Source organism: Butyricicoccus sp. (assembly GCF_977037065.1).
The window spans coordinates 1-57,258 of sequence record NZ_CDRQNY010000015.1 but is presented as its reverse complement, the minus strand read 5'-3'; the positions used below and the strand labels follow the sequence as shown (position 1 = coordinate 57,258).

At 55.3% G+C, this 57,258-nt stretch carries 49 protein-coding genes and 1 riboswitch; of the genes, 22 read left to right on the top strand and 27 right to left on the bottom strand.

What is annotated here, in order from left to right; translation table 11 throughout:
• Positions 1-282 precede the first annotated feature (282 nt).
• Genes ACWVX6_RS06885 through ACWVX6_RS06875 form a run of 3 tightly spaced genes read right to left on the bottom strand, consistent with a single transcriptional unit; the run spans position 283 to position 1,835 of the window.
• Positions 283-537, bottom strand: coding sequence for a TIGR03905 family TSCPD domain-containing protein (locus tag ACWVX6_RS06885; RefSeq protein WP_118760952.1), 255 nt, complete (start codon positions 535-537; stop codon positions 283-285).
• 25 nt (positions 538-562) lie between these two features.
• The gene (locus ACWVX6_RS06880) at positions 563-1,267 is read right to left on the bottom strand and encodes an HAD family hydrolase (protein ID WP_455152728.1); all 705 of its coding nucleotides are present in this window, start codon (positions 1,265-1,267) and stop codon (positions 563-565) included.
• 7 nt (positions 1,268-1,274) lie between these two features.
• Positions 1,275-1,835, bottom strand: coding sequence for a TIGR01440 family protein (locus ACWVX6_RS06875; RefSeq protein WP_455152727.1), 561 nt, complete (start codon positions 1,833-1,835; stop codon positions 1,275-1,277).
• 181 nt (positions 1,836-2,016) lie between these two features.
• On the opposite strand from ACWVX6_RS06875, the gene ACWVX6_RS06870 reads away from it, so the two are divergent.
• The 5 genes from ACWVX6_RS06870 (at position 2,017) to ACWVX6_RS06850 (ending at position 6,373) form a co-directional block, all read left to right on the top strand.
• The gene (locus ACWVX6_RS06870) at positions 2,017-2,196 is read left to right on the top strand and encodes a spore coat associated protein CotJA (protein ID WP_117491585.1); all 180 of its coding nucleotides are present in this window, start codon (positions 2,017-2,019) and stop codon (positions 2,194-2,196) included.
• Positions 2,193-2,450: a spore coat protein CotJB gene (locus ACWVX6_RS06865; RefSeq protein WP_118285050.1), complete on the top strand. Its 258-nt coding sequence runs from the start codon at positions 2,193-2,195 to the stop codon at positions 2,448-2,450. Before ACWVX6_RS06870 ends, ACWVX6_RS06865 begins: the two co-directional genes overlap by 4 nt.
• A complete protein-coding gene (locus ACWVX6_RS06860; RefSeq protein WP_118647282.1) occupies positions 2,450-3,061 on the top strand; it encodes a manganese catalase family protein in 612 nt (203 codons plus the stop codon). The genes ACWVX6_RS06865 and ACWVX6_RS06860 overlap by 1 nt, the downstream gene beginning before the upstream one ends.
• Positions 3,062-3,282: 221 nt before the next feature.
• Positions 3,283-4,521, top strand: a complete 1,239-nt coding sequence (gene fabF / locus ACWVX6_RS06855) for a beta-ketoacyl-ACP synthase II (protein ID WP_455152726.1) — start codon at positions 3,283-3,285, stop codon at positions 4,519-4,521.
• Positions 4,522-4,747: 226 nt separating this feature from the next.
• Positions 4,748-6,373 carry a class I adenylate-forming enzyme family protein gene (locus tag ACWVX6_RS06850; protein WP_455152725.1) on the top strand — a complete coding sequence of 542 codons (1,626 nt, stop codon included), beginning with the start codon at positions 4,748-4,750 and terminating at the stop codon, positions 6,371-6,373.
• 61 nt (positions 6,374-6,434) lie between these two features.
• On the opposite strand, the gene ACWVX6_RS06845 is transcribed toward ACWVX6_RS06850, so the two are convergent.
• The 13 genes from ACWVX6_RS06845 to ACWVX6_RS06785 all read right to left on the bottom strand — a co-directional run bounded on the left by ACWVX6_RS06845 (position 6,435) and on the right by ACWVX6_RS06785 (position 20,414).
• On the bottom strand, positions 6,435-6,671 hold the full coding sequence (locus tag ACWVX6_RS06845; RefSeq protein WP_118360196.1) for a hypothetical protein: 237 nt from the start codon (positions 6,669-6,671) through the stop codon (positions 6,435-6,437).
• A 6-nt stretch (positions 6,672-6,677) separates the two neighbouring features.
• Entirely contained in the window at positions 6,678-7,226 is a 549-nt protein-coding gene (locus tag ACWVX6_RS06840; RefSeq protein WP_110437274.1) for a class I SAM-dependent methyltransferase, read from the bottom strand.
• Between the two features lie 12 nt (positions 7,227-7,238).
• Entirely contained in the window at positions 7,239-8,012 is a 774-nt protein-coding gene (locus ACWVX6_RS06835) for an IclR family transcriptional regulator (protein ID WP_455152724.1), read from the bottom strand.
• 349 nt (positions 8,013-8,361) lie between these two features.
• A complete protein-coding gene (gene ychF / locus ACWVX6_RS06830; protein WP_118360199.1) occupies positions 8,362-9,465 on the bottom strand; it encodes a redox-regulated ATPase YchF in 1,104 nt (367 codons plus the stop codon).
• Between the two features lie 152 nt (positions 9,466-9,617).
• Entirely contained in the window at positions 9,618-10,832 is a 1,215-nt protein-coding gene (locus ACWVX6_RS06825; protein WP_455152722.1) for a tyrosine-type recombinase/integrase, read from the bottom strand.
• Between the two features lie 158 nt (positions 10,833-10,990).
• Positions 10,991-11,194, bottom strand: coding sequence for an excisionase (locus tag ACWVX6_RS06820; RefSeq protein ID WP_455152721.1), 204 nt, complete (start codon positions 11,192-11,194; stop codon positions 10,991-10,993).
• A 2-nt stretch (positions 11,195-11,196) separates the two neighbouring features.
• Positions 11,197-12,372, bottom strand: a complete 1,176-nt coding sequence (locus ACWVX6_RS06815) for a Rep family protein (protein ID WP_455152720.1) — start codon at positions 12,370-12,372, stop codon at positions 11,197-11,199.
• A gap of 125 nt (positions 12,373-12,497) precedes the next feature.
• Entirely contained in the window at positions 12,498-13,910 is a 1,413-nt protein-coding gene (locus ACWVX6_RS06810) for an FtsK/SpoIIIE domain-containing protein (RefSeq protein WP_455152719.1), read from the bottom strand.
• Between the two features lie 7 nt (positions 13,911-13,917).
• Positions 13,918-14,283: a hypothetical protein gene (locus tag ACWVX6_RS06805; RefSeq protein WP_455152718.1), complete on the bottom strand. Its 366-nt coding sequence runs from the start codon at positions 14,281-14,283 to the stop codon at positions 13,918-13,920.
• Positions 14,284-14,505: 222 nt separating this feature from the next.
• Positions 14,506-14,934 carry a helix-turn-helix domain-containing protein gene (locus ACWVX6_RS06800; RefSeq protein WP_455152717.1) on the bottom strand — a complete coding sequence of 143 codons (429 nt, stop codon included), beginning with the start codon at positions 14,932-14,934 and terminating at the stop codon, positions 14,506-14,508.
• A gap of 451 nt (positions 14,935-15,385) precedes the next feature.
• Entirely contained in the window at positions 15,386-18,007 is a 2,622-nt protein-coding gene (locus ACWVX6_RS06795; protein ID WP_455152716.1) for a DEAD/DEAH box helicase, read from the bottom strand.
• Between the two features lie 12 nt (positions 18,008-18,019).
• Entirely contained in the window at positions 18,020-19,606 is a 1,587-nt protein-coding gene (locus tag ACWVX6_RS06790; protein ID WP_455152715.1) for a site-specific DNA-methyltransferase, read from the bottom strand.
• Positions 19,515-20,414 carry a hypothetical protein gene (locus tag ACWVX6_RS06785; protein WP_455152714.1) on the bottom strand — a complete coding sequence of 300 codons (900 nt, stop codon included), beginning with the start codon at positions 20,412-20,414 and terminating at the stop codon, positions 19,515-19,517. The genes ACWVX6_RS06790 and ACWVX6_RS06785 overlap by 92 nt, the downstream gene beginning before the upstream one ends.
• A 406-nt stretch (positions 20,415-20,820) precedes the next feature.
• On the opposite strand from ACWVX6_RS06785, the gene ACWVX6_RS06780 reads away from it, so the two are divergent.
• Entirely contained in the window at positions 20,821-21,723 is a 903-nt protein-coding gene (locus tag ACWVX6_RS06780; protein WP_455152713.1) for a hypothetical protein, read from the top strand.
• Between the two features lie 129 nt (positions 21,724-21,852).
• Complete coding sequence (locus ACWVX6_RS06775; RefSeq protein WP_455152712.1) at positions 21,853-23,148, top strand: M23 family metallopeptidase; 1,296 nt, start codon at positions 21,853-21,855, stop codon at positions 23,146-23,148.
• A 62-nt stretch (positions 23,149-23,210) separates the two neighbouring features.
• Here ACWVX6_RS06775 and ACWVX6_RS06770 read toward each other — a convergent pair whose 3' ends face one another.
• The 8 genes from ACWVX6_RS06770 to proB form a co-directional block, all read right to left on the bottom strand.
• On the bottom strand, positions 23,211-24,995 hold the full coding sequence (locus ACWVX6_RS06770; RefSeq protein WP_118729736.1) for a Na/Pi cotransporter family protein: 1,785 nt from the start codon (positions 24,993-24,995) through the stop codon (positions 23,211-23,213).
• Positions 24,996-25,669: 674 nt separating this feature from the next.
• Entirely contained in the window at positions 25,670-26,938 is a 1,269-nt protein-coding gene (locus ACWVX6_RS06765; protein ID WP_455152711.1) for a diaminopimelate decarboxylase, read from the bottom strand.
• Between the two features lie 29 nt (positions 26,939-26,967).
• A complete protein-coding gene (locus tag ACWVX6_RS06760) occupies positions 26,968-27,201 on the bottom strand; it encodes a DUF3006 domain-containing protein (RefSeq protein ID WP_118360203.1) in 234 nt (77 codons plus the stop codon).
• Between the two features lie 154 nt (positions 27,202-27,355).
• Positions 27,356-28,852, bottom strand: a complete 1,497-nt coding sequence (gene putP / locus ACWVX6_RS06755) for a sodium/proline symporter PutP (protein WP_455152710.1) — start codon at positions 28,850-28,852, stop codon at positions 27,356-27,358.
• Positions 28,853-29,013: 161 nt separating this feature from the next.
• Positions 29,014-30,231 carry a cation:proton antiporter gene (locus ACWVX6_RS06750; protein WP_455152709.1) on the bottom strand — a complete coding sequence of 406 codons (1,218 nt, stop codon included), beginning with the start codon at positions 30,229-30,231 and terminating at the stop codon, positions 29,014-29,016.
• A 50-nt stretch (positions 30,232-30,281) separates the two neighbouring features.
• A riboswitch (Fluoride riboswitch) is annotated at positions 30,282-30,374 on the bottom strand.
• A gap of 41 nt (positions 30,375-30,415) precedes the next feature.
• Positions 30,416-31,021 (bottom strand): CYTH domain-containing protein, encoded by a 606-nt coding sequence (locus ACWVX6_RS06745; protein ID WP_455152708.1) that lies wholly within the window; start codon positions 31,019-31,021, stop codon positions 30,416-30,418.
• Complete coding sequence (locus ACWVX6_RS06740) at positions 31,021-32,268, bottom strand: glutamate-5-semialdehyde dehydrogenase (RefSeq protein ID WP_455152707.1); 1,248 nt, start codon at positions 32,266-32,268, stop codon at positions 31,021-31,023. The genes ACWVX6_RS06745 and ACWVX6_RS06740 overlap by 1 nt, the downstream gene beginning before the upstream one ends.
• Before the next feature lie 123 nt (positions 32,269-32,391).
• Positions 32,392-33,192, bottom strand: a complete 801-nt coding sequence (gene proB, locus ACWVX6_RS06735) for a glutamate 5-kinase (protein WP_455152706.1) — start codon at positions 33,190-33,192, stop codon at positions 32,392-32,394.
• Between the two features lie 287 nt (positions 33,193-33,479).
• Between proB and ACWVX6_RS06730 the strand changes: the two genes are divergently transcribed.
• The 14 genes from ACWVX6_RS06730 (at position 33,480) to ACWVX6_RS06665 (ending at position 50,103) form a co-directional block, all read left to right on the top strand.
• Positions 33,480-33,791, top strand: coding sequence for a cell division protein ZapA (locus tag ACWVX6_RS06730; RefSeq protein ID WP_161274065.1), 312 nt, complete (start codon positions 33,480-33,482; stop codon positions 33,789-33,791).
• Positions 33,788-35,821 (top strand): DUF3656 domain-containing U32 family peptidase, encoded by a 2,034-nt coding sequence (locus ACWVX6_RS06725; RefSeq protein WP_455152705.1) that lies wholly within the window; start codon positions 33,788-33,790, stop codon positions 35,819-35,821. The genes ACWVX6_RS06730 and ACWVX6_RS06725 overlap by 4 nt, the downstream gene beginning before the upstream one ends.
• Entirely contained in the window at positions 35,821-36,381 is a 561-nt protein-coding gene (locus ACWVX6_RS06720; RefSeq protein ID WP_161274067.1) for a Maf family protein, read from the top strand. Before ACWVX6_RS06725 ends, ACWVX6_RS06720 begins: the two co-directional genes overlap by 1 nt.
• Before the next feature lie 60 nt (positions 36,382-36,441).
• Positions 36,442-37,287 carry a rod shape-determining protein MreC gene (gene mreC, locus ACWVX6_RS06715; protein ID WP_158575062.1) on the top strand — a complete coding sequence of 282 codons (846 nt, stop codon included), beginning with the start codon at positions 36,442-36,444 and terminating at the stop codon, positions 37,285-37,287.
• A gap of 3 nt (positions 37,288-37,290) precedes the next feature.
• On the top strand, positions 37,291-37,803 hold the full coding sequence (mreD, locus tag ACWVX6_RS06710) for a rod shape-determining protein MreD (RefSeq protein WP_455152704.1): 513 nt from the start codon (positions 37,291-37,293) through the stop codon (positions 37,801-37,803).
• 26 nt (positions 37,804-37,829) lie between these two features.
• Positions 37,830-40,166, top strand: a complete 2,337-nt coding sequence (locus ACWVX6_RS06705; protein ID WP_455152703.1) for a penicillin-binding transpeptidase domain-containing protein — start codon at positions 37,830-37,832, stop codon at positions 40,164-40,166.
• Between the two features lie 220 nt (positions 40,167-40,386).
• Positions 40,387-41,127, top strand: a complete 741-nt coding sequence (locus ACWVX6_RS06700; RefSeq protein WP_110437293.1) for a nucleotide-binding protein — start codon at positions 40,387-40,389, stop codon at positions 41,125-41,127.
• Between the two features lie 40 nt (positions 41,128-41,167).
• A complete protein-coding gene (locus ACWVX6_RS06695; protein ID WP_110437294.1) occupies positions 41,168-41,578 on the top strand; it encodes a methylglyoxal synthase in 411 nt (136 codons plus the stop codon).
• Positions 41,579-41,653: 75 nt separating this feature from the next.
• Entirely contained in the window at positions 41,654-43,012 is a 1,359-nt protein-coding gene (hisS, locus tag ACWVX6_RS06690; protein WP_455152702.1) for a histidine--tRNA ligase, read from the top strand.
• 101 nt (positions 43,013-43,113) lie between these two features.
• Complete coding sequence (locus tag ACWVX6_RS06685) at positions 43,114-43,323, top strand: hypothetical protein (RefSeq protein ID WP_117751352.1); 210 nt, start codon at positions 43,114-43,116, stop codon at positions 43,321-43,323.
• A gap of 233 nt (positions 43,324-43,556) precedes the next feature.
• A complete protein-coding gene (gene aspS / locus ACWVX6_RS06680; protein WP_455152701.1) occupies positions 43,557-45,368 on the top strand; it encodes an aspartate--tRNA ligase in 1,812 nt (603 codons plus the stop codon).
• Positions 45,369-45,441: 73 nt separating this feature from the next.
• The gene (locus tag ACWVX6_RS06675; protein WP_455152700.1) at positions 45,442-47,445 is read left to right on the top strand and encodes an LTA synthase family protein; all 2,004 of its coding nucleotides are present in this window, start codon (positions 45,442-45,444) and stop codon (positions 47,443-47,445) included.
• A 415-nt stretch (positions 47,446-47,860) separates the two neighbouring features.
• Positions 47,861-49,579 carry a solute:sodium symporter family transporter gene (locus tag ACWVX6_RS06670; protein WP_117491007.1) on the top strand — a complete coding sequence of 573 codons (1,719 nt, stop codon included), beginning with the start codon at positions 47,861-47,863 and terminating at the stop codon, positions 49,577-49,579.
• A 119-nt stretch (positions 49,580-49,698) separates the two neighbouring features.
• Complete coding sequence (locus ACWVX6_RS06665; RefSeq protein WP_118285092.1) at positions 49,699-50,103, top strand: VOC family protein; 405 nt, start codon at positions 49,699-49,701, stop codon at positions 50,101-50,103.
• 194 nt (positions 50,104-50,297) lie between these two features.
• On the opposite strand, the gene iolD is transcribed toward ACWVX6_RS06665, so the two are convergent.
• Positions 50,298-52,259, bottom strand: coding sequence for a 3D-(3,5/4)-trihydroxycyclohexane-1,2-dione acylhydrolase (decyclizing) (gene iolD / locus ACWVX6_RS06660; protein WP_286051203.1), 1,962 nt, complete (start codon positions 52,257-52,259; stop codon positions 50,298-50,300).
• Positions 52,260-52,599: 340 nt separating this feature from the next.
• Positions 52,600-53,406 (bottom strand): 5-deoxy-glucuronate isomerase, encoded by an 807-nt coding sequence (locus ACWVX6_RS06655; protein ID WP_117555212.1) that lies wholly within the window; start codon positions 53,404-53,406, stop codon positions 52,600-52,602.
• A gap of 370 nt (positions 53,407-53,776) precedes the next feature.
• Between ACWVX6_RS06655 and ACWVX6_RS06650 the strand changes: the two genes are divergently transcribed.
• Positions 53,777-54,658: an AraC family transcriptional regulator gene (locus ACWVX6_RS06650; protein ID WP_455152699.1), complete on the top strand. Its 882-nt coding sequence runs from the start codon at positions 53,777-53,779 to the stop codon at positions 54,656-54,658.
• Positions 54,659-55,740: 1,082 nt separating this feature from the next.
• Here the strand turns inward: ACWVX6_RS06650 and ACWVX6_RS06645 are convergent.
• On the bottom strand, positions 55,741-57,258 hold a 1,518-nt coding region (locus ACWVX6_RS06645; protein WP_455152698.1), incomplete at its 5' end, for a hypothetical protein.

Below are 57,258 nucleotides of genomic sequence, written 5' to 3'. Positions count from 1 at the left end.
TAATTTTTACGCTTCGTGCGGCAGCACGCATAAAATAGAATTTGCGAAGCAAATTCATAAATTCCGGGAGCATGGTCCAGACCACCCTCTCTTGCCGCTATGCGGCAATTCACCTTGTGTATCTCGGAATTTATACAAGGGAAGAAAAAATGTGCCCGTCAGGGCGCGGTTTTTCTTCGATTTCGCTTGAAAGCGTGGTTTCGAGCGAGAGACTGCTCGGAAAACGTTAGTTTTTCGACAGTCTCAAAGAACCGATATCGCAGGATATCGGTTCTTTTTATGTTATTCCGCGTCTTTCGCCTTACGGACCGCTGTTGCCAACTGATCCGAGCAGCTTGTGCCGCGTCCGCTGCACGAAATGCCCTTGAAGTAGCCTTCAATCTGCTCCACGGTCATGCCCTCGACCACGCGGCTGATTGCCTGCAGATTGCCGTTGCAGCCGCCCTTGAAGGATACGTTGTGCACGGTATCGCCGTCCAGATCGAACGAGATGTTCATCGGACATACGCCGTGCGGCTTGTAGTCAAAATGCTGCATGTCTTTCCTTGTCCTCCCTAACTTATCAGAGCAAAGTGCGGATATGCGCCGCTGCCTGCTCGAATGTGCATACCTCGGTATAGGACAGCTCACCGACCGGTTTCGGTTTGTCCGTCCAGTTGAGCCACACGCCGTCAATGCCAACATCGAGTGCGCCCTGAATATCGTGCGTGAAGTTGTCGCCGACCATGACGGTCTCCTCCGGCAGACAGCGGCATTTGTGCATTGCCAGCCAGAAGATCGCCGAACCCGGCTTATCCACACCGGCTTCCTCACTCGTAACAAGGCAGTCCACCTTGTCGGCAATGCCGAGGTACTCCAGCTTTTCCATCTGGATATCCGCCAGCATGTTGGTGCAGATGGCCACCTTAACGCCCGCCGCACGCAGCTCATCCAAAAACTCAGCCACGCCCGGGCGCAAGGTCATCTTAGCGAACACCGCATTCCAGTACACGCGGAATGCCTCGCGCGAATAGCGAACGGCGTTCAGGCCCATGCGCTCGAGTGCGCCCTGCGCAAACAGCACACGGTCATGCGTAGGCGGCATGGCAGGCTGCTGCCGTGCCAGACGCTTGCGGTTGACGCGGAATGCGTCCGCGAACCCCTTGCCTTTGTCTCCAAACGTGCTGATGGCCCACTCCTCCAGCTTTTCGTAGGCGTAGGCGTCCCCGGCCTGAAAGCTGGTGTATAACGTGTCATCCAGATCGAAAAAAACTGCTTTTAATCCCATAAAATCCTCACAAAAGTTTTTCGTTATAGACTGCGCGGCTGCCGCCTACAAACTTCGGACGGCGGCGTGCGCACAGCAGAACGGCTTCGCCGATCTTCTTGGTCTCAATGCGCAGCGGTACGACCACCGGCTTGATGTGCATGCCGATCAGCGTTCCGCCGATGTCCATGCCCGCAGAGGCGCTCTGCTTGAGCGACTCAACCGCCACCGGATCATCAAAGCGCTTGTACGCGGTCGTGCCGAACGAACCGCCTGCCTTGGGCTGCGGAACGACGTTGACCTCCTCCAGACCGAACTGCTCTGCCACAGCACGCTCCACGATCAGCGCACGGTTGAGGTGCTCACAGCACTGTGCCGCCAGTTCCACGCCGTGCTCATGCAGTACGCTGTGAATGCCCTCGAATACCGCTTCGGCTATCTCTACACTGGAATGCGTGCCGATCTTCTCGCCCAGGATCTCACTTGACGAGCAGCCGACCACAAACAGGTCGCCGATCTTCAGCTTGGCTGCCTCGCAAACCTGCTCTGCCGCCTTCGCACTTTGTTCTCTGATTTCAGAAAGCTCCATTTTTCATGCCTCCCCTTATAAGAGTACTATTAGTATAACATAAATGTCGGAACTTGTTAAGACCCAACGGCGTATGTTGAGAGTGAGGAGTTAGGAGGTATCGTGATGATATTGCAGGGCGGGGTGAATCATTATCCACTCCTATCTCCTAACTCCTACCTTATACGAAGGGAGCATAACCATGCAGAATCATTTACAGACCAAGGAGAGTATTCCTGCCGGTCTGCTTTCGCTTGCGATGGCCTTTGTGCCGACGCAGGAATTTGATACGCCGTATGATCCGGTGCTGGCGTTCTCGCGCGGCACGATCTTCCCGGCACTCGACAAGCCGTTTCTCGGAGAGGAGGCAGTGCCGCAATGACCGACAAGGCCAAACTGCTCGGGCGCGTGCGCATGTACGATTTCGCGCTTGTTGAGGTGATCGAGTACCTCGACGGCCATCCGGACAACGCTGCCGCGCTCAAATACTACAACGAAATGCGCACGGCGTTTGACAAGGCCGCCGCTGAGTACGAGGATGCATTCGGTCCGCTGACCGCCCGCGAGGTGGATACCTGCAGCGGACATTGGACGTGGATCGACGATCCGTGGCCGTGGGAAGGAGCTGAGGACTGATGTGGTCATACGATAAACGATTGCAGTTTCCGGTAAAGATCAAGAATCCGAATCCGCAGACCGCCAAAATTGTTATCTCTCAGCTTGGCGGCCCGGACGGCGAGCTGGGTGCGTCCATGCGCTATCTCAACCAGCGGTACGCCATGCCGTATAAGGAATGCAAGGGCATTTTGACGGACATCGGCACGGAAGAACTTGCGCACATGGAGATGATCTCCGCTATCGTGTACCAGCTGACGCGTAATCTCACACCTGAGCAGATCAAGGAAGGCGGCTTTGACGCCTACTTTGTCGATCACACGACCGGCATTTACCCGCAGTCGGCCTCCGGTGTGCCGTGGAGCGCCGCAACGTTCCAGTCCAAAGGAGACCCGATCACTGATCTGTTTGAGGATATGGCAGCAGAGCAAAAAGCCAGAACAACCTACGACAACCTTCTCCGCCTGATCGACGACCCGGATGTGCGCGAGCCGCTCAAATTCCTGCGGGAACGAGAAGTCGTGCATTTTCAGCGGTTCGGAGACGCGCTGCGCGTTGTGCAGGATAATCTGGATGCCAAGAACTACTATGCCTACAACCCGTCCATCGACATCCGGCCCAAAGAGAAATAACGCATTTGCAAGGAGATGGTCCCTGACCGTCTCCTTTTTTGTGCAAATACTGCATCAATCCGGGGCACTGTGCAAAACAAATTTGAACACTTTACTATGTAAAGTGTCTTTTCTTTTCCGTGCATTTCTGCTATAATGCTATTAAGTAGCGCATATTATATATTTGCCTGATCACTATCGGACAGGCCTTCGCATAAATTTCAGTAAGTAGGGGAACAAGCATGAAAGAACAGAAATTGGTCATCACCGGTATGGGCGCTGTTACGCCGATCGGTATTGGTGTGGACGCATACTGGTCCGCACTGGTGGAGGGACAATGCGGTGTAGGAAAAATTACCCGCTTTGATGCATCCGAACTGCCCGTGCAGATCGCGGCAGAGCTGAAGGACTTCGATCCCGCTGCCTACATGCCGAAAACGCTGGCCCGCACGATGGACCCGTTCATGCAGTTTGCCTTTGTTGCGGCCGAGGAGGCTCTCAAGGACAGTGAGCTGCCCATCGAGAGCGAAAGCGACCGTATCGGCATCGTCATGGGCACTGCAATGGACGGCGTTACCACCGTTGCACAGACGCAGGCTGCGTTCGACACAGGCAAGCGCGTCGGTCCTCGCTTTGTGCCGATGACCATCGGCAACATCGCTGCCGCCCAGATCTCGATTGCACACGGCATTCACGGCCCGAGTCTGACACTCAATACGGCATGCTCGGCAGGCGGCGACGCCATCATGACCGCAGCGATGCTGCTCCGCTCCGGCGAGGCAGACGCGGTTCTGGCTGTCGGCGGCGAAAGCATTCTGTGCCCGATCGTGGTTTCCGGTCTGTCGCAGGCCAAGGCGCTTTCCCGCCGAAACGACGACCCTGAGCAGGCGTGCCGCCCGTTCGACCTTGACCGCGACGGCTTCGTTATCGGTGAAGGCGGCGGCGCTCTCCTGATCGAGACCGAGGAGCATGCACTCGCCCGCGGCGCAAAAATCCACGCCGTACTCGCCGGTTACGCGAACACCTCGGATGCACACCACGTTACCGCGCCCTGCCCGGACGGCGAAGGCGCTTCCCGCTGCATGAAGCTGGCGCTCAAGAGGGCCGGCATGCAGCCGTCCGACATTGGCTATATCAACGCGCACGGCACGTCCACGCTGCTTGGCGACAAGGCCGAAACGCTGGCGGTCAAGACCGTGTTCGGCGGCCGCGAAAGCGCACCGCCGATGAGCTCCACCAAGTCCGCGACCGGCCACCTCATGGGTGCCGGCGGCCTGACCGAAGCCATTGCCTGCATCAAAGCCATCGAGGAAGGCGTTCTGCCGCCCACCCTGCACCTGGCAAAGCCCGATCCGGAATGCGATCTGGATTACGTGCCGAATACCGCGCGCAAGGCGGAAATCAACGCCGCAATGAGCAATTCGCTCGGCTTCGGCGGACAGAATTCCAGCCTGATTGTTGCTCGGTACGAGAAACAGTGAGGCGATAGGAGTGAGAAGCTTGTGCAGCAATTCTCCTCCTGTCAAGCAATAAACAAACAGGGACATCGGCACGCAGCTTGTGTCCCTGTAAGATTTTTCTTCTTGCAATTTCGTGATTATGTGGTATTATGATATTCGTTAAGTAGTTTTTAACTCTATATACAACCATCCCCTGAGGTAATTATGAATTGCTAATTCCCCATACAAATTATTAAGAGGTGATCCCTTGAGTCACGAATACACCTATGATATTTCCATGTTCCGCGACACATTTGAAACCCGTTTCACCTATCTGAACGGTTTCCTGCGCAATGTTTCGCGTTTCGGCAGCCGACCGGCACTCTTTGACCCGCATTCCGGCCGCCGCTGGACCTACCGCGAACTGAACGCCGAAGCCAACCGTCTGGCGCAGGCGCTGCGCGCGGACGGCGTCGGCAAGAACGATGTTGTCATGTTCACCCTGCTCAATTCGCCGGAGTTTGTTTTCTGCTATCTGGCGGCGCACAAGATTGGTGCGGTCGCGTGTCCGGTCAACTACCGGCAGGGCGCAGGCGAGATTGCACTCGTCATTGATGACAGCACGCCCAAGGCTTTCATCTACGACGCCGAGTTCGGCGAGCTGTCCGGCGGTGCGCTCGACCTGTGCGAGAGCAAGCCTGCCATCAAGATCGTTGTCGGCGCGGACGATGCCGTACCTGCCGGTCAGGTGCGCTATGCGGATTACGTTGCCGATCAGCCGGAGAACGACCCGCCGATCGACTTCGACCCGCACATCTACGACGAGACCACCCGTCTGTACACTTCCGGCACAACCAACCGTCCGAAGGGCGTGCCGATCAACAATATCAACGAGGTGCTTTCCGCGCATGACGTTATGATGCACTTCCCTCTCGGTCCGACCGACCGCACGATGAACATGACCCCGTGGTTCCACCGCGGCGGCATCCACTCCGGCGGCCCGTGCCCGACCCTCTATGCGGGCGGCGAAGTTGTCATTCTGCGCGATTTTGCACCGAAGCGCTGCCTGGAATATGCCGCGAAGTACAACATCTCGTTCCTGATCGGTGTACCGACCATTATCGCCATGCTCGCCCGCACGCAGGAGCGCACCCCGCACGACCTGTCCGCCCTGCGCGGCATTGTCACCATGGGCGCGCCGTTTGAAAAGAGCGCATGTGAGAAGTATATGAAGCTGCTCACGCCGAACATTTTCAACGGCTACGGCACGACGGAATCCTTCTGGAACACATTTCTGCGCCCGTTCGACCTGCCGGATAACGCAGGCTCGGCCGGCCGCTCGTGTACGGACGACGAGGTCCGCATCGTAAAGCTGCGCGAGGACGGCTCCCATTCCGAGCCGGACGACCTGGTCCCGCACGACAACGTGGCCGAGGGCGAGATCATCATCTCCTCTCCGGCAAAGAGCGCATTTTGTTACTATAATAACCCGGAAATGACCGAGCAGAAGTTCTACAAGGGCTTTCTGTACACCGGCGACGTCGGCACATGGGACGAGAACGAGTTCGTCACCGTGCGCGGCCGCAAGGACGATATGATCGTTTCCGCAGGCGAGAACATCTATCCGCCGCAGATCGAAGCCGTACTGAACGACCATCCCAAGGTCGCAGAGAGCGCCGTTATCGGTGCGCCGGACAAGCTGCGCGGCGAAGTTGTTGCGGCATATGTTGTGCCGAGCGATCCCTCCCTCACCGTTGAGGAGCTGAAGGAGTACTGCACGAACAGTCCCATGCTGTCCTCGTACAAGTGGCCGCGCATCTACAACATCGTTGATTCCCTGCCGCACACCGCAACCGGCAAAATCATGCACCGCGCCCTGCGCAAGCAAAAATAACCCAGACAGCACAAAAGGAGAATGGATTCGTTCCATTCTCCTTTTTACATCTACAACACGTTTACAGTAATCCTTGCAGCGACAGCGCAGCCGCCAGCGCCAGCAAAATGGCGATCAGCGTTTTCAGCACGCGCAGGAATCGTTCTCTTGTGACAAACCGCCGCCAGCCTGTCGGCTTCGGGTCCGGAGGAAGCATTTCGTCCGGTGTCGGCTTATGGTCGAGCAGCCTCACGTCGCAATCCTTGCATTTACGAACATTCTCGACGTATTCCGCGCCGCATTTCGGGCACCAAGGCATAATTCGTTACTCCTTCCAGATGAAAATCGGCAGCGGCGGATCATTTTTGCGGTTCATCCACTCACAGCCGAGCACGGTATAGGTTCGGTCGTCGAGTTCCCGCAAGTGAGCCAGAATTGCATCGCGCTCCTCATAGCCGTTTTCCTTGCCGTAATAGAGCGCAAGCGCCATCAATCCGCCTTTTTTGAGCAGCTTCAGACCCGCATCAACAGCAGGCAGTGAAGTCTCTGCGGTGGTGAATTTTGTCGGGTCTCCGCCGGGCAGACGGCCGAAATTGAACACGATGCAGTCCACCGTCTCCGGTTCGGCGTAGTGCGCCATGTTAGCGTGGCTGTCGAGGTAAACCTCGGCGCTGAGGTGCTCCTTCGCCAGCAGCTCGCGGGTCTGCCGAACGGCATCCTCCTGCACATCAAAGGCCAGCACACGGCCGTTTTCGCCTGTCAGACGGCACAGCAGCGCTGTGTCTCTGCCCTTGCCCGCAGTCGCATCAATACAAAAATCGCCTTCCCGAACCTGCCGCCGGAGCACATCATGTACAACCGAAAGTGTGTTCATGCTCTGCCCTCCTCAAAAGCGGCTGCCACCGAGCGCACGCGCGATTTCGTCCCGCGCAGCCATGAGCGGCGCACGCAGCTCTGCCACGCGCTGGTCGGTCATGCGGCTGACCGGCGCGGACAGCGAAATCGCGTAGGACGCGCGTCCACGGTAGTCCGGAATGGCGGCTGCAATGCAGCGCACGCCAAGCTCGTTCTCCTCATTGTCGAGCGCATAACCAAGCTGACGCACCTTGTCGATCTCGCGGAAGAATGCGTCCTCATCGACGATGGTGTGCTCGGTCCACGCGTGCACATCGCTGTGCTGCCACACGTCGCGCACCTCTGCGATGCTCCATGTGGCAAGAATTGCCTTTCCGACACCCGTACAGTACAGCGGCAGGCGCATGCCGATGCGCGAGAACATGCGGATGGCAGACGAGCCATTATCCACTTTATGGATGTACACAATGTCCTTGTCGTCGCGCATGACAAGGTGAACCGTCTCATCCGTGCACTGCTCGAGCCGTTCAAGCGACGCGCGTGCTCTCTCAACAATATCCAGATTATCCACAATATAGCTGCTCAACTCGCACAGGCGCATACCGGCGCGGTAGACGCTGGTTTCCGCGTCGCGCTGCACATAGCCGCGCGCGCACATGCTGGTCAGCAGACGGTGAACCGTGCTTTTGTGCAGGCCGGTTTCCGCAGACAGGCCGCCGATGCTCATGCCGTTGCGGCTGCGGCACAGAGTTTCCAGCAAATCGAATGCGCGGTCGAGCGATTGAACGGTCGATTGCTCCGCCATGAAAACGCTTCCCTTCGTTCCGTATTATAAAACACATCTCCATTATACAGCAAAGCTGCACAAAAAACAAGGGATTATTTTGGTGTGGTCGCCAAATTTGGGTCGGTCGCTTGCGAAGCGAACGGAATTTGCGCTGACACCGCGCAGGCGCAGCACAAGGCGAGTTGCCCGTCGGGCAAGCGAGCGTTCCCTGTGGGATAACAGTGCCGCGCAGCTTTTTAACACGTTATACCGCCTGTCACCTGCAAATAAATCTGCTGATAAACACCATCTTGCAGGGAGCGAAATTTCTCCTTTTACAAAGCAAAACCACAGTCAAAACGACTGTGGTCTGCGTAAAATGTTTGAATCAGACGTTGAAGCGGAACAGAACAACATCGCCGTCCTGCATCACATACTCCTTGCCCTCGGAGCGAACCAGACCCTTTTCGCGGGCAGCAGCCAGCGAGCCAAGCTCGATGAGGTCCTTATAGTTGATAACCTCAGCGCGAATGAAGCCGCGCTCGAAGTCGGTGTGAATCTTGCCGGCAGCCTGCGGCGCCTTTGTGCCCTTCTCGATGGTCCACGCGCGGACCTCCTGCTCACCGGCGGTAAGGTAGCTCATCAGGCCGAGCAGGTCGTAGCAGACCTTGATCAGACGATCCAGACCGGACTCGTGCAGGCCGAGTTCGGACAGGAACATCTCCTTCTCCTCTGCGTCCATGCCGGCGATATCCTCCTCCAGCTTTGCGCAGATCGGCAGAACCATCGCGCCTTCTGCGTCTGCGATGGCCTGTACCGCCTTGAGGCGCTCGTTCTCGGTGTCGTTGCCGGTGAAGCCTTCCTCGTCCATGTTTGCCGCGTAGATGACCTTCTTCGCGGACAGCAGGTCGCTCTCGCCGATCACGCGGTCAATGTCCTCATCCTCGCCAAAGCCCTCGAAGGTGCGGGCGGTCTTGCCCTCCTCCAGATGCGCCTTCAGGTTCTCGAGGATTTCCACATCGCGGAGCAGCTTTTTGTCTGCCTTCGCAGCCTTGCGGGTACGGTCGAGACGGCGCTCGAGGTGCTCGATGTCCGCAAGGATCAGCTCGAGGTTGATAGTCTCGATATCACGGGCCGGATCGACCGAACCTTCAACGTGCACGATGTTCTCGTTGTCGAAGCAGCGGACAACGTGAACGATGGCGTCAACCTCGCGGATGTGGGACAGGAACTTGTTGCCCAGACCCTCACCCTTGCTTGCGCCGCGCACCAGACCGGCAATGTCCACGAACTCGACCACCGCAGGCGTGGTCTTCTTTGCGTGATAGAGATCGGTCAGCGGCTGCAGACGCTCATCCGGTACAGCAACCATGCCGACGTTCGGGTCGATGGTGCAGAACGGATAGTTTGCGCTTTCCGCGCCTGCCTGCGTAATTGCGTTGAACAAGGTAGACTTGCCGACGTTTGGCAGTCCGACGATGCCTAATTTCATATGTAAATACATCTCCTTTATTTTATATAAGAAAGCTGCTGTCAAACCATTAAAATCATTGTTTTATGCAACTTCTTTTGGCGTTTTGTTTTTGACACAGAATTTTACTCACCCTTTACTCACCTTTTTTCTTACTTTTCAGAGTGAGTAATTCAGATAGCGCGATCTTGCTGAAACTGCTTGACGGCCTCAAACATTGCATCATCGGTCACATGAACATATAAGTCCATCGTTGTTTTGATGCTGGCGTGGCCGAGCAGCTTTTGCAAAATCTTCGGCTGCATACCGCTTTCGATAGCGCGTGTCGCGTAGGTGTGCCGCAACGCGTGCATACAGAAATTCTTGATACCACCACGTTCACACAGCTTGTACAGATGTGTGTCGTAGCTGCTGTTCTTCGCGGGCATACCCGTCCGAAAATTGATGAACACAAGGTCGCGCATATTGAATGTGACTGATTTAGCAGTCCGGCGGTCTATGTAGGTCAGCGTCTTGTTGAGTGCCTCGGCTTCTTTGCGATACTCTCGACCGATATAGAGGTCCCAGAGCAACTGATACGCTCTGTCGGTCAATGGGATCGTCCGATAGCTGTTGCGCGTCTTAGGCGGCCCAGCACGCCACTCCTGCTGCTTATAGCGGAACTCCATCGTTTTGTTGACGGTCAGCGTGTGGCGGTCCCAGTCAATCGCGTCCCAAGTCAATCCGATGAGTTCACCGGTCCGCAGTCCGGTTTCCAGAATTAGAGCGTACTGCACATAGTTGTGCGAACATTTCGCCGTTTCCAGAAACAACTTCTGTTCCTCGCGGGTAAGAAAGTGTATCTCGTCCTTCGCTTTGATCGGACCGTCAAAACGCACACCGTCCATCGGGTGCTTTTCGATCAGTTCGTTGATCTTCGCGCTTTTGAACAGCACACCCATTGCAATATATGTTTGCTTGATCGTGGAGTTGGCATAACGACCGATCATGCTGTTCAGCACTGCTTGACAGTGTATCGGCTTGACTTCCGTCAAACGCAAGTCACCCAGAATGGCTTTTGCGTTGATCTCATAACGCTCCCGATAGTTGCGTTTGGTGTTCTCTGCCAAACCTGTTAACATGGTTTTATGCCAAAGCTCAAACCATTCGTTCACCGTCATGCTGTTGTTATCTGATGCCGGTTTGCTCTCCGGTATCCGTACAGACATTTGCGCAGTATGCAGTTTCAGATAGTTTTGCTCTTTCTGCCAGTTGCGTGCCTCGGTGAGCGATGAAAAGCACTTTTCCAGTCGTTTTCCCGCTCGATTGGTGCATCGCGCATAGTACAGGCCGTCTTTTCTCTGGCCTATTCCCTTGCCGAGTTCCTTTCCCTTCAAATTCTTTGCCATAAACTTGGCTCCTTCCTCTATCGAGAAAACAAGCCATGCAACACTTTTATTTTAACATGCTTGTTTCATTTTCACAAGAGATAAACGAGTTTTTTCGATTTTTGAGGTATAAAACACCCCGCCGCATCTCCAAAATACAGCGAGGTGATGATTTTCACTTATACAACAAAGTGCTTGGAGATGTATTCCTCAAACTCTTTGCGCTTGACCAGCTTCTTGCTACCTACAAAGAGAACGAACGGACAGCCGTCCTCTTTCAGCATCGCATCAATACGGTTCATACCGATGCTGGAATAGACTGCCGCTTCTTTAATGGTCAGCAACAGCTTGTCCTTGATCGGTACAGTGATTTTATCTTCCATAGCTATTCCTCATCTGTACTATGTATATCTTCAAAAAGTGCATTGAACTTTTCTATCTTGTTATCCTGCTGCTTTTCCGGAGGTTGACAATAGGGGTTCGGGCGATTTGCGCCCACAATCGGTCGAAATTCTTTTATCGCCGAGCGATATTCGACTGCTTCAATCGTTTCCTCCGTCATGTGTAGAACCAGTGACAGGCGGCGCAGCAACTGATCGAAACCGTCCGTTTGTGTTACCCAACCATCGCCCACGATATTCTGGTAAAATTCGCTGGGTGAATACGGTGTCGTAATGAAATATACCGCCGCGCAGATGGCCTTGTCATAATAGCGGCTTGGCGCAGATACATCTTCTCCATAAGGATCCAACAGCTTGAGCAGGTCGGAGAAACGAATGTCAGGAGGACGGGCTTCATCGTAGATGATCACATCTTCACCGTTGTAACGCTGAAACGGATCGCGGCTGCTTCCGGTTATGAAATAGGGAGTATTGCGCTTTGCGGCCTGCTCTTTGGCAAAACGGGTTTTGCCTGTTCCTGCTTCTCCATAAATCCAGATTACTTCCACTTGCTGTCCCTCAGCTTTGCGTTGTTTCATGCGTTCTTCCGCAAGATTTTGCAGCCGCTTTGTCCAGACGTCTTCTATCTTCTTGTTGTTCTTGGCGTACTCGCTGCCCGACAGTTGTTTTTCCACTTCTTCGCGTGTCAAAATCCCGACATAAAGACAATCGAGTAAATGCTCAATTTCATTTCTTCGAGAATCAATCTTGTTCTTCTTTTTGTGTTTCGCCTCGAACTTTTCAAGCCAATTTATATAATCAAAATTGGCCGTTACCTCGGTGGCGGCGTACTGATAGTCGTTTTCTGCATTTTTCGTTCGGTGTGTTAGATAAGCGAAACCGTTGCTTATACCATTGTCCCAACTCTCGATATATTGTGGAGCAATATTAAGAGCTTTCGCAACTGCTTTTATTTCACGACTATTCTTAAAATGCATAAATACGTGGACATGATCTTCTTCTCCTATATCCTTGTCGTGCAAAATGCCGGCGTAGCGTTCTGCTCCGATTTTTCCTGCTTTTGTGAGCAACTTATCCAGTGTATTAAGTGGTGGCTTGAGATACTGAATCTGTTGTGCTAACATCATGTTATGATAGCGTTTTCTCTGTTGTTCTTCCATTTGATACCTCTTTTTTATCTCTTTTGGCACAATGGCACAGTGTTACCCGGCTGCTTCAACAAGCCCCAGCAGCCGGGTTTTAACTGGATTTTTACCATTTTGGCACATGGCACACTGCGCTCTGGCTACGCCTCGGCAGTGTCGCCAGCATAGTAGGCTGTTAATAACCGCCCGAGTTCGCTATACACCGCAAAGTCCAAATGCGGAAAATGAACGAACGATACGGCATCATGTTCACCGTCAGTGCTGGAAAACCATGCGTCACCCGCGGAATAAATCCGTCCGGTCGAAAGCTCGGTCAGCTTTTCGGTATCCCAGATCAGTTTCGCTTCCGGCAATGTCGGACGAAACAGTACCTTCGTTCCCATAGCGGAACGCAGCATAGCAGGTAGACCACCTTCTTGCACGCTTGCCTCTGCTATACTGATGATTGCATAGCAACCTGCTGATGCGCCCATGGTCACGATCCGTTTCACCAGTGCATCAAACGCATCCAGACAATAGTTGCTATCTTTCGCGGGCTTCTTCGGGAACATGGTCCGGCAGGCTACATACTCATCAATAAAGATGAATGACGGGTGAAAACCTTCCTCCCACCATTTTACAGCATCACCGGTCTTTTCGGACAGGTCGTTTAGAATCTGCTGTCGCTTCCGTATCGTTTCACAATACGATTCCAACGTTAACAAAATAGTTTTAGCCTCGCCATCAGCATCAAGCGTAACGGTGTGCGGCAAGCGGGATAGTTCAGCTTGCTTAGGATCGATGATTGTCACTCGGCTGCCATAGTCGTCTGGGCCAGCGGCGAGCACTTGCAGCAACAGAGAGATAACGCCAGTCGTTTTGCCACTGCGGGTTTTGCCTGCAACCAGAATAGAGCCCGAAGTGGTCAGGTCTATGTGGATCCGTTGGTCCACTCGCAACGCTGTTGATTTCTTCGGCGGCAGTTCGTCGACAAACTGAACAGTAAGCGAACGGTCCGCTTTAACATCTTCAAGCCGAAAAGAGGCAGCTACAAACGCTATATCCGCCTCAGCTCGCGTAATCGCGAACCGTTCAAACCGTCGGTTTAATGCTGCCGAAATGGAAGGTGCAGCCTCAAGGATAGTGTCAATGGTTACACTTTGCTGTGCGCAGATGGCCAGCTCGTAAACACCCGTTTCAATGCGCCGACACCACACTTTCGGGAGTAAATCGCCATCTCGGAGATGTAGCGGGTTGCCTCTCGAAGGCTGGAACAGCCCTTGCCGGACAAGGCTCCTTATACGCGCTGCGTCGGACATTCGGCGGTAACACATCACTGCTGCGCCGCCCAACAGGATCGCCAACACAAAAGCGAAACCGCATAACTTGAGTGCCGTTGCTGCTACACTGGCGTTCAATGCCGTCAGAATATCAGCGTCCCCCGCGGAGGGGGAGCACTGAATATATCCAAGGCCACACAGCACGCTCAGCAGCAGCGCGAGGCCGCCGAAACAAGCGAGCTGAACATAGACCGGAGCGAAGCGCAGCGGCGAGGTTTTGGAGCGGTAGTGCATGACGAACTCACTCCCTTGCTTTCGGTGTTTCCTGCGGCGGTACGACGCGGATACCCTTGCAGGTTACCGAGAGCTGGTTGTTGAACTCGCCGTAGCAACGGGCGACCGCATCGATCGGGACCATGATGTCACCGATAGCCACACTTGTGTCCCCCGTAACCTTGAAGGTCAGACGCTCAAACAGGTTGGTGAACATTTGGCCTTCCTTGAACGCGTACCGGGTGTTATCCTGCGTGATTACAACCGTAACACGCTTGCCAAGGTGATGACCGGTGTCATGGTCGGCCCAGTCAGCGACCGAAACGACCTGAAAGATCTTGTCCGATGCAAAACCGTTCCAGTCGAACCGGCGGAATTGATTCAGTCCCTTCATTGGACTTGCCTCCTTCTTTGTTTTCCGATTCCCTAAAAGGGAGCCAAGCTTGGCTTATGGTTATTAGATGGTTATTAGTAAATTGGCTGGCCAGCCGCAAGGCAATTACTTCTTGCCTTGTGACTTTAGTTTACCTTTTCTCAAGTTGTGTGTCGTGGGCCAAACTATACCAAATCTTTAATTGAACTATGCCGAAGTATGCCAAACGATATTTATTACTATTTATATATCATCCCGTTGAGCCAGCATATCATTGATTTTTTGGTCGTATTCATTAAATTCGGCTCGAAGCTCCATAAGCTCCTTTTCCATAGCCGATATTTTTTTGGAGACAGCTTTTTTCTCCGCCTGAATACGACGCAACTCTTCCACGAGTTGTACACAATCCGAGATTTCGCCACTATCTGCATACATAAGACGTTTAATGTCAATGTCATATACAGCAGCAATTCTTTCCACTGTTGCAGGTCTGGGATTCTGAGTAGCCCCTTCCTCGATTTGCATATATGAATTTCGAGTAAGTCCGCAAAGCTTAGCAGCTTTACGCTGGGACCAGCCCTTTCGATACCGTTCATGGGATACAATCTGGGCCAATTTCTTAACATCTATTTTTGTTTCGGATTTGCTGGGGTGATTAGATTCTTGCCGCACCTATAACCAGCAACCTAAAAATAATGTTGATAATCTGTTTAACACTGTCGGAATCATGGCAGTAAAGTTTTTCGCAAATCATTGCATGGGAACAAGTTTTTGCTAACTGAAACATAAAACCACCGTCCTTCCAGTTATTCAGAGCTAAGTGAATAGCAATCCGACAGCATTTTTCTCCTTATATCAAATTTTCTCCTTAAATTAGAATTTAGACAAAATAAAAGGGTATAACCAATGCTCTACTCTTGGTTATACCCTCATGTTTACTTATTCAATACACAAGACAGATCTTCTCCGTCCTGTCATCCTCTTATAGCTTGTATATAGCATACCACAGTCCAACGCCAAAGTCAAATCATTTGTTGTGAAAAAACGCAAGTTTATTCATCGAAGAACGGTTGTTCGGTAAAAACGTTCCATTTTGGCGTAATTTACCGAACAAATGTTATTCTTATAATTCCTTCAAAACCTCCAAGAACCGATCAATCGTATACGCGCCATCAGCGGAAAATTCACGATTCTTGAAAACCATAAAGTATTTATAGTTCGGCCCGCACAGCGACTGCCATTTGCGTCCGAGTTCCAACTTGCGGCGGCTGTCGCTATTGTCACGATCATCACCTTTATACTCAATCAGTACCAGCTTGCCGGATTTGGTCATTACCATGAAGTCCGGATAATGATTGATAAAGCCGTTAATGCGGAACCCTTTTCGATCAATAATCCGATGCCACCATTTCACATTCTCCAGAGCAACCACCGCGTCTATCAGCTCGTGTTCACCGTTGTTCATATCGCTTTTTTCGGCTTCATAGAGTGACTTCGGAATAGCGTCTGTCGCATCGGCCGGTGTGATAACCAGCGGCAGCGTATAGCTTCCATGAACCTCAATCTTGCCCGCATCGAGCCACCGGTAAAACTGCTTTTCCCGATAGGCCTCCTCCAGTGCTTTGATCTTATCCGCGATTTTAGCTGAATAGGAAGAAATTGCACTTTCCATCGCGGTCAGTTCATCGTCCGTCATGCCGTCTATAATCCGGCGAACGTACTCCTTAATCTCCGATGCAACGTAGCGGTTATTCTTATTGAGTATGCTGCAAATGTTTTGAATACAGCTTTCCACCTTTTGTTCCGGCGGGAGGTGCGCCAGCCGTTTGCGGATATATTCATTGAGTTCGCTGTCTGCACGGTGATACTTCGGAACGGCCTCACCACTGCTTTCCACATCAACGCGATACATTTCACCGGTAGCAAGTTCAAAGTTAATCTGCGCGTCCTGTGCTTTCAGTGAGAATCCTTCCGACAGGTGTGCCGGTTCCAGTATATCATAGCCCTGCTCGCCGTTGTTGAACAAGTTCGGAAGTGTCGGAAGGCAGAACTGCGGAATTTCCAACGCCGAAACCTCCTCCACAAGATACGACTGCATTTTGTACTGATGCAGCATTGCTCCCAAGTCTCCACCCTCCATTCCGTTATCCGGTTCGTTGACTTTTTGATTATATTCCTCGGCTTCCTGCTTTGCCTGACGCACCATATCAGATGCCCCGTCTGCGGCCGGTGCAGGACTGTTCAGCGTTTCCTTGATTTTCTGTGCATCGACATCATCAAAGCTGTCGCTTTCCTCTGCGGGCGGCTCTGGCTGCGGCTCCATCGTTGTCTGTTCGGCGGCCGACGGTGCAGGCTGCGGAGGAACCGGATTGGATTCGCCAACACGATAGTCCCGACGGCTGAAACCGGCTTTGTTCAGACCAGCAATGATTTTTTCCAGCGTGTTATGGAAATCCGCCGAATTCGTCAGTACATAAGAGGTATTCAGCAATGGCGATTGATGCTGCCGCGCATACGGCTGACGCAAGATACGGCCGAGAATCTGCTCTACATCGACCGCCGAGGTGCGGTTCGCAAGCGAGGCCAGAATATACGCAAACGGGCAGTCCCAGCCCTCTTTCAGTGCGTTGACCGTAATAATGTACCGAATTTGACAAGTTCGGCTCATAAGGTCCTGCCCCTTAAGATCGTCTATGTCGGAAGTCTTGACCGCAACCTGTTCCTCCGGAATGCCCATCGCAATCAGCATAGACTTGATCCTGTCGAAGGTGTCGCTGTTGTCCTTCGTGCGCGGTTGAGCCTGAAACAGCACGATAGGCCGGATATACGCACCGCCCGCCTGTTCTGCGGCTATGGCCTCCTGCTCAATACTGCCGCGAAGCTGAATTGCGTCCTGAATGACGCTCTGACGCGAGGTTCGGTTGTAAACAACAACCGGCAGTTTGACCATATGCTCTTTCTTGAGTTCCCGCGCGTCAACATAGGAGATAATATTGCTGTTCTTGCGTGGCGTTGCCGTCAGATCGAGAATAAAGGACGGATTCAGGTTGTTCAGCATCTCGGTGCTGAGGTCAGAACCGGCGTTGTGGCTTTCGTCCACAATGACAACCGGTTCCAGATGGCGAAGCACCTGAATCAGTGCCGTATCCGGCGTATCGGACAGCAGCACTGATTCATCTTTGAAATACTCGGCAAAGCGGAACAGATTGCCGTTCTCCTGATAAACCTTGCGGACATCCTTTTTCTTGCTGTTGATGCGCAGAGAACCGTAGCTCATCACGCAGACGGTCAGCATCTCCCGAACGGTATCTGGCGAAAAATTCTGTCCGTTCAGCAGCATTTCCTTTGTGTAAACACCGACACGACCGGCGAACTCCTGATCGAGCCGCTGACGATACGGATGATCAACATTCGACAAATTCTGAATGGTCTGCGTCAGGATCGAATCGCTGGGAACCAGCCAGACAACAAGCTGGGGCTTGCCGGTCGGCAGAGCATCGAAAATGCGCTTGACCGATGCACAGGCCATAAAGGTCTTGCCGCCGCCGGTCGGCACCTTCATACAGACATGAGGAACGCCGTCAATCGAGTTGTTATAGGTCGGTACACCGCCCAGTCCTACGGCAATATCTTTTTCCGCCCAGTAATCCCGCCAAGCGGCAAATAGATTCGGACTATGGTTGACGCAGTTCATATAGGCGGAAAGGTCACGCATGACCTGCTTTTGATATGTATTCAGTTCCATGCCATACTCCCCTTACAGTTTCGTAATATCGCGCGGAATTTTCTTAAAGGTGATGTGATATTTCTCCAATTCCGCATCACTGAGGGTGCAGAGGTCAGCGTAAATCACATAAGCGTCTGCGCGGGTGCGAACGGTGTTCAGGAACGCGCGGTTCAGGGTGGTGACAGCCTGCTTCTCATAATAGAAATAGTAGGCACTGCCGACATGAACGCCGAGGAAATACGGCTCGTCCGGATTTGGTTCCGGCAGACTGCTTTTTGTATCGGTGAAGTAGATATACTCCCGAATTTTATCCGTACTGACCTTTTCGTTCAGAACATCGCCGCACAGCAGCGGTTCGCCCAGCTCATAATAGCTGAAACTGCCGCCGGTGCCATCGACCGCCTTTTTGCCCTCGCCGTAGCCGTTGATCACCCGCTTGACGCGCTCGGCGGTAATGCTGTCGGCGTAGTCGCCCATCTCCACAAGGATAAATCTGCGGTTTCCGCCGTCCGCCCTGTTCATGTTCAGCACCGCGTGCGCCGTCGTGCCCGAACCGGCAAAGGAGTCGAGAATAATGTCGTTATTTGATGTAGCTTGATCGACAAGAGTCTGAATTAAGTTAACACTCTTTGGAAAAGCAAACTGAGCCTCTGGAAACATTTTGCGCATAATACGAGTTCCGTCGGTTGTATACCCTACGTCTGGAGTAAGAATACTGGAAAAACCGGTATTCTCGCTTAAAAGGTCTTTAAGGAACTTTTTTTCACGAGGTCGACCTGTCGGCAATTTAGGGAAAAGAATTCGCCCCTCACTAATCATCCGCTCTACATTTTCTTTGCTTTTCGACCATCCTCTATTAGGATTTGGAGGATAAACCAATCCTGTTTTAGGATCAACAATATCATAATGAAGGTTTGGACGCTGTTGCGCATTCGCTAAACCAGAAAGATCAATGCTGGCCCAAGGACCGCGTGGATCATTATCGGGATTGTTATATTTTGAAATGTCTTTTTCGACACCCTTGAGCGAAAAAAGATCGCTTTTACTATAAACAAGGACATACTCATGATCGACGGAAAGCATAGTTTTGTTTCTATTATCTGCACGTTGTCTACTGTGCCAAATCAACGTCGACTGGTAATTGCTCGCTCCAAAAATTTCATCACATATACATTTGAGATTGGTATATTCAATATCATCAATACTAATAAAAATCGCGCCGTTCTCGGCCAGCAGCTTTTGCAGCAGTTTCAGGCGCGGATACATCATGCACAGCCACTTGTCATGGCGGCTCAGGTCCTCGCCCTCTTTGCCGACCGTCTTGTGCAGCCAGTCCCTCATGCGCGGGTCGTTTACGTTGTCGTTATACACCCAGCCCTCGTTGCCGGTGTTGTACGGTGGATCTATATAGATGCACTTGATCTTCCCCTCGTACTCCGGCAGCAGTGCCTTCAATGCCTCCAGATTGTCGCCATGAATAATTTTGTTGGCACTGCCGTTATCGGTCTCGTGCTGTCCGTTCTCGTCAAAGCTGTACTGCCGTTCCAGTACCCGATACGGCACTTCCAGATGGTGGTTGATTACTTTGTCCTTGCCAATCCATGTGAGTGTCGGCATTTTCCTTCTTCCCCCTGTCGCGCACATATACCTTTATAAAGTTGATACATGTGTAAACGAAAATCTTTTCAAATTTTCTATAACTAATTTTGCTGGAAAATGTATGTTTTGTTTTTTGCAACCGTTTTTGTTCGTGATCTTCTGAATTTTTCTCTTGCTTGTGCTTGGCTTGCTTCTGCGCCAACTGTTGTTCTTCATTACTTAACCACACCGTAGCGTAGAGAGAAATCGGTGTTCGCCTGTTATCATTCTTGAAGCATATGTCCCAATACTCGCCTTCATGTGAGGCACCATTTCGATACTCATTTAAGACGCTGATAAACTGCCAAAACGAATCCTCTTGACCATCATTTGATGGATCAATGCCTTTGTCAATGTCACCATCAGCAGCAATATCACGCCCAAAGTTTTTACGAATATACGCTTTATCTTGTTTTGGAGTATAATTTCCCCAAAAGTTGAAGAGCATTTCCTTTTTGCTCATGCTCTTGTTTCCGGCCAACGTTTGAAGCGTTTCAACACACGAAACCAGCAAAACAATTTTGAAAATATCTTTGCCTTTCCGTATCAGCTCCATATCACTCGCCGTTGATACCATACGTTCAACGCAATTCATCATCCGTCGCGGAATGAACAGGCTTTCATCTACATCTTGTTGCCATGTTGTGCTCAACGGTTCGTTATGCACAACATCAAATATAAAATCGAGGCAGGCCTCATCGCTTTTGAAATAATCACGATAGAATATCCACAGTTTCGATAGATGACCGGTATCAATGCGTGCTAACACAGTTCTTAACTTATTCATATTGATTTCCCGCCTTTCTACGTTTTATCTGTTTCATTCCCATGGTACAAAAATCATGCGAAAAGAAAAAGCCTCACTGCATCGCAGTGGGCCTTTTGTGTTGCATGACCTGTTTTCACCCGATTACTCACCCTTTTGCCGGTGAGTTATAGCGATTTTTATAGATTTATATATTTTCAAAAAGTTCTTATATTTAGCAATATAGAGCTATATTGCATTTCATAGAAGAATTTTTGTTTAGAGACGGCTTACGATGCCGAGTTTCATAATGTAATTCCTCCAACTTTATAAGGGGATTTTCTGCTCCCCGTTTTCTGCATAAAAATAGTATACCGCTTTCGCTGGAATTTTGCAATGTTTTGCGCTATACTAAAGATACCAATTTGTCTGCAAGAGGTGAAAAGCCATGCCTTCTTATGTCACTTACCATATTTTTGCGGCTACCGTACAGCGCGTAACCAGTGATTCGGTCGCCCATATCGCGTCCTCCTATCCGGCGGCCTACCGATGGGGCTCGCAGGGAGCGGACCCGCTGGCGCTCTATCACGCGCCGTTCCCGTCCGCGCTGCGCAGACTGGCGAACCGCGTCTGCACCGAGCCGCCCGCGCCGCTGTTCGAATCACTGTGCAAAGCCGCCGTTGCATCGCACAACACGGCTGCGCTCGCGTATGTATTCGGATTCTGCACGCACTATGCGCTCAGCCGCGTAACCTATTCGTTTGTTTCCGCACAGGCGGACAGGCTGTCGCAGTTCATGCCGGGCTACTCTGCCGAGGCACGCCGCCATTTAGTCGAAAGCGACATCGACGGTGTGATGATCGCGGATTTTGTCTCGGACACGCCCGCCGAGTACGAGGCGTACCGCTATCTGGAGCCGGATGCGCCCGAGTCCCCTCTCGCGGCGAAAATTCTGGCGCAGGCTCTGCGGGAGACGTACGGCGTGCATATCACGCCTGCCGCCGTCTACCACTCGATGAACGATATGCGCCGCATGCACCATCTCGCGCATCAGGGCGCCTCTGCGCTCAGCCGTCTGCAGCGGTTCGAGCACCTGATCGGCAAATCCGGTTTTGCGTCCTCTCTCATCCGTCCGACAGAGCCGCTCGCGGCGGACTGCACCAATCAGGAGCACCGTCCGTGGACATCCCGCACCGGCGAGCGAACGGATTCCTTCTCCGATCTGTTTGATGCCGCCGTGCCGCTGGCGGTCTCGCTGCAGCGTGCCGCCCTCGACCGCTATTATCAGCAGAAGCCGCTCGATCCGCGTTTTTTCCCCACGGATTTCACGGGCACACCCATCAAAAAGTAAAAATTTGATAACTTAGCGACAGGTTTCGTATGACTTCGCTCCCTGAAATGGGTATTCTTGGTGCTGTTACCAAACTGTAACCATTGAAAGGAGTGAATATGGCGCACATCATTCCGCCATACTACCATCATGCGAAACCTGTTATCTTTTGTTTTGGGCGTGATTTCACGCCTGCTCTACCTGCTTCTGCGGCTCATCCTGCTGCTCGACCGCACGATCTGCCGCGTATACGACCTGCCGGTCTGGAGCCGGTTTGCCGGTGTTCTGCGGCAGGCAGGCCGCCGCCGTTCGGTCTGTGCGCTGAGCGCATTCGGGCTGCTGTTCCTGCTGCCTGCTCTGCTGCTGACCAGGCCGGGCACGCTGCTGCTTGCGGACGGTCAGCCGCTCGGTGTCATCGAGGACAGCGCAACGCTGCTGAACGCGGTAAACGCGGTTGAATCCAGCGCATCCGCCGTTTCCGGCACGGACTATTACCTGCCGCTGCGCCTGCAGGCCAAACCGGTGCGGACAGCCGCTCCCCTGCTGACGCAGGAGGAACTCGAGCGCAATCTCATCACTGCCAGCGGCGATCTGGACACGCTTGCCATTATTTCGGTGGACGGCAAACAGACCGCCATTGCCGCCGATACGGACGGCGCGCAGGCCGCGCTCGACCGGATCAAGGCCGCGTACACGACAGCGGCAGACGAAAACGTACACTTCCTGCAGACCGTCCGCGTGGACAAGGCCGTTGCGCCAGCCGCGCTTGCAGAGACCGATTCCGCGCTGTATGATACCCTGTCGCAATGCCTTGACGTGACTGCGACCCGCGCCGTCACCTACACCGAGCAGATTCCGTTCGACACCGTGACGCAGGAGAACGAAAATCAGGACCAGACCTACCGCGAGACCGTCCAGCAGGGCTGTGCGGGTACAGCGCAGGTCACCGCCGAGATTGAAACCGTGGACGGCGAGGAGCGCACGCGCACCATCCTTGCGCGCACCGTGCTCCGGCAGGCCACCGACGAAATTGTCGAGGTCGGCACGCGCAATGTCGGCATCGGCACCGGAGAATTTGCCGTGCCGCTGAACAGCTACACGTTCACCTCGGCATTCAAGTACCGCTGGGGCCGCCTGCACGGTGGCGTAGATCTCGCCGTGGACGAAGGCACGCCGGTCTATGCCGCGGATAACGGCAAGGTCATCGTTGCAGAGGACTCCGGCAACGGCTACGGGAGCTATATCATCCTCGACCACCGGAACGGCTTCAAGACGCTGTACGGGCATAATTCACAGCTGCTCGTGTCGGTCGGCGATGTGGTCAGCAAGGGCGATAAAATCGCGCTTTCCGGCAATACCGGCAACTCCACCGGCCCGCATCTGCATTTTGAGGTGCAGGTGAATGATGAAAAGGTCGATCCCCAGCAGTATGTCAGCCTCGAATGACCGCCGCAATCATTTTCCATTCTCAATCAAAAAGAGATTGGCACAAGCCAATCTCTTTTTGATTACTCCATCGCCTCGACTTCATCAATCTTGGTGAGGTACTTATTCTGATAGAATTTGAGCTTCTCCGCGAACTGCGGGGTCTCCTTATATGCCTGCTTGACGTAGGCGTGCGTATCAAACTCGGCTGCGCCCTCCGCCAGCTGGATGGTATAAATGGCGATATTCGAGCAGTGGTCGCTGATCTTCTCAAGGTCATGCACAATATCCAGGAAGTGGATACCGGTCTGCATGGTGCACTCGTTCCGGCCCAGACGCTCGATGTGGCGGCTCTTGAGACGCTCCTTCATCGTATCCACGACTTCTTCCAGCGGCTCGACCATACGGGCGGTCGAAACAGCCTGATTGTCATAGCCGTCAACGGTCATGTCGAGCACCTCGGCAACCGCTTCGCACATGGTGCGCAGTTCCTGCATCGCACTCGGCGAGAAGGACAGACCGGCCTCACGGAACTCGTCGGCACGCTCGAAGATGTTCTGCGCATAGTCGCCGATCTTCTCAAAATCAGACAGCGAGTGCATCATCTCGGCCATCTGACGGCGCTGATCGACCGAACGGATGTTGTGGATGGTGGTCAGGTAACGGCCAATCTCAACCTCTGCACGGTCGAGGAAGGCCTCGTGCTCGTGGAAGATCTCCTCGTTTGCAGCCGCGCCGCCGAACAGCGGGTCGGTTGCCAGATGGAAATTCTGCTTGGCAGTGTCGCCCATGTCAGCAATGCAGCGCTGTGCCTGATCGAGTGCCAGGGACGGCGTGGTCAGGAAGCGAGGCTCCAGCTTTGCCAGCGGGTCCTCCTGCGTCTCCTCTGCGGGCACGCTCGCCGTTGCCAGCTTGACCAGCAGACCGGTGAACGGCAGGAACAGCACCGTACAGGTGAGGTTGAACAGCGTATGGAAGTTTGCGATGCCGCCCTTGTCGATTGCGTTATCCCAGAAAGAGAAACCAACCGTGTACTGAATCGCATAAATGCCGATCAGGAACAGGATGGAGCCGATCAGGTTGAAGTAGAAGTGTACCATCGCGGTACGGCGGGCATTCTTGGAGCCGCCCACCGAGGACAGGAATGCGGTGATACAGGTACCGATGTTCTGACCGAGGATGATCGGGATAGCAGCCGAATAGGTGATCGCACCCGTAGTGGACAGCGCCTGCAGAATACCAACCGATGCGGAGGACGACTGGATGATCGCGGTAACGCCCGCGCCGACCAGCACGCCAAGCACCGGATTGGAGATAGCAGCGAACAGATCCGCGAACTGCGGCAGATCAGCCAGCGGTGCAACCGCGCCCTCCATGACCGACATGCCGATGAACAGAATACCGAAGCCGGTGAAGATATCCGCGATATCGCGGGTACGGCGCTTTTTTGCAATCATCATAATGATTACGCCGACAAGTACGATGATATATGCCAGATTCTTCGGCTTGAGCAGATCCATGAACAGGCTGCCGCTGCCCTCGCCGCCGGACAGACGCAGGATCTGCGCGGTAATCGTGGTACCGATGTTGGCACCGAGGATAACGCCGACCGACTGCTTGAGCGTCATGATACCGGCGTTTACAAAGCCGACAACCATAACGGTCGTTGCGGACGAAGATTGAATGACCATGGTAACGACCATGCCCATCAGCAGAGCAGTAACGACATTGCCCGTCATTTTTTCAAGCGTTTTCTCCAGTTTAGAGCCTGCTGCGCGCTCCAAACCCTTTCCCATTGTCGTCATACCGTAGATGAACAGCGCAAGACCGCCGATCATCTGCACGATTGACAGCACATCAAAATCCATATGCTTCCTCCCGTTTTGTTACATAATCATTTTCATTATTTCTTCACAATTCGCATACATTTTAATTATATGGTTTTTACATGGTACTGTCAATAAAAATTGCGTTAATACGCAGGCTTTACACATATTTAACATTGGTTTGCCTACCCGGCAGGGGCACAAGAGGGTAGACACCTGCGGTTTCCACCCTCTGATTTTCACCCCTTTCCCTTTGGGATAGCACGGCGAAATTTGCAGAACTGAGACTATAAAGGAACGGCAGAGGATTTTTCTTCCGTAGGGGCGGACCAATGTGTCCGCCCATTCCCCTACCTCTATGCAATGCCAGATACATTACTGCTACACATATGGTTTACTCTACGCAGGCGCGACACAAGGTGAATTGCCCGAAGGGCAAGAGAAGGTCCTCTGGAGGATACCCGTGTCGCGCAACTCGTTGGCTCGTTATTACGGACGGCACCTACGAATATAATCCATTAATATCATTTAACAACTATCCGTAGGGCGGGGTGCCCTCACCCCGCCGTTCCCCAATACCCCCCTTATGTTAAACCCAACCGGAGACATTGTTTCATCTGTACGTTCATTTTCCATTCTCCATTTTCAATCCTCAATTACTCCACAGAACGCAAAAAAGGACCCGAAACGGGTCCTTTTCTGTATGCGTAAGGCTCTTACTTAATATTATCAAACAGTCCGGTAAAATCAAACGTTGCAAAGTAGTCCTTCGGGGTCTCTGCGCGGCGGATCATCTCTACCGAGCCGTCCTCGCACAGCAGCAGCTCTGCGGAGCGCAGCTTTGCGTTGTAGTTATAGCCCATCGAGAAGCCGTGCGCGCCGGTATCGTGGATATAAACGTAATCGCCGATGTCGATCTGCGGCAGATTGCGGTCAACGGCAAACTTGTCGTTATTTTCGCACAGACCGCCGGTCACGTCGTAGGTATGATCGCACAGCGCGTTTTCCTTGCCGAGCACGGTGATATGGTGGTATGCGCCGTACATCGCCGGACGCATGAGGTTTGCTGCACAGGCGTCCAGACCGGCATACTCCTTATAGGTATGCTTCTGGTGGATGCACTGGGCAACCAGAGCGCCGTAAGGGCCAAGGATGAAGCGGCCCATCTCGGTGTAGATGGCAACATCGTCCATGCCGGCCGGAACAAGAACCTCGTCGTAAGCCTGATGTACGCCTTCACCGATGGCCATAATGTCATTCGGCTCCTGCGACGGACGGTACGGAATGCCTACGCCGCCGGACAGGTTGATAAACGCGATATGCACGCCGGTCTCCTTCTGCACGTCAACCGCCAGCTGGAACAGGATGCGTGCCAGTGCCGGATAGTACTCATTGGCAACCGTGTTGGAGGCGAGGAATGCGTGAATGCCGAAATGCTTAACACCCTTTTGCTTCATGTACTTGAACGCCTCGACCAGCTGCTCGCGGGTCATGCCGTACTTGGCCTCCTGCGGGGTATCCATGATGGAGTTGTTCAGCACGAAGTCACCGCCCGGATTGAAGCGGCAGGACATGGTCTCCTTCCAGTCGCCTACTACCTTGTCGTAGAAATCGAGGTGGGTAATATCATCGAAGTTGATGATGGTGTTCAGGTCGGATGCGAGCTTGTAGTCCTCTGCCGGAGTGACGTTGGAGGAGAACATGATGTCATGCTCCTTTACGCCGCACACATCGCTGAGCTGCAGCTCAGGCAGGCTGGAGCAGTCACAGCCAAAGCCTTCCTCATGCAGAATCTGGATGAGGCGCGGGTTCGGCGTCGCCTTGACAGCGAAGTATTCCTTGTAGCCCGGGTTCCACGCAAATGCTTCCTTTACCTTGCGGGCGTTCTCGCGGATCGCCTTCTCATCGTAAATGTAGAACGGAGTCGGATAGGTTTTGGTGATCTCCTGCACTTGCTGGAGCGTCAAAAAGGGTTTCTTTTCCATTGGTGTTCGCCTTTCCTTTACTGGGGTATTCAATCAGTATTCTTACCGAGAATTCGCTCAAATCGACGGCGCATATCGTTTTCCATGCGCTGGGTCTCGATCTCGTCGATATCAACGATACGGTCGTCCTTGATGATGACCACCATGCCCTCGCACAGCATTGCCGGTGCATCGGCACGGTCGAAATTCACCATTTCGCCGTTTACTTCAACGACTACGGAATCGCCTTCAAAACGGTCTACAATTCCGGTCTGCTTTGTCATAGCAGTCTCCTCCTCGCCTCATTGATTCCGGGCGGTACCACATCGGGTATTCCCTTTACTTACATTACTTACTCTTAAGGCAATATCGCATAATTGAACAGGAGCGATTTGCGAATAAATTTTGCGGTGCTGCCTTAACTTCCGCTTTTGCAGATTACTCTACGCAGTGATGGTAGGAATCGAACTCATCGGTCACTGCCTTGGTCGGTGCCGGCGTCAGCAGGCTGACAACAACGATAGCAAGCAGACCGAATACAAAGCCCGGCACGATCTCATACAGATCGAAGATGCCGCCGGACAGCTGCGCCCATACCAGATCGACCACGCCGCCGACGATAATGCCGGCATACGCACCCTGCTTGTTCGTGCGTCTCCAGAACAGCGAACACAGAACCAGCGGACCGAAGGCAGAGCCGAAGCCGCCCCATGCGTAGGATACCAGACCAAGGATGGTGCTGTTCTGGTTGGTTGCGATCAAAACAGCGATAATTGCTACCGCCATAACGCAGCCGCGGGAGACCCACATCAGCTCCTTCTCGCTTGCGTTTTTGTGAATCTTGTTGTGGTAGAAGTCCTCGGTCAGCGCAGATGCGGTAACCAGCAGCTGACTGTCCGCAGTGGACATGATGGCTGCCAGAATAGCCGACAGGAAGATACCGGCGATGAATACCGGGAAGATCTTCGCCACCATGCTGATATAGATGGTCTCCTGGTTGCCGTCGGTCAGGACAATGCTGTCACCGAGGAACATACGGCCGGAAACGCCAATCATGATAGCTGCGGTCAGCGAGATAAGCACCCATACCGTAGCAATGCGTCGGGATTTCTTGATCGCCTGCGGGGACGAAATACCCATGAAACGGACAAGAATATGCGGCTGACCAAAGTAGCCGAGACCCCATGCGAGCAGAGAGATAATGCCCATTGCAGTATACGGCACGCCGGTCGCACCGTCAACGAACATATTCAGGAAGTGCGGATTGAACGCTTCCACCTGCGAGAAGAACTCGGTCGGGCCGCCCATCGAGAAGATAGCGATGGTCGGAACCGCGAGCACGCAGAAAAACATCAGAATGCCCTGGAAGAAGTCGGTCCAGCAAACGGCGAAAAAGCCGCCCGCAAACGTATACGAGATAACGACCACCGCACCGATCACCAGCGAAACCAGATACGGAATGCCGAATACGGACGAGAACAGCTTCGCGCAGGACACAAAGCCGGACGCGGTGTAGAACAGGAAAAACACCAGAATGAACACCGCTGCAATAACCGAAATCCAGCCGCTTTCATCGTGGAAACGGTTTTTGAAGAACTGCGGCAGCGTAATCGCGTCGTCTGCGGTCTTGGTGTACTGGCGCAGACGCTTGGCAACGAACAGCCAGTTAAGGTAAGTGCCGATTGCCAGACCAATGGCGATCCAGCCTGCGGAAATACCGGACAGGTACGCCGCACCCGGCAGGCCCATCAGCAGCCAGCCGGACATGTCGGACGCCTGTGCGCTCAGGCCGGTTACCCACGAGCCAAGCTGTCGGCCGCCCAGAAAATACTCATTTGTCGTGCGGTTTTTGCCGACGAAATACATGCCTATGCAGAGCATAAAGATCAGGTAACAGCAGAATGCCGCTATTGTGATTATGCTGTCGAAAGTCATATGTTTTACCCTCCTAAAATTTCACTTTAATTATACACGGAAACGTGCAATTTTGCAAGATTTCACGAAGGAAATTGCATCTTTAGCGAAAAATATACACTTTGCACAATTTTCTGCCAAGAAAAATGACAGCAGTTATCACAAACGCACCCAACATATCCTCATTCTGCAATATCGGACGAGTTCTCCTGCATGAGAAGGTGTCCGGCGGTACGGTCGATGCCAATGGCGCCGAGCGGCGCGGTAATCAGGATGGCGAGCACCGCCACCGAAAGCACCAGCTGTCCGCATGGCAGACCCATCGACAGCGGCACCGAGCCGATGGCCGCCTGCACGGTTGCCTTCGGCAGATAGGCGATGACGCAGAACAGGCGCTCCTTTCGGTTCAGCCCGGTACCGAGCATACAGATGCTCACGCCGACCGCGCGGAACACGAGCGCAAGTGCGATCATGAGCACAGCGGCTGCACCGGCCTGTGCCGCGCAGCGGATATCCACAGCCGCGCCGACCAGCACGAAAAGAATCGCTTCGGCAGCGATCCACAGCTTGCCGAACTTGGCGGACAGACGTTTGGTGACTTTTTCCGGACTTTTGATCTTGAGGACGCACGCCATGCTCATAACGGCCAGCAGTCCGGACACGGACACGATGCCCTTGAGCCAGGTCTCCACCGCCATCAGCAGGAACGACAGTCCGAGAATCAGGATTACCTTGGTACTGTTGCGGACGTAACAGCCATGCCGGTACGCGGTTTCAAGGAACAGGTGCAGCAGCAGACCGACAGCCGCGCCGAGCGCCACGCCGAGCACAATGGAAATCGGGATGTTCACGAAATCCATCATGTTGGCACTGCCGCCCTGTGCCATACCGACAAAGGTCGAGAACAGCACGATCACATAAATATCGTCGCAGGACGCGCCCGCCAGTATCATCTGCGGAATGCCCTGCCCTGTTCCCCGCTTTTCTTCCATCAGCTGTAGCATTCTCGGCACAACCACCGCCGGAGATACCGCGCCGAGCACGGCACCCATGACGGCCGCTTCTATCCGGTTAATGCCCAGAATGTGCGGCGCGAGCAGAAAAAACGCCAGAATCTCACAGCTTGCAGGCACGCACGCCATCATGACCGCCGGACGTCCCACCCGCTTGAGGTCGGACAAATCGAGTGACAGACCCGCTTTAATTAAAATAATGATAAGCGCCATCTGCCGCAGCTCGGACGAGATGGACAAAATGGAATCGTCCAGCCAGTTCAGCACATACGGGCCTATCAGAATGCCCGAGAGCAGCATACCGATGATGCGCGGCAGACCGATCCGGCTGCACAGCGCCGCCGCAGCCAGACCGAGCAGAAATACGAGTGCGAGTGAAGTAAGCATAATTTTTTCCTCCCCAAAACGCAGAAAAGCCGATGGCATCTGCGCAGAAATAGTACGCAGAAGTCATCAGCTTTAAGTCTAAAAAAGTCTAAAAAAGCGGTTTAGGGTATTACCCAAGGGAGAACCTCATTCCCCTGTTGCAGTTCCCATTATACTGTATAGGAGCCGTCTTGTAAAGCGAAATTTACAGCGCCATCGCTCTCGCCAGCTTGCTGGTCGGCTCAACCACGAGGTCAAGCTGCTGCGCCAGCTCTGCGGCAAGCGCGTGGAAGGTATCCTCGCTGCCTGCGACATACTCCAGTTCGATCTCGCACAGCGGCGCCGATTTACCGTTATGACGCAGTTCGCCTTCGTCAAGCGCCATTTCGCACACGGTATCGCCCTCCTGCAGCAGCACCGCACACCGGCGGAACGAAACCGTGCAGATTTCCTGCAGGTCGGCTGCCAGCGCCCGCTCGCACAGGTCGTTCGGTGCACCAAGTTCGGGCAAACGGCGCAGACCGTCAAGCAGAGAGACCGCCTCGCACTGGTACTCCTCGTGGGCACGCATGCCGTCCGGCGTATCCGTGTTGCGCAGCTTCATGCAGCACACGCTGCGGTCGTTCTCGCGGCGCAGACGCAGTGCCGCCTGATGTTTCTTCAGCAGTCCGTCCGCCGTGTCAAAATAGCTGGATTCCATGTTGATGGTTCGGCTCTGGCTGCCAATCCGCGAGGAAGCCCATAGCAGCGCCTGACCGAGCAGCTTCTCGTCGGCACGCCACTTGTATTCCTTCTCCATCGTTTTATCCATTATCGCACCTGTCCGTTTCCGTAAATGATATACTTGGTGGTGGTGAGCGCGGTCAGACCCATCGGACCGCGTGCGTGCAGCTTCTGGGTAGAAATGCCGATTTCAGCGCCGAAGCCGAACTCAAAGCCGTCGGTAAAGCGCGTAGACGCATTGACATAGACAGCCGCCGCGTCCACTTCCTCGAGGAATCGCTGCGACGCATCATAATCGCGGGTGACGATGCACTCCGAGTGACCGGTGTTAAAGCGGTTGATGTGGTCAATGGCCTCGTCGAGCGAATCGACCACCTTGCACGAAATCTCGTAGCCGAGGTATTCTCTGCCGTAATCCTCATCGGTCGCGGGCGCAATGCTGTCACCGAGGATACTCATCGTGCGCGGACAGCCGTGGATGGCTACATGGTCGGGCGCAAGGCCCTCTGCCGCCATCGGCAGGAATTTCTCCGCAACGTCCTTGTGGACGAGCAGACTTTCCGCCGCATTGCATACGCTCGGGCGCTGACACTTGGCGTTGACCAGAATGTTCTTCGCCATCTCGAGGTCGGCGGTCGCATCAACGTAAACGTGGCAGTTGCCCGTGCCGGTCTCGATGACGGGCACGGTCGCGTTCATGACAACCGAGCGGATCAGTCCTGCGCCGCCGCGCGGAATCAGCACATCGAGATAGCCGTTGAGCTTCATCATCTGGGTTGCGGTGTCGCGGCTGGTGTCCTCCACCAGATTGATGGCGTTCTCCGGCAGACCCTCGGCCGCCAGTGCCTCGCGCATCAGTCTGGTCAGGCACATGGAGGACTGGAACGCCTCCTTGCCGCCGCGCAGAATGCACGCCGAACCCGCCTTGAAGCACAGCACAGCCGCATCCACGGTAACGTTCGGGCGAGCCTCGTAGATAATACCGATCACACCCATCGGCACGCGCTTCTGACCGATGTTCAGGCCGTTCGGACGCTTGTGCATCCAAAGTACCTCACCGACCGGGTCGGGCAGCGCCGCCACCTGACGGCAGCCTTCGGCAATGCCCGCAATGCGCTTTTCGTCCAGCATCAGACGGTCGATCAGGCCGTCGTTCAGACCTGCCGCTCTGCCGTTTTCAATATCAATCCTGTTTGCCGCGATGATCTCGTCCGCATGTGCCATCAGCGTGTCCGCAATGGCGAGAATGCCGCGGTTTTTGTCGTTCGTGCCGAGCTTCGCCACCGCGTACTTGGAGCGGCGGGCATCCTCAGCAATCTGCATAAGCGTTCTCATTTATATTCACCTCATAATCTGCACAATTTATCTTGTAGGGCGTGACGACCTCGGCACGCCGCTGTAAACCATCTGCAATTCGTTAGAAACGGCGCGCCGAGTCGTCGCGCCCTACGGTATACGTTAGCGTTCGCGTTGGAACAGGGTTCCAACCTCTTTACCGTCCACAATATCGTACAAAAGTCCCTGCTTATCGCCGTTGGCGACCATCATTGGAATGCCTGCGTCCATGCAAAGCTCTGCGGCGGTGATTTTGGTCGCCATGCCGCCCGTGCCGTGCGCGGAACCGGCGCCGCCCGCCATGCGGCGGATTTTTGCGTCGATCTTGCCGACGTGGTTAATCAGCTTGGCCTGCGGGTTGGTGCGCGGGTTGGAGTCGTACAGGCCGTCGATATCCGAGAAGATAACCAGCAGATCGGCATCGCACATGCGTGCCACGACTGCAGACAGCGTATCGTTATCACCAAAGTTCTCGATGTGCTTCAGCTCGGCAGTTGCAACCGTGTCGTTTTCGTTGATGATGGGCACAACGCCGATCTTGGTCAGCGCGGTAAACGTGTTATGAATGTTGGCGCGCTGGTCGTCATCGACGATATTCTCGCGCGTCAGCAGGATCTGCGCCACGTTGATGCCGTATTCCAGAAACATTTTGTCGTAAATGTGCATCAGCTCGCACTGTCCGACAGCCGCCGCCGCCTGCTTGACCGACAGCTCCTTCGGTCGCTCCGCCAGGCCGAGCTTTGCCGTGCCGACCGCCACCGCACCCGAGGATACGAGCACCATCTCGAAGCCGCGGTTCTGCAGGTCGCTGATCGTGCGTACCAGACGCTCGATACGGCGGATATTCGGCTTGCCGTTGTCATAAGTCAGCGTCGAGGAGCCGACCTTGACGACAATACGCCGGACCTCGTTCATGTTCAGCATAAAAATGACCTCCAAAAGATAACGTGGAAGCCTTTTCCCGGACTTCCGCCAATATACACATTTTATCACACTAAAACGCGCGAGACAAGCCGAACGCAAATCTTTTACACTTTATACACATTGTGAAAATTCTATACGGAGTTTTTTATCGTTTGCACAGAATTTTTGTTTCAAAACCTGTCATATTGTGCTATACTATATCTTATCTTCTTATGCCTATTCGAGCAGAGCCGCCTGTTTTCGGCTGCTCTGCCTGCACTATATTTAATGAAAGGAAGGGACCCGTTATGGCAAACCGCATGGTTCTTCATATTGCCGGTCAAAAATACAACCTGGTCTCCGACGAGAGCGCGGACTATATGCATGAGGTAGCCGAGCTGGCACGCCAGACCGTAGCGCACTGCGGCGGCTCGCCGTCGTTTGCGTCCACACGCGCGCTGGCACTGGCAACGGTCACGCTGGCGGATGATTACATCAAGGCCAAGTCTGCCGCCGAAGCCGCTGAGGCAAAATGCCGTGCCCTCGAAGCCGAGCTTGCCGCACTGCGCGACCGGCAGGCGCAGAATAACGGCAAGCACCCGAATCACAACCGCAAATGAGGAATAAAGTAGAACTTCTTGCTCCCGCCGGTTCGCCGGAGGGCATTCGCGCCGCTGTGCAGTCCGGTGCAGGCGCGGTCTATATGGGCTTCGGCATGTTCAACGCACGCCGCAACGCACAGGGCTTTTCGCATGACGAGATGGCGGACGCCATCGCCTACTGCCGCGCACGCGACGTAAAAACCAATATCACGCTCAACATTCTTGCCGGCGACCGCGAGCTTGAGGATGCACTCGAGGACGCAAAGTTCCTGTACGAAGCAGGCGCGGACGCACTCATCATTCAGGATCTGGGGCTGGCGCGGCTCATCCACGCACACGCACCGGATTTCGCGCTGCACGCCTCCACGCAGATGACCATTCACACGCTCGATGCAGCAAAGCAGGCGCGCGACATCGGCTTTTCGCGCGTAGTGCTCAGCCGGGAATGCTCCCGCGAGGAGATCAAACTCATCACCGAGCAGGCCGGTGTCGAGACCGAGGTGTTCGTGCACGGTGCGCTGTGCATGTGCTACTCGGGTCAGTGCTATCTGTCCGCCGTGATCGGTCAGCGCTCGGGCAACCGCGGTCTGTGTGCACAGCCGTGCCGCCTGCCGTACAGCGTCGGCTATCCGCTGTCGCTCAAGGATCTTATGCTCGCCGGACATGTTGCCGAGCTTTCCGACTGGGGTGTGTCCTCGCTCAAGATCGAGGGCCGCATGAAGCGTCCGGAGTACGCCGCTATTGTAACCAAGGTCTACTCCGATCTGCTCCGTGAGCACCGCAGACCGACCGCCGAGGAGCGCGACATTCTGCGCCGCGTGTTCTCGCGCGACGGCTTCACCGACGGCTACTACACCGGCAAACTGGGCAACAGCATGTTCGGCACCAAGACCGATGTGCCGATGAACGAGGTAAAGAAACTCTATGACGAGGCCGCGCATCGCTTTGCCGAGGGCAAGGAGGCGCCGCTCGTGCCGGTTTCCCTCTGCTTTACCGCCCGCAAGGACACCGGCGCGGTGCTCAGCGCGGACGGCGTTTCGGTCGTCATGCCGGTGGAGCAGGCGCAGAACCGCCCGACCACACCGGAGATGATCGAAAAATCGCTCAGAAAGACCGGCGGCACGCCGTTTTATATTGAGAATATGCGTATCGAGGTGCAGGACGGCCTGATGATCCCGGCGTCCGTGATGAACGGCATGCGCCGCGACGCACTCGACCTTCTGCTGGCAAAACGCGGCGTTGCGCCCTCCCGCGACTGGCTGCACGGCAGCGTGCTGCCGCGCGACGACGAGGCCGCTGCCCGCGAGGGCTTCCGCGGCTACACCGCAGCCGTGCGCACCAAGGCGCAGGCAGATGCGCTGCGCGAGCTTGGTCTGGAGACCGTTTACGTCCCGCTTGAAGTTGCAGCGCAGACCGGACTGCCCGCCATCCTGCCGCGCGTGTTCTCGGACAACGAGCAGCCGCAGATCGAGATGCTGCTCGGCGAAGCCATGAGCCGAGGAACCGACACGGTTCTCGCAGGAAACATCGGCCACATCCCGCTTGCCAAGCGGCTTGGCTTTACCGTGCACGGCGATTTCGGTCTGAACGCCTACAACAGCAAAACGCTGAGTGCGCTGGCTGAAATGGGCGTTTCCCGCCAGACGCTTTCGTTCGAGGCTCGTCTGGCGCAGATTCGAGATATGCGCGGCCCGCTCGAGACCGACCTGATCGTCTACGGCCGTCTGCCGCTGATGATCTTTGAAAACTGCGCCATTCGCCGTCAGCACGGCGGCAAGTGCTCGTGCCAGAACGGCGTGACGTACCTCACCGACCGCCGCAAGGAGCGTTTCCCGCTGCTGAACGAATTCGGCTGCCGCAACACGCTGCTGAACAGCCGTCCGCTGTGTCTGCGCGAGGATTTCGCCCGCCTGGGCATACAGACCGCGCGTCTGCAGTTCACCATCGAATCGCCCGAGGAATGTGCACGGATTGCCCGCGCGTTCCTGTCCGGCGCACCGCTGGACGGCGAATTTACCAACGGATTATATAAAAGAGGAGTCGAATAATGGAGATCGTTTTAGCGTCCGCTTCGCCGCGGCGCAGGGAGCTTCTGAGCCTTATCACCGAACACTTTACGGTCTGCCCTGCCGATGCGGACGAAACCCTGCGGGATGCACCGCTCGGCGAGGAGGTCACCCGGCTTTCCCGCCTCAAGGCCGAGGCTGTGCAGGCGCAGCACCCGAACGCCGTGTGCATCGGCTCGGATACCATGGTCACGATCGACGGACTGCGCCTCGGCAAGCCGAAGGACGCGGACGAGGCCGCTTCCATGCTCCGCCGTCTGCGCGGGCGCACTCACGAGGTGCTGACCGGACTTGCCGTGCTCACGCCGGACGGCGGGGCGCACACGCTGCACACCTGCACGCGCGTCACCTTCCGCGATTTTGCGGAGGACGAGCTTGCCGCCTACCTCGCCACCGGAGAGCCGCTCGACAAGGCCGGCGCCTACGGCATTCAGGGCCACGGCGCACTGCTCATCAAGGGCATCGAGGGCGACTATTACAGCGTCATGGGTCTGCCTGTGGCTCCGCTTTATACCATTCTGCGCGATATTCATGCGGTATAAGCCGCATTTACCTGCTGAAATTCCACATTTCAGTGCAACATTATGAAAGGAAGATTCGTTTTGCGACGACGTCATAAAGTCGGCTCTCCGCTCCTGATCGGTGCGGCAGTCGTCATTCTGCTGTGCATTCTCTCCGCAGTGTACAGCGGCATCAGCGGCAATTCCTCGCCGATCACGAGAGCCGCCGGTGCGGTTGTCCGGCCGTTTCAGCGGTTCGGCACCGGTGTCGGACACTTTTTCAGCAAGGGACTGGATTATTTCACCGAGTTTGATGCACTCAAGGCCGAGAATGAGCAGCTCAAGCAGCAGATCAGCGACAATGCACAGCTTGTGCGTGACGCACAGATCGCGCTCGAGGAAAACAACCAGCTGCGCTCTCAGCTTGGGCAGCCGGAGAACACCCGCACCACCACCACAGTCAGCGCCGAGGTCATCGCCCGCAGTCCGGGCGACTGGGCGGATACGCTGACGCTGGACAAGGGCAGCTCGAGCGGCGTCAACAAGGACGATCTTGTAACGACCGTAGACGGCATGCTCGGCTTTGTCAGCGAGGTGACCGACAACACATGCGAGGTGACTTCCATCACCGACCCGAAAATGCAGTGCGGCGCGCTTGTCACCCGCACGCGCGAGACCGCCATTGCGGAGGGCGACTATAACCTGATGACACGCGGTGCGCTTCGCCTGTCCTATCTGCGCGAGGACTCCAAGGTGGTCGTCGGCGATACGGTCGAGACCTCGGGACGCGGCGGTGTATTCCCCAAGGGCATCCTCATCGGCACGGTGGAAAGCGTGCAGCCGGAGGAAAGCGGCCTGTCGTACTACGCGGTCATCAAGCCGTTTGTCAGCGTGGACAGCGTTTCCTCGGTTTCCATCATCACCGAATACACGGACACAGCGGAGTAAGCCATGCAGAGAGAACATATTTCCATCCCGAAGCTGATCGTGTATGTGCTGTTTTCGGTGATTATCTTCGCGCTGCAGACCGGCACGTTCGGCGGCATGCGCATTTTCGGCTCTGCGGTCGATCTGCTGCCCGCACTCGTCACGGCAGCCGCGCTGCTCGGCGGTCCGGCGGAGGCGGCTGTTACCGGCGTAACGGTCGGCATCTGCTATGACCTCAGCTTCACCGGCGTGGACGGTCTCTATCCCCTGTTTTTCCTGCTGTTCGGCTATGCCGCCGGAAAGCTCTGCCAGAGACTGCTCACCCGCAATTACATTTCCATGCTCATCCTCACGACGTTTGAGTGTGTGCTGCTCGGTCTGCTGCGGTATCTCTTCTCGCTGATGCATGCTGGCGCGTCCTTCCTGATCGTCCTGCGGCAGCTTGCCGTCGGTACGGTGCTGACCTGCCTGTTCTGCTTTGTCGTTTACCTGCCGCTGCGCAGGCTCAGCGGCAAATCCCGTAAGCGCAGCCGCTGACCCTTTGCGGAAAGGAGCACTTCCCCATGTTAAATAAACCTCAACTGCTTCGCCGTCTGCTCGCGCTGTGCGGACTGCTGCTGCTGTGCAGCGGCGTGGCGCTCTCGCAGTTATTCCAGCTGCAGATTTTGAGCGGCGAAAAGTATGTCCGCCGCTCGGCGGAGTTTCTCACCACCACGTCTACGGTTTCCGCAGCCCGCGGTGAGATTCTCGACCGCTACGGCAGACCGCTCGTTACCAACAACACCGGCTTTTCGCTCGTGCTCATCTACTCGTCCTTCTGGGACGGCAACGACAAGCGGTTTGATACCCTGCTCGATCTGACGCACCGTATCCAGACCGCAGCCGTGGACGCGACCGCCAAGCAGAATGCCGCAAAGGCGGCTGCTGCCACCGATACCTCGAGTGACACCTCTGCGGATGCCGCAGACAGCACGGATACGTCCTCGGACACCCCGACCGACACCGCGCAGGCGGTTTCTGCGGACACGGCGGCGATTCCGTCCATCAACGACCGGCTGCCGATCACGCAGTCCGCGCCGTTCACCTACAACAGCGCATCGCTGACCGAATTGTCGGGTTATATGAAGGACAGCGCCAAGTCGCTCGGTCTGGATGCGGTTACGGCGGCCGTAGACGCTGCCAAGCAGGCGAGCGAGACCGACCCCAAGACCGACGAAAACGGCAGCATCATTGATCAGGCAGCGCAGGTGGATGCGACCAAGCTGGTCTCCCCGACCGAGTTTATCAATGCCATGCGCGCCTATATGGAGAAAAACCTCGGCATGCCGACCGATCTCTCGCTTGCGGACGCCCGCACGATGGTCGGCATCTATTACAGCATGCGCACGGTCGGCTTCAGCAATCAGGCGACCTACACGCTCGCGGACAATGTGCCGATGGACCTGATCGCCTATATCAAGGAGCACAGCGCGGATTTTCAGGGCATTGAAATCCAGAGCGAAGCCGTCCGCCAGTACGACACCGCCACCGCCGCGCACCTGCTCGGCACGATCGGCTCCCTGACCTCCGACGAGTGGAGTTCCGACAAAAACGGCGGCCCTTACAAGGACAAGGCAGGCTACCAGATGAGCGATCTCATCGGCAAGTCCGGTCTGGAGAGCGCGCTCGAGTCTTACCTGCACGGCACGGCAGGCTCCCGCACGGTGGAGACCGACCTTGGCGGTTCGGCTATTGCCGAGCAGACCACCGCTACGGCTCCCAAGCCGGGCGACAATGTTATCACCACGATTGACCTTGACCTGCAGGAAGTCGCCGAGAAATCGCTGGAAAGCAATCTGTCTGCCTACGGCAAGGGCGGCGCGGCTGTTGCGCTCGACCCGAACACGGGCGAGGTGCTCGCGATGGCGTCCTACCCGACCTACGACCTGGCAAACTACAACAAAAACTACGCCTCCATTCAGGCGGACAGCCGTCATCCGGAGGTAAACCGTGCAACCTCGGGTGTGTACCCGCCGGGCTCCACCTTTAAGATGGTGACCGCCATCGCGGGTCTGGAGGAAGGCATCATCTCCGGTGACACCTACGTTACCTGCACCGGCACCTACGAGTACGGCGGACAGACCTTCCGCTGCAACAACCACGACACGCCCATGACGCTCAACGTCACGGATGCGCTCAAATACTCGTGCAACACGTTCTTCTACACGGTCGGCCAGAAGCTGACCGGTGAGCACCTCGAGCAGTGGACTAAGAAGTTCGGTCTCGGCACGGCGACCGGCATCGAGGTCGGCGAAGCCACCGGTCAGGCAGCAGGCCCGGCCTATCGTGAACAGCAGCGCAAGGCCGACCCGGCGATCCGCGAATGGCAGGGCGGCGATGATCTGAACGCAGCGATCGGTCAGTCGGATAACGGCTTTACGCCGCTGCAGCTGGCAAACTATGTTTCCGCGATTGTAAACGGCGGCACGCTGTACAAGCCGACGCTCGTCAAAAGCATCAAAAGCTACGATTACAGCAGCTTCATGAAAACCGATGAATCCGAGGTGCTCGGCAAGATCGACATTTCGGATGCCACGCGCGAGCTTGTCATGCAGGGCATGAGCGAGGTTACCGACGAGGGCGGTACCGCAGGCAGCGTTTTCGCGGACTACCCCATCAAGGTCGGCGGCAAGACCGGTACGGCCGAGATGTTCGAGAACGGCGAGTCGTTCGACAACGGTCTGTTCATCGCGTTTGCGCCCTTTGACAACCCGCAGATCGTTATCTGCGTGGTCGGTGAAGGCGCAGGCCACGGCGCTTACGTTGCGCCGATCGTGCGTGATATGCTCGATGAGTATTTCTCTGTCGGCAAGTCGGACCGCGCAGCCTCCCGTCAGGCGGAGAACACCCTGATTCGATAAAACAATTGTAAGCGAAACTGCAGTTTCGCGGCAGCCTAAGCCCGGCAAATGTGATTTTGCCGGGTTTTTTCTTTCCAAACCCGGTGCCATTTGAAGTTTTCGTCAAAAAATTCGCGATGAACGCTTGTAAACCGTCCGCTGTTAGTTTATAATACACTTGTAGGCGAATCTGCAGATTTATGCAGTATTGCCTTAAATAAGGTTTTCTTTCGGAGGCGGTATGTTGAAGGTGATTCTTGTTGCGTCCGGTAAGGGCGGCACAGGAAAAACTTCCCTTACAGCGGGCGTAGGCGCGGCTCTCGCGCAGCTTGGCAGTAAAGTGCTGCTGATTGACGGCGACTGCGGTCTGCGCAATCTGGATATCGTGCTCGGCATGTCCGACCGGGTGGTCTACTCGTTTGCCGATGTGGCAGGCGGCGCGGTTCCCCTCGCGGATGCCATGGCGTGTCATCCGGATATGAAAACGCTGTACTTACTCACTGCACCGGTGGCGCTTCCCGCTCTCAGCGAGCGCGGCATGGAGCAGCTGGCTGTGCAGGCCGAGGAGGCTGGGTTCGACTACCTGCTGATCGACGGTCCCGCCGGACTGCCGGCTGAGCTTTCCTTTCTGGCGCACATTGCCACGCAGGCGATCATCGTCACCTCGACCGACCGCGTGTGTGTCCGCGGCGCAGAACGCTGCGCCCGCAAGCTGGAGGAGGAATACTGCATACAGCGCATCCGCATGGTGCTTAACCGCGTGCGTCCGCAGCTCATCAGCCACGGCAAATCCGGCAACATCGACGACGCGATGGACGAAGCAGGGCTTCCCCTGCTCGGTCTCGTGCCCGAGGATGTGGACCTCATTTCGTGCAGCAACAGCGGCAGGAGCATTCATGCCGTCAAGCACACGGGCGCGGCTCGCGCCTTTGTGAATATCGCCCGGCGGCTCAACGGCGAGCGTATTCCACTGAAATTGTAAGTAATCTCAAAATGAATATACAGGAAAGGGGTTATTCCTGATGAATATAGCACTGATCGCACATGACCGCAAAAAAGAACTGATGGTACAGTTTTGCATGGCATACTGCGGTATTCTTGCAAAGCATAACATCTGTGCCACCGGCACCACCGGCAAGTTTGTTGAAGAAGCTACCGGTCTGAAAATCGACAAGTGCCTTGCGGGTATGCAGGGCGGCGAGGAGCAGATCTCCGCGCGCGTAGCCTACAACGAGATCGACCTCGTGCTGTTTTTCCGTGATCCGATGTCCAACGCACAGTACGAACCGGACGTTCATGCGATTTCCCGCCTGTGTGACATGCACAATATCCCGATTGCAACCAACTCGGCAACCGCCGAGATGCTCATCCTCGGTCTGGATCGCGGTGATCTGGATTGGCGTAATATTGTCAACCCGAAGAACAAAAAATAAACATAGCATTCGTTGCACCGGATCGGGTACGCCAATTCGGTGCATACGTCTGTCTTGAGGAGAATCAAAATAGTTATGGAAAAAGTAAAACCCAGAACCTTATCCGGCTTTATGGAGCTGCTTCCGGCACCGCAGGTGCAGATGGAGCGCATCATGCAGGTACTGCGCGAAACCTATGCGCTGTACGGCTTCTATCCGCTGGATACCCCGCTGATCGAGTCCTCCGAGGTACTGCTTGCCAAGGGCGGCGGCGAGACTGAAAAGCAGATCTACCGCTTCACCAAGGGCGACAGCGATCTGTCCCTGCGATTCGATCTGACCGTACCGCTGGCAAAGTATGTTGCCCAGCACTACGGCGAGCTGACCTTCCCGTTCCGCCGTTTCCAGATCGGCAAGGTTTATCGTGGTGAGCGCGCACAGCGCGGTCGTTTCCGCGAGTTCTATCAGGCGGACATCGACGTCATCGGTGACGGCAAGCTGGACATCATCAACGAGGCCGAGGTGCCGAGCATCATCTACAAGACGTTCACCTCGCTCGGTCTCGAGCGCTTCAAGATCCGCATCAACAACCGCAAGGTGCTTAACGGCTTCTTCGCTATCCTCGGTCTGACCGAGAAGGCCGGCGACGTGATGCGCACCATCGACAAGCTGGAGAAGATCGGCGCGGAGAAGGTAAAGACCATTCTGGTCGAAGATTTCGGCGTGGAAGCTGCTACGGCTGACGAACTGCTGAAGTTCATCGAGACACCGGGCGGCACCGAGGGTATCCTCGCGGCGCTGGAGGGCTACAAGGGCAAGAACGAGGTATTCGACCTCGGCGCAGAGGAGCTGAAAACGGTTGCAACCTATATGCAGGCGTTTGGCGTTCCGGCTGACCACTTCGAAATCGACCTGACGATTGCCCGCGGTCTGGACTACTACACCGGCACCGTTTATGAGACCGCTATGCTCGACCATCCGGAAATCGGTTCCATCTGCTCGGGCGGCCGTTACGACAACCTCGCGGAGTATTACACCGACAAGCAGCTGCCGGGCGTTGGCATCTCCATCGGTCTGACCCGTCTGTTCTACGTTCTCGGTGAACAGGGCTACCTGAACGACCAGATGAACAAGGCACCGGCGGACGTGCTCATTCTGCCGATGACTGACGACATGGGCGCCGCCATCAAGACCGCTACCGCTCTGCGTGAGTCGGGCATCCGCACCCAGCTGTACAGCGAGCAGAAGAAGTTCAAGCACAAGATCGGCTATGCCGACAAGTTGGGCATTCCGTTCGTTATCTTCCTCGGCGAGGATGAAATTAACGCGGGCGTGGTCGCTGTCAAGGATATGGAGAGCGGCGAGCAGGTCAAGGTTTCGCTTGACGAGGCAGCAAAGCTCATCCATGACGGTCTGGCGAAGAAAAACGCAGGCAAAGTAATCTGCGACAAATAATTCATTCTAATTAGTAATTAGGAATTAGTAGTTAGTAATTATTGATTGCTGACTGTTAATAGAAGGATAGGATTTTTCAACTGAATATGGAGGGATTGTTTATGAAACAGCTTGTTTACGGCGGTATTCTCATGATAACCGGCATGCTCGGTGTCATTGCGGCTATTCTGGCGCTTTCCGCGTCGATTGCCGATAACGCTTCCATTATGTTCCTTATCGCCTTCGCCGGCATCATTCTGTTTGCGGTTATGGCCTTTCTCGGCTATTATGAGCACGTTCGTCCGGCGATGAAGAATACAGACAATGAGTAACTTAAATTATCCATATCTCAGCTAATCCGCGCGACAGCGCGTATTAAATAGAATTTGCTCTGCAAATTCATAAAAACCGGGAGCATGTATCACGGTTTTTATACCCTAAGAGGGAGAAAGTTTCTGCACAGGAACTTTCGGACGACTTTGGAACGGCCCACGGTCCGTTCCTGCTTGTCGGCGAAACTGTAGTTTCGCGACAGCCGAAATCTTAGTAATAAGGATTGATAAACATGAATAACACATCTATTGCAGGCATGAAGCGCACGCATATGTGCGGCGATCTTCGCCTGGAGCACGCCGGTCAGACCGTTACCGTAAACGGCTGGGTTGACCGCGTGCGTGACAACGGCGGCGTACTGTTCCTGCTGCTGCGCGACCGCGCAGGCATCGTGCAGTGCACCTTTGACAAGTCGGTAAACGCCGACCTGTTCGACATTGCCTTCACCTGCCGCACCGAGTTCGTTGTAGCGGTAAAGGGCAAGCTGGTGGCCCGCGATGAGGCAGCCATCAACAAGAAGATGCCGACCGGCGAGGTCGAAATTATTGCCGAGGACATCCGCATTCTGTCCAAGGCGGAGACCACCCCGTTTGAGATTGACGACACCAAGGAGGTCGGTGACCAGATCCGTCTGAAGTACCGCTACCTTGACCTGCGCCGTCCGTCCATGCAGAAGAACCTGATGCTGCGCCACCGCGTAACGCAGGTTGCCCGCAACTACTTCGACGAGCACGGCTTCCTCGAGATCGAGACCCCGATGCTGACCAAGTCCACCCCGGAGGGCGCGCGCGACTACCTCGTGCCGTCCCGTGTACATCCGGGCAAGTTCTACGCCCTGCCGCAGTCCCCGCAGCAGTACAAGCAGCTGCTCATGCTGTCCGGCATGGACCGTTACATTCAGATTACCCGCTGCTTCCGCGATGAGGATCTGCGTGCTGACCGTCAGCCGGAATTTACCCAGATCGACCTCGAGATGTCGTTCGTGGAGCAGGATGACGTTATCGCCGTCAACGAGGGCTTCCTCCAGCGCGTATTCAAGGAAGTGCTCGATGTTGACATTCAGCTGCCGCTGCCGCGCATGACCTGGCAGGACGCCATGGACAAGTACGGCTCGGACAAGCCGGACGTTCGCTTCGGCTTTGAGATTAAGGATATTTCCGACATCGCCAAGGACTGCTCGTTCAAGGTGTTCAAGGACACCGTAGCGAACGGCGGCACGGTCCGTCTTATCAACGTAAACGGCTATGCGGACAAGTTCCCGCGCAAGGAGATCGACAAGCTCGGCGAGTTCGTCAAGACCTACCGCGCAAAGGGTCTGGCATGGATGAAGCTCGCTGCAGACGGCAGCATGACTTCTTCGTTTGCCAAGTTCCTGTCCGAGGACGAGATTGCAGCCATCAAGGAGCGCGCAGGCGCCAAGGAGAACGACCTGCTGTTCGTTGTTGCCGATGCAAACTGGCAGACCGCCGCTGTTGCTCTGGGCGCGCTGCGCTGCGAGCTGGCAAAGCGTCTGGGTCTGGCCAAGAAGGACGACTTCAAGCTGCTGTGGGTCACCGAGTTCCCGCAGTTCGAGTACAGCGAGGAGGAGGACCGCCTCGTAGCCATGCACCATCCGTTCACCGCACCGATGGACGAGGATATCCCGCTGCTGGACACCGATCCGGCCAAGGTTCGTGCCAAGGCTTACGACATCATCCTGAACGGCTGTGAGCTGGGCGGCGGCTCCATTCGTATCCACGATCCTGAGCTGCAGACCAAGATGTTCGAGGCCCTCGGCTTCACCGAGGAGAAGGCCAAGGAGCAGTTCGGTCACCTGATCACTGCGTTCTCCTACGGCGCACCTCCGCACGGTGGTCTGGCTTACGGTCTGGATCGTCTGTGCATGCTGCTCGCCGGTCTGGATTCCATCCGCGACGTGATCGCCTTCCCGAAGGTTCAGAACGCGTCCGACCTGATGATGAACTGCCCGGATATCGTAGATGACAAGCAGTTGGACGATCTCTCCATCGCAGTTACCCGCGTAGAAGAAACGCCTGAGGCATAAATTCTAACGACTTGAGAAGCCGCTGCGGAAACACCACAGCGGCTTTTCCGTTTCTGCGAAAGGAGCAACTTTTTTGAGTATTGAACGCAAGGTTCAAAACGAAACCGGACGAAATCCGTACCGAATCGGTGCAAATGTACTGCTGCTCGTTGCGTTTTTCCTGCTGTTCCATCCCCTGCTGAGCAGGGGCTCGCTGATGTATCAGCCGACCATCTCGCACTGGCTGACCGCAGGCGCATTTGTACCGCTGGTGCTGCGTCCGTGGCGCCGCAACCACCCGTTTGCGGAAAATCACACGCGGCTGTACGCGGCGGTTCTGCTGGTGCATGACGTGCTGCTGTTCCTGTCTGCGGCGGCTGTCAGCCTGATCCTGGTGGAATACATGGTCAAGGGCTGTGTCATCACGCTCAAGCAGTCGTTTTTTCAGGGCTGGATCTGCTATGTGGCGGTTTACGCTGTTGCGTATCTGATCTGCGGCAACGTGCGTGTCGGCGTATGCCTCGGCATGGCAATTTCGATGATCCACGGCATGATCGACCACTACGTTATGCTGTTCCGCGGCACGCCTGTCATGCTGAGCGACATTGCCGCCATCGGCACGGCAGCCAACGTTTCCAAGGGCTACTCCGCACCGATGGAGCTTTCCGTGCTGCGCGCCACGGCGGCGGCTGTGCTGTTCTGCGTGAGCGTATGCCTGATGCAGCGCAGCTTCAAGGTGCACAAGCGCTGGTACTTCCGCAGGCTGTTTTCGCTGCCGTGCGTGCTCGTGCTGGCGTTCATCGCCTACACCGGCATCCAGACGGTCGGCACCGGACTGGCGTTCTGGCAGTCCAGCCGCCAGTACAGCGAGATTTTCTACTTCCTGCGCTGCGCGACCAGCTCGTTTGTCAAGCAGCCGGAGGGCTACAGCGCGGACGCGCTTTCTGACGCACAGAGCGAATTTTCCGGCAAACAGGGCACGAAAACGCCCAATCTGATCGTAATCATGAACGAATCCTTCTCGGATCTCGGCTCGGTCGGCGACATCGAGACCAACGAGGACCCCATGCCGTATGTGCACAAGCTGATGCAGGGTCAGGAGAACACCATCAGCGGTCAGCTGACCGTTTCGACCTTCGGCGGCGGCACCGCCAACACTGAGCTGGAGTTCCTCACCGGCGATTCGATGGCGTTCCTGCCGTACAACTGCTCGGCGTATCAGGTGTTCATCAAGAGTGAAATGCCCAATCTGACCTCGGGTTTGGATTCGCTCGGCTACCAGACGGCGGCAATTCACCCCTATCTGTCTACCTCGTGGAACCGCACGAACGTCTACCGCTTCTTCGGCTTTGAATCGCAGTATTATCAGGACGATTTTGCCGCTGACGCCGGTCGTGTGCGCGATTATATCAGCGACAGCGCAAGCTACAAGAAGATTTTCGAGCTGTACGAGAACAAGAGGGAAAACACGCCGCTGTTCGTGTTCAACGTGACGATGCAGAACCACGGCGGCTACGACTGGGACGGCGACGGTTACTTCGACAAGCGCATCTACCTCACCGGCGAGGAGCAGGACAAGTACCCGACGGTTGACCAGTACCTCTCGCTCGTGCGGTACAGCGACGACGCCGTGCAGGAGCTGATCAGCTACTTCTCCAAGGTGGATGAGCCGACGGCGATCGTGTTCTTTGGCGACCACCAGCCCAATCTGCCGGAGGACTTTTACAACACCCTGCTCGAGAGCCGGCGCGGCGAGCTCTCGGATGCCGAGCTGCGCCAGAAAAAGATGGTAACGCCGTTCTTCATCTGGGCGAACTACGACATCAAGGAGCAGACAAACATGCAGATCAGCGCGAACTATCTGTCCGCCTATGCGCTGAACGCGCTCGGCTGCTCGACCTCGGGCTTTGACCAGATGCGCCTTGCCCTGCAGCAGCAGATTCCGGTGATGAACGTCAACGGTTATCGCCTGCCGGACGGCACCTGGTATCCGCAGGGCGAACAGCCGGAAAACGACCTGCTGAACGATTATCACCATGCGGAATATGCGCAGATTTTTGACGCAAAAAATCGCAGTGATGAATGGTATACACCGTAATTTCGTGCAGAATCCCCGCTTTATGCGGGGATTTTTCCTTGTAAAAAAGATACAGTTTTACGGATTTTTTTGTTGTTCCTGATAATTTTTTAACGTTCTCTTTGTAAATTTGCTTTCAGTTAACGTCGAAATGCACAAATACACCTTCTTGTTTATGTGCAAGTATCCAAAGTGCGAAAAAAGTAAAAAAAATGCTTTGCTATAGCCTCTATATAGTGTTAAAATAACTCTCGGACAAACGGCAACGCGGTTTGCTCATTTGACAGATCTTCAATCCCTCGATTGATGATCTTGTTTTTTGGGATCTTGCGGGCACGCGCACGCAAGCGCAGACCGGTGCCGAATATTCGAATCGTTTCGGTGAATTTTGAGGGATCTTCATCGGAGCACCAAATTCTTACAAGGGGAGAAAAAGATGAACTTCGTAAACTCCATGGCGTTTACCGCGATCACCTTCGTGGCGTTCACGGCACTCGTCGCACTCATCTCGTGGTGGAAAACCCGCGGTGACAACCTCGACACGCAGGACGGCTATTATCTCGGCGGCCGCAGCCTGACCGGCCCGGTCATCGCCGGTTCTCTGCTGATGACCAACCTTTCCGCAGAACAGCTCGTTGGCAACAACGGTCAGGCAGTTCGCGTCGGCATGTCCACCATGGGCTGGGAGGTAACCTCTGCAATCGCTCTGGTAATCCTCGCATTCGTGCTGATGCCGAAGTACCTGAAGACCGGTCTGACCACCGTTCCGCAGTTCTTTGAGCAGCGCTACGACGAAGGCACCCGCCGTCTGGTTTCCATCATCGTACTGCTCAGCTACGTTGTAATCATGCTGCCGAACATCCTGTACGCAGGCGCACAGGTATTCGTAAACATCTTCGGCATTGACAAGATGTTCGGTATTTCCCGTTTCGCAGCAATCGCAATCGTCTGTGTTGCAACCGCAATCATCGGTTCTATCTACGCCATCTTCGGCGGCCTGAAGGCAATCGCACTGTCCGACTCCATCAACGGCCTCGGCCTGATCGTCGGCGGCCTGCTGGTTCCGGTATTCGGCTTCATGTTCCTGTCCGGCCAGCTCGGCGGTGACGGCTCCTTCGTGGACGGCTTCGACAAGTTCCTGCACACCAATCCGTCCTACCTGAACGCCATCAACGAGGTTAACACCCCGGAGCCGTGGCTCCCGTGGCCGCTGCTGTTCACCGGTCTGCTGGTCAACAACATGTACTACTGGGCAACCAACCAGTCCATCATCCAGCGTACCTTCGGTGCTAAGAACCTGAAGGAAGCACAGAAGGGCGCCGTATTTGCAGGCTTCCTCAAGATCATGACTCCGCTGATCATCGTTGTTCCGGGCGTTATCTGCGCACTGGCTTACCCGGGCATGGACTGGGGTTCCGGCGACTCCGCTTACCCGATGCTGGTAGCAGAGGTTATGCCGAAGCCGATCCTTGGCTTCTTCGCTGCTGTAATGTTCGGCGCGATCCTGTCCTCCTTCAACTCGGTACTGAACTCCGCATCCACCATCTACGCACTCGATATTCACCGTCCGCTGTTCAACCCGACCGCATCCGATGCCCGCATGGTTAAGATCGGCCAGAACTTCGGTACTGTAGTAGCAGTTGTTTCCACCATCATGTCCCCGTTCATGCTGTACATGGGCGGCATCACGAGCTTCGTAAACTCTGCTTTCGCTGCGTTCAACACCCCGATCTTTGTTTGCCTGCTGTGCGGCTTCTTCTGGAAGAAGGTTCCGGCTATCGCTGCTAAGATCGTCATCCCGGTTCACGTTGTACTGTACTTCATTCTCCAGTTCGGTCTGCGCAACGTAATCCCGGCACTGAACAACATCCACTACCTGTACTTCACCGCGATCCTGTTCGTATTCGACATGCTGCTGATGTGGGTAATCGTTAAGAAGCATCCGCGTGCAACCGATTTCGAGCTGAAGGACGTAGGCGCTGTAGATCTGACCCCGTGGAAGAACGGCAAGATCTGGGCTACCGTTACCCTGCTGATCATGGTTCTGGCTTATGTAATCTTCTCTCCCCTTGGCTTCGGCAAGAGCGAGAAGACCACCTACCAGAACTACCTCGAGAATCAGACCACTGCTTCTGTTTCCGATTCTGTTCAGTAATGCAACTCAAAACGACCGTCGAAAGACGGTCGTTTTTTTATGCCTGTCCCCTATGCAAATCCGCAAAAACGTGCTATGCTAATACTAAGGCGAGAATGCCCGTACAAGGAGGAATCACCATGAAGGAACACTATAAGGGTATCGGCCATATTGCGATCTACACCGTAGATATGGACCAGAGCATTGCATTTTACGAGATGATCGGCGGCAGTGTATTCAAGCGCGACGGCGTAGAGACGCCGGAAGGCCTGAAGAAGCTGGCGCTCGTTGAATTCGGCGGCTTCCTGCTCGAGCTGATCGAGCCGCCCGCAGGCACGCTCGTGCCGTCCGGCGAGGGCAGCATCCCGCACTTTGCCGTTTACGTTGACGACCTCGACAAGACCGCGGCTGACCTCAAGGCGGCAGGCGTTATCAGCTTCACCGCACCCGAGAAGAAGGTGCTGCCGAATACCTTCGGCGGTTTGCAGAACTGGTTCTTCACCGGCCCGTCCGGTGAGCAGATCGAGCTGCTGCAGATGCTGTAAAAAACGAACACCTCCCGTCTGTATCGATGGGAGGTGTTTTTTATGCAGCCCGCTCTACGGAAACTATTTAATTCGCTCCTTAAAAATGAAACCACCACACTAATTCTCCATTATTCAGTCCTCAAGCGACAAAAAAGCTCCCAACCTCACGGTTGGGAGCTTTCGTAAACCTAAAGCGAGTTTATCGCGCGGGATTAATAGTGGCGAGCCTCGAACAGGTGATCCTCGATTGCCTTGCGTGCAGCCTGAACTTCCGGCTTGGTGGAAACTTCAGCTACGCCTACACGCCACCAGTTCTCGTAACCTGCGGACATGGTCTTCGGCAGAACCTTCATGTCGATCAGGGTGGAAACGGTCTGCTTCTTAGCATCCTCGATTGCAGCCTTCAGCTCGTCAAGAGTCTTAACGGTGTAGGTCTTGCAGCCGTAAGCAGCGCCGATTGCAGCGTAATCCACCTGGATTACCTTGCCCTTGTGGATACCGTTGGTAACGCCCGGCTCGAGCATATTCTTCTCGGTGCAGATGGACGCATTGCCCTGACCTACCTCGAGGTTGTTGATGCAGCCGAAGGAAGCGTTATCGAACAGCATTACGTTGATCTTATGACCCGTCTGAACCGAAGTGATCAGCTCGGAGTGCAGCATATCGAACGAACCGTCGCCGCACATAGCGTAAACTTCCTGATCCGGGCAAGCGATCTTAGCGCCCAGAGCAGAAGCAACCTCGTAACCCATGCAGGAGTAACCGTACTCCATGTGGTAGGTGTTCTCCTTGCGTGCACGCCACAGACCCTGCATATCGCCCGGCAGAGAGCCTGCTGCTGCACATACGATAGCGTTGTCATCGATGAGATGGTTGATGGTGCCCAGAACGGTGGTCTGGCACAGCTTGCAGCCGGTGTCCTCGATGTACTTCTCAACGCACTCGCGGTTAGCGTCGTTAATCTCCGGGGTGAAGTGCTCCTTGTCGGTGTACTCAACAGCGTCCAGACGCTCAACCTCGGTCCACCACTCCTTACGCAGAGCAGCAACCTCCTCAGCGTAAGCCTTGTCGGTGTGGTAGCCGATCTTAGCCAGCTCCTCGCCGATAGCAGTCAGAGCCTCGTTTGCGTCAGCAACGACCGGAGTAGCGTCCATCTTGTAAGCCTGGAACTCAGACGGGTTGATGTTGACGAACTTAGCGTCGGTGCGGTACAGCCACTTGGAAGCGGTGGTGAAGTCGGTGTAACGGGTGCCAACGCCGATTACAACGTCAGCCTCGTGCGCCAGCTTGTTGGCAGCGATGCCACCGGTGGTGCCCAGACCGCCGAGGTTCAGCTCGTGATCCCAAACAACAGCGGACTTGCCGGCCTGGGTCTCGCCGAATGCGATGCCGAAGTCCTCAGCGAACTTCTTGAATACCTTGTGTGCCTCAGCGTAACGAACGCCGCCGCCGCAGATCAGGAGCGGCTTCTTTGCGTTCTTGATGACCTCAACAGCCTTGTCCAGCGCGTACTTGGTAACCGGACGGCGGTCAACGCGCCATACGCGCTTCTTGAAGAAGTCAACCGGGTAATCGTATGCTTCAGCCTGAACGTCCTGCGGCAGAGAAATTGCAACAGCACCGGTGTTAGCGGTATCGGTCAGAACACGCATAGCGGAGATCATGTCGGTCATAACCTGCTCCGGACGGTTGATGCGGCCCCAGTACTTGGTAACAGCCTGGAAAGCATCATGAGCGGAGATGGACAGGTTCTGCGGCTGCTCCATCTGCTGGAGAACCGGGTCCGGCTGACGGGAAGCGTAGATGTCGCCCGGCAGGATCAGAACCGGAATGTTGTTAGCGGTTGCGGTTGCAGCAGCGGTAACCATGTTGCACGCGCCAGGACCTACGGAAGAGGTGCATGCGAAGATGGACTTGCGGCGCATCTGCTTAGCGTAGCCAACTGCAGCCAGAGCCATGCCCTGCTCGTTCTTGCCCTGATATACGATCATGTCCTTGAGCTCCTGCTCAACGCCGTTAGCGAAGCCAACTACGTTGCCGTGGCCCGGCAGCATGAAGATGCCCTTAACGAACTTGTGCTCCTGCTCGTTGCCATCCATATCAATGTAGCTGATATACTGGTTCTCGAGGAAGCGAACGAGTGCCTGAGACGCAGTCAGACGAACGGTTTCCATATGAATCATGTTGGAAATCCTCCTAAATAGAATACAAATATAAATGAATCAAAGCCAGTCTCCAACAAGCCTTGACTTAGCACCCTCCCTCTCTCCAAAAGGAGGGGCAAGGGAACCATAGGTTCCCAAACGCACGAGACAGGTCTCGTGCCTGCCGCGCGCACGCGGCAGATTCAATTCCCCATCAAAGTCCAGCTCCGCCGGACTTTGATACCACTGCCTGCGCCGGAGCGGCGCAGCCACCTTTGCTGTGCAAAGGTGAGAGGGGTATCGCCAAAAGTTTCTACGGAACTTTTGGCGTATATAGGGGGGATGGAATCCCCCCTATACTCTGGGAACGTTAGTTACCAGAGGGGCAGTGCCAGATATGATCGTTGGCATCGTCCTCAAGCAGCCACAGGTGCTCCTCGTCGTCGATGCGGGTCTTGTCCCACGGGTCGCCCGGCAGATGACGGATGCCCCATGCGTAGCAGCAGGAGTAGCCCGGTGCGGTTACCTGAGAGTGCATCTTGTCGGTGATGATAGCGAGGCCGTTGTGATGGGTCTCGTAGATCTCGCCGTTGCCCCAGCCTGCGCCGAAGCCCATCGGCTTGTCGAAGCGGTAGAAGTAGCACTCCGGCTGCGGATGATGATGCGGCGGGTAAGAGGACCACTTGCCCGGCAGGTTGACAACCTCGCCCAGTACCATGTTGGAGTACGGCGCGTTGTCCAGATCGAAGCAGGTGCGTACATCACGCTTGATGCAGCCCATCAGCTCGCCCTTGTTGCCGCGTGCCCAGGTATCGGTGTCTTCCGGCTTGTACATCTTGCTCGGGAAGGTCTTTTCGTTCAAAGTCTTCTGAATGTAGATGTTGCACGGACCGTGTGCGATGATCTCGAACTTTACGCCCTTGCAAACGTGCAGGCAGGACGGGTTGTAGTCGAACGGATTCGGACGGTCTACGTCGTAGGACTCATTCTCCCACTTGATGGTGCACTTGCCGTCGAATACCAGTGCTGCAACTTCCTTCTCAGGCTCCTCACAGCTCCAGGTGTCGCCGTCTTCCATCACGAGGAGAGCAACGTCCATCATGGCATCCTTGCCGATGCCTTCGTCAAGACGGATGTACTCGTTGTATCCGCGCTTGACCTGCTTATCCATGTACATAGGAATTCCCTCCAAAAAATAATTTTTTGGTGCGGTGACCGGTATATCCCACCCGATCACGCAGATTCAGCTGTGCAAAACAGCCTATCTGTTATCATTATACCACGCCATAACAGCCAGTTTCAACCACTCATTGAACGGATTCGGCGCGGTGCGGAAAGGCTTTGTCATTCAGCACAAAAATCCGAGTGGATTTTCTCGCAAATGATACAACAAAAATACGATTGGTTTGTGTCGCACTCTTGCCTTCCCTTCCTTTTTCATCTATAATTATAGCAGATAGTGAAGAGATTGCTTGCAATTTCTTCTCGAAGAATAACACAATTTTAAGGTGTGCCCGCAAATGCACGCCGAAGAGAGGAGAATCCCCGTGGACGCTGCCAGACGAGAAAAAAAAGAGCACGGCACACTTGCGTTTCCGTTCCAGATCTACCCCGCGCTGGACGGCAGCGAGGCCGATGACAGCGATTTTATCCCCTATCACTGGCATCCGGAGCTGGAAATCATCACGGTGGACACAGGCCACGTTTCGCTGACCATTGCCGACCACACCTACGAGGGCACGCACGGCGATGTGTTCTTCGCCGCCGGTGAGGAATTGCACGAAATCCGTGCCGCCGGACGGGAAAACCAGTTCCGCTCGTTCGTGTTTGCGGCGGATTTCCTGCAGTTTTCGCGTGCCGACCAGAGCGAATTCGCGCTGCTGTCGCCGCTCGCGGAGGGACGTCTGCGGTTTGACACCTGCATTCGCGCCGGTGAACCCGGGCAGAGTGAAATCCGTGCGCTGCTCGCACAGATCGTGCGCGCGTGGCAGGTGCAGGCGCCCGGCTGTCAGCTGGCCGTGAAAGCCGCGCTGCTCGGCATTGTGGCCGTGTGCGCGCAGTACGGCAGACTTGTCGGACATCAAATGCGCCCGGGTGCGGACTACAAGGCGCAGCAGCTGAAGGAGATCGTCGGCTACCTCGGTGAGCATTTCACCGAACCGCTCTCGCTGTCGGCGGTTGCGGCGGAATTCGGGCTTTCGCCGCAGTATTTCAGCACCTTTTTCCGGGATAATTTCGGAAGGACATTCACCCAGCATATCAATTCCCTGCGAATCGAGCAGGCGGCGCGTCTGCTCCGTGAGACCGATCTGCCGGTCATGGAGGTCGGGTTTCGCGTCGGATTTGATAATTTCAGCTATTTCATCAAGCGGTTTCGGCTTGTGTATGGTGTTTCGCCGTCGCATTATCGGAAAAACAGTTTAACTTAAACACGAGACTTGTTTTCTGCACCGGCTGAGCGGGGTGCTCGAACTGCCGCAGGCAGGTTCGCCCTAACGGGGCGGCTCCTTTTCTGCACCGGAAAGCCGGGGCACACGAACTGCCGCAGGCGTGTTCGCCCTTTCCGGGCGGGGAGTTTTCCGCTGAACCTCAGCAGGGATTCGCCGTCTGCGGACGGCGGGAACGTGCCGCGCCCCGCGGCGGGGGCAAAAAGGAAGGACAACCTGCGGTTTTCCTTCCTCTTTGAACTCCTACCTTTCCCTTGCTTCCTAATCTGGCGCAGATTGCCGACATGTGACCGCTCCGAAACAGGGGTACGACAGAGGATTTTTTCTTCCGTGTCTTTCTCAACATATTCGCAGTGTCAGATACATTACTGCTACACAGGTCGGCTACTTCCAGCAGGCGCGGCATAACCGTGCCGCGCGATTCTTTAGCGCGTTATGATAGACAGCACCTACGAGGATAAATTGTGCCAAACATCTAAATTCGCAGGTGCCATGCGGTATAACGTGCCAAAGGGTTGCGCGGCACTGTCATGCCGCGCTCTGCGTTGAGTAACCCGCATGTGTAGCAGTACGCTGTCTGTGAACTGCGAAAAGGCGGAGAAAGACACACTGAGGGAACCCGACTGCCGCGTCCTTTTCCTGCTTACGCAGTCTACCGTCTGCACCCAAGCTATCCCAACAAGGGAAAGGTAGGAGTTCAAAGAGGAAGGGAAACCGCAGGTGTCCCTTCCTTTTTGCCCCCGCGGCGGGCGCCGCAACGTTCCCGCCGTCCGCAGACGGCGAATCCCCCCCGCTGAATCTCAGCGAAAAACTCCCCGCCCGTTAGGGACGAACACGCCTGCGGCAGTTCGCGCACCCCAGTCAGCCGGTGCTGAAAAAAGGCTGCCGCCCGTTAGGGGCGAACACGCCAACGGCAGTTCGCGTACCCCGCTCAGCCGGTGCAGAGAAAAAAGCTACCTCCCGGACAGGGCGAACACGCTGATGCAGTTTGTGTCCCCCGCCTAATGACTGTCAACAGATGTAAAAAACCTCCGTACGAACCATACGGAGGTTTTTTCTATGTCTTATCTCGTCTGCTGGGTGATAATAAACACCGGAATGTACCAAATAAGCTGATACAGCAGGATATTCATCACCGGAAGCGCGTCTGCGGCGTTCTGGTACAGCAGGTAGAACACGATCAACATACCGAGCAGGCCGGCGAACGTGCCGAGCGTCAGCGCCGAGCGGACAGCGCCCGCCAGCTTATCCGCGCCGCGGAGCACCTGCATGAACGGACCGGCACCCTCGCGGGTGAGGATCGCTGCCGGTGCATCGCCCTTGGCGTAATTCGGATTCAGAAGGCGATCCACGCCTGCCGGATCCGGCTGGTCGGCAAAGCCGCGTCGGAGGTCAAACTCCTCCTCGATCATCGCCGGGGAGATATTGAAATCGCGAACGGCGAGGACCGCATTCATGTGCATGCGGCGCATGAGGCGCATCGCCTTATAGGTATTCTTGGTGGTCTGGTAGCGCATGGTCAGCACGCCTGCGAGCGCGTTATCCACAACCAGATACATATTGATCTGACCCTTATGACCGGATTCGATCGGAATGCCCATCTTGACCATGAGCGCTGCCGTGCCGAGCACGATGCGGCTTGTGCCGACAGCGCCGGTTACACCGCCCTCGACCAGACGCACGTCACGCGCGGTGAAGGTGATGCCGAAGCGCTCCTTCGTGGTATCAGTCAGCACACGGCCCAGTTCCAGACCGGCGGATTCGGTCAGCGCGGCTGCACAGCCGAGAATCTGCTCGTCCGTGATACGGCCCAGATTGTCGATGGCCTCAAGCTCGATCGAGCCGGTCGGGAACAGATCGTTCTCGAGCAGCATAACCTTCTCCGTGCCGCGCAGCAGGTTGGCCTGACGCGCACCCGCAATGGCTGCACCCGAGCGCAGCAGGCGGCTTGCGGTGTTCTTGTAGCTTGCGCCGAACGCGCACAGCAGACCGATCGGAGCAGACACCGACAGGATCGCCGAGAACGCCCAGAAGAAGCGCACCGGCTCGCCGCAGTTGAACGAAGCGACCAGCGACAGGATGATTGCCAGCGCCAGTGCGATCGGCGTGTAGATGAGCGAGAAGCGATCAACCGTGTCTGGTCGCTCGATCTCGGTCAGGAATGAGCTTGCGTCGTACAGCGGGCACTTGACGGCGTTGCATGCGTCAATCTCGCTGTCGTAATGGCTGTAAACCGCCAGCGGCTGCTCTGCCTCGCAGACAGCACGATAGGAACGCGCCTGTGCCAGACTGCGGCCGCGTGCCTCACGCATTTCGGCGTAGAGCAGAAGGATGGAAACCACCGTGTACGGTACAGCGACGCCGCCCTGATCCGGAAATACCAGCAGAGAGGCGCAGTGCAGCAGCGATGCCAGCGCCGCGAACGACACGAGCGTGCCGCGTGCCGGACGGCCGTGCAGCAGCGAGGAAAAACCGTTGCCGAACACGTCAATACCGATCAGCAGCGCCAGGATCTGCAGGGCAGCCAGTGCGCCGATGCCGATGGTCGGGTTCTGCAGAATATCGAGCACGACCGGAAGCGG

Coding starts and splice junctions, on each gene's coding strand:
- ACWVX6_RS06885 (WP_118760952.1), bottom strand. CDS start 537: ATGCAGCATTTTGACTACAAGCCGCACGGCGTATGTCCGATGAACATC.
- ACWVX6_RS06880 (WP_455152728.1), bottom strand. CDS start 1,267: ATGGGATTAAAAGCAGTTTTTTTCGATCTGGATGACACGTTATACACC.
- ACWVX6_RS06875 (WP_455152727.1), bottom strand. CDS start 1,835: ATGGAGCTTTCTGAAATCAGAGAACAAAGTGCGAAGGCGGCAGAGCAG.
- ACWVX6_RS06870 (WP_117491585.1), top strand. CDS start 2,017: ATGCAGAATCATTTACAGACCAAGGAGAGTATTCCTGCCGGTCTGCTT.
- ACWVX6_RS06865 (WP_118285050.1), top strand. CDS start 2,193: ATGACCGACAAGGCCAAACTGCTCGGGCGCGTGCGCATGTACGATTTC.
- ACWVX6_RS06860 (WP_118647282.1), top strand. CDS start 2,450: ATGTGGTCATACGATAAACGATTGCAGTTTCCGGTAAAGATCAAGAAT.
- fabF (WP_455152726.1), top strand. CDS start 3,283: ATGAAAGAACAGAAATTGGTCATCACCGGTATGGGCGCTGTTACGCCG.
- ACWVX6_RS06845 (WP_118360196.1), bottom strand. CDS start 6,671: ATGCCTTGGTGCCCGAAATGCGGCGCGGAATACGTCGAGAATGTTCGT.
- ACWVX6_RS06840 (WP_110437274.1), bottom strand. CDS start 7,226: ATGAACACACTTTCGGTTGTACATGATGTGCTCCGGCGGCAGGTTCGG.
- ACWVX6_RS06835 (WP_455152724.1), bottom strand. CDS start 8,012: ATGGCGGAGCAATCGACCGTTCAATCGCTCGACCGCGCATTCGATTTG.
- ychF (WP_118360199.1), bottom strand. CDS start 9,465: ATGAAATTAGGCATCGTCGGACTGCCAAACGTCGGCAAGTCTACCTTG.
- ACWVX6_RS06825 (WP_455152722.1), bottom strand. CDS start 10,832: ATGGCAAAGAATTTGAAGGGAAAGGAACTCGGCAAGGGAATAGGCCAG.
- ACWVX6_RS06820 (WP_455152721.1), bottom strand. CDS start 11,194: ATGGAAGATAAAATCACTGTACCGATCAAGGACAAGCTGTTGCTGACC.
- ACWVX6_RS06815 (WP_455152720.1), bottom strand. CDS start 12,372: ATGGAAGAACAACAGAGAAAACGCTATCATAACATGATGTTAGCACAA.
- ACWVX6_RS06810 (WP_455152719.1), bottom strand. CDS start 13,910: ATGCACTACCGCTCCAAAACCTCGCCGCTGCGCTTCGCTCCGGTCTAT.
- ACWVX6_RS06805 (WP_455152718.1), bottom strand. CDS start 14,283: ATGAAGGGACTGAATCAATTCCGCCGGTTCGACTGGAACGGTTTTGCA.
- ACWVX6_RS06795 (WP_455152716.1), bottom strand. CDS start 18,007: ATGGAACTGAATACATATCAAAAGCAGGTCATGCGTGACCTTTCCGCC.
- ACWVX6_RS06790 (WP_455152715.1), bottom strand. CDS start 19,606: ATGCCGACACTCACATGGATTGGCAAGGACAAAGTAATCAACCACCAT.
- ACWVX6_RS06785 (WP_455152714.1), bottom strand. CDS start 20,414: ATGAATAAGTTAAGAACTGTGTTAGCACGCATTGATACCGGTCATCTA.
- ACWVX6_RS06780 (WP_455152713.1), top strand. CDS start 20,821: ATGCCTTCTTATGTCACTTACCATATTTTTGCGGCTACCGTACAGCGC.
- ACWVX6_RS06775 (WP_455152712.1), top strand. CDS start 21,853: ATGCGAAACCTGTTATCTTTTGTTTTGGGCGTGATTTCACGCCTGCTC.
- ACWVX6_RS06770 (WP_118729736.1), bottom strand. CDS start 24,995: ATGGATTTTGATGTGCTGTCAATCGTGCAGATGATCGGCGGTCTTGCG.
- ACWVX6_RS06765 (WP_455152711.1), bottom strand. CDS start 26,938: ATGGAAAAGAAACCCTTTTTGACGCTCCAGCAAGTGCAGGAGATCACC.
- ACWVX6_RS06760 (WP_118360203.1), bottom strand. CDS start 27,201: ATGACAAAGCAGACCGGAATTGTAGACCGTTTTGAAGGCGATTCCGTA.
- putP (WP_455152710.1), bottom strand. CDS start 28,852: ATGACTTTCGACAGCATAATCACAATAGCGGCATTCTGCTGTTACCTG.
- ACWVX6_RS06750 (WP_455152709.1), bottom strand. CDS start 30,231: ATGCTTACTTCACTCGCACTCGTATTTCTGCTCGGTCTGGCTGCGGCG.
- ACWVX6_RS06745 (WP_455152708.1), bottom strand. CDS start 31,021: ATGGATAAAACGATGGAGAAGGAATACAAGTGGCGTGCCGACGAGAAG.
- ACWVX6_RS06740 (WP_455152707.1), bottom strand. CDS start 32,268: ATGAGAACGCTTATGCAGATTGCTGAGGATGCCCGCCGCTCCAAGTAC.
- proB (WP_455152706.1), bottom strand. CDS start 33,192: ATGCTGAACATGAACGAGGTCCGGCGTATTGTCGTCAAGGTCGGCTCC.
- ACWVX6_RS06730 (WP_161274065.1), top strand. CDS start 33,480: ATGGCAAACCGCATGGTTCTTCATATTGCCGGTCAAAAATACAACCTG.
- ACWVX6_RS06725 (WP_455152705.1), top strand. CDS start 33,788: ATGAGGAATAAAGTAGAACTTCTTGCTCCCGCCGGTTCGCCGGAGGGC.
- ACWVX6_RS06720 (WP_161274067.1), top strand. CDS start 35,821: ATGGAGATCGTTTTAGCGTCCGCTTCGCCGCGGCGCAGGGAGCTTCTG.
- mreD (WP_455152704.1), top strand. CDS start 37,291: ATGCAGAGAGAACATATTTCCATCCCGAAGCTGATCGTGTATGTGCTG.
- ACWVX6_RS06705 (WP_455152703.1), top strand. CDS start 37,830: ATGTTAAATAAACCTCAACTGCTTCGCCGTCTGCTCGCGCTGTGCGGA.
- ACWVX6_RS06700 (WP_110437293.1), top strand. CDS start 40,387: ATGTTGAAGGTGATTCTTGTTGCGTCCGGTAAGGGCGGCACAGGAAAA.
- ACWVX6_RS06695 (WP_110437294.1), top strand. CDS start 41,168: ATGAATATAGCACTGATCGCACATGACCGCAAAAAAGAACTGATGGTA.
- hisS (WP_455152702.1), top strand. CDS start 41,654: ATGGAAAAAGTAAAACCCAGAACCTTATCCGGCTTTATGGAGCTGCTT.
- ACWVX6_RS06685 (WP_117751352.1), top strand. CDS start 43,114: ATGAAACAGCTTGTTTACGGCGGTATTCTCATGATAACCGGCATGCTC.
- aspS (WP_455152701.1), top strand. CDS start 43,557: ATGAATAACACATCTATTGCAGGCATGAAGCGCACGCATATGTGCGGC.
- ACWVX6_RS06670 (WP_117491007.1), top strand. CDS start 47,861: ATGAACTTCGTAAACTCCATGGCGTTTACCGCGATCACCTTCGTGGCG.
- ACWVX6_RS06665 (WP_118285092.1), top strand. CDS start 49,699: ATGAAGGAACACTATAAGGGTATCGGCCATATTGCGATCTACACCGTA.
- iolD (WP_286051203.1), bottom strand. CDS start 52,259: ATGGAAACCGTTCGTCTGACTGCGTCTCAGGCACTCGTTCGCTTCCTC.
- ACWVX6_RS06655 (WP_117555212.1), bottom strand. CDS start 53,406: ATGTACATGGATAAGCAGGTCAAGCGCGGATACAACGAGTACATCCGT.